At 51.9% G+C, this 57,671-nt stretch carries 53 protein-coding genes and 1 pseudogene (2 of these 54 running past the window's edge); 18 read left to right on the forward strand and 36 right to left on the reverse strand.

The window, feature by feature from the left end; all coding sequences use genetic code 11:
- A protein-coding gene (locus tag F7P81_RS15130) for a metallophosphoesterase (RefSeq protein WP_210246332.1) crosses the window boundary here: on the forward strand, positions 1-581 show its 3' portion. Its footprint begins 373 nt before the window's first position; the window shows 581 of its 954 coding nt (coding positions 374-954); the start codon falls outside the window, past its left edge; it ends in the stop codon at positions 579-581.
- 435 nt (positions 582-1,016) lie between these two features.
- On the opposite strand, the gene F7P81_RS15135 is transcribed toward F7P81_RS15130, so the two are convergent.
- Complete coding sequence (locus F7P81_RS15135; RefSeq protein WP_151160151.1) at positions 1,017-1,298, reverse strand: hypothetical protein; 282 nt, start codon at positions 1,296-1,298, stop codon at positions 1,017-1,019.
- Positions 1,299-1,517: 219 nt separating this feature from the next.
- Here F7P81_RS15135 and F7P81_RS15140 point away from each other — a divergent pair.
- The 3 genes and pseudogenes from F7P81_RS15140 to arsC all read left to right on the forward strand — a co-directional run bounded on the left by F7P81_RS15140 (position 1,518) and on the right by arsC (position 3,622).
- Positions 1,518-2,278: pseudogene (locus F7P81_RS15140) on the forward strand (IS5 family transposase).
- Between the two features lie 133 nt (positions 2,279-2,411).
- Positions 2,412-2,882 carry a GTP pyrophosphokinase gene (locus F7P81_RS15145; protein WP_151160152.1) on the forward strand — a complete coding sequence of 157 codons (471 nt, stop codon included), beginning with the start codon at positions 2,412-2,414 and terminating at the stop codon, positions 2,880-2,882.
- A 326-nt stretch (positions 2,883-3,208) separates the two neighbouring features.
- On the forward strand, positions 3,209-3,622 hold the full coding sequence (gene arsC / locus F7P81_RS15150) for an arsenate reductase (glutaredoxin) (protein WP_151160153.1): 414 nt from the start codon (positions 3,209-3,211) through the stop codon (positions 3,620-3,622).
- Positions 3,623-3,684: 62 nt separating this feature from the next.
- On the opposite strand, the gene F7P81_RS15155 is transcribed toward arsC, so the two are convergent.
- From F7P81_RS15155 to F7P81_RS15220, 14 genes are all read right to left on the reverse strand, one after another.
- Positions 3,685-4,896 (reverse strand): lactate oxidase, encoded by a 1,212-nt coding sequence (locus tag F7P81_RS15155; RefSeq protein WP_022710569.1) that lies wholly within the window; start codon positions 4,894-4,896, stop codon positions 3,685-3,687.
- 31 nt (positions 4,897-4,927) lie between these two features.
- Complete coding sequence (locus F7P81_RS15160) at positions 4,928-5,494, reverse strand: YceI family protein (RefSeq protein ID WP_022710570.1); 567 nt, start codon at positions 5,492-5,494, stop codon at positions 4,928-4,930.
- Positions 5,495-5,846: 352 nt separating this feature from the next.
- Positions 5,847-6,437: a nucleotidyltransferase family protein gene (locus F7P81_RS15165; protein ID WP_170265297.1), complete on the reverse strand. Its 591-nt coding sequence runs from the start codon at positions 6,435-6,437 to the stop codon at positions 5,847-5,849.
- Positions 6,430-7,353 carry an XdhC family protein gene (locus F7P81_RS15170; RefSeq protein WP_151160155.1) on the reverse strand — a complete coding sequence of 308 codons (924 nt, stop codon included), beginning with the start codon at positions 7,351-7,353 and terminating at the stop codon, positions 6,430-6,432. The genes F7P81_RS15165 and F7P81_RS15170 overlap by 8 nt, the downstream gene beginning before the upstream one ends.
- A 76-nt stretch (positions 7,354-7,429) precedes the next feature.
- On the reverse strand, positions 7,430-8,692 hold the full coding sequence (locus F7P81_RS15175; protein WP_116088920.1) for a c-type cytochrome: 1,263 nt from the start codon (positions 8,690-8,692) through the stop codon (positions 7,430-7,432).
- Positions 8,689-9,228 (reverse strand): (2Fe-2S)-binding protein, encoded by a 540-nt coding sequence (locus F7P81_RS15180; RefSeq protein ID WP_151160156.1) that lies wholly within the window; start codon positions 9,226-9,228, stop codon positions 8,689-8,691. Before F7P81_RS15180 ends, F7P81_RS15175 begins: the two co-directional genes overlap by 4 nt.
- Complete coding sequence (locus F7P81_RS15185) at positions 9,225-11,981, reverse strand: xanthine dehydrogenase family protein molybdopterin-binding subunit (protein ID WP_151160157.1); 2,757 nt, start codon at positions 11,979-11,981, stop codon at positions 9,225-9,227. The genes F7P81_RS15180 and F7P81_RS15185 overlap by 4 nt, the downstream gene beginning before the upstream one ends.
- A 503-nt stretch (positions 11,982-12,484) precedes the next feature.
- Positions 12,485-12,808, reverse strand: a complete 324-nt coding sequence (locus tag F7P81_RS15190) for a GNAT family N-acetyltransferase (RefSeq protein WP_022710576.1) — start codon at positions 12,806-12,808, stop codon at positions 12,485-12,487.
- 30 nt (positions 12,809-12,838) lie between these two features.
- Entirely contained in the window at positions 12,839-13,489 is a 651-nt protein-coding gene (locus F7P81_RS15195) for an NADPH-dependent F420 reductase (protein WP_151160158.1), read from the reverse strand.
- A 121-nt stretch (positions 13,490-13,610) separates the two neighbouring features.
- Positions 13,611-14,648 (reverse strand): LLM class flavin-dependent oxidoreductase, encoded by a 1,038-nt coding sequence (locus F7P81_RS15200; protein ID WP_151160159.1) that lies wholly within the window; start codon positions 14,646-14,648, stop codon positions 13,611-13,613.
- A 75-nt stretch (positions 14,649-14,723) separates the two neighbouring features.
- Positions 14,724-15,398 carry an FMN reductase gene (locus F7P81_RS15205; RefSeq protein ID WP_151160160.1) on the reverse strand — a complete coding sequence of 225 codons (675 nt, stop codon included), beginning with the start codon at positions 15,396-15,398 and terminating at the stop codon, positions 14,724-14,726.
- 63 nt (positions 15,399-15,461) lie between these two features.
- Positions 15,462-16,589, reverse strand: a complete 1,128-nt coding sequence (locus tag F7P81_RS15210; protein ID WP_151160161.1) for an LLM class flavin-dependent oxidoreductase — start codon at positions 16,587-16,589, stop codon at positions 15,462-15,464.
- Between the two features lie 114 nt (positions 16,590-16,703).
- Positions 16,704-19,133 carry a PIG-L family deacetylase gene (locus F7P81_RS15215; protein WP_151160162.1) on the reverse strand — a complete coding sequence of 810 codons (2,430 nt, stop codon included), beginning with the start codon at positions 19,131-19,133 and terminating at the stop codon, positions 16,704-16,706.
- Between the two features lie 24 nt (positions 19,134-19,157).
- Positions 19,158-20,387, reverse strand: coding sequence for an ROK family protein (locus F7P81_RS15220; RefSeq protein WP_151160163.1), 1,230 nt, complete (start codon positions 20,385-20,387; stop codon positions 19,158-19,160).
- A gap of 306 nt (positions 20,388-20,693) precedes the next feature.
- On the opposite strand from F7P81_RS15220, the gene F7P81_RS15225 reads away from it, so the two are divergent.
- From F7P81_RS15225 to F7P81_RS15250, 6 genes are all read left to right on the forward strand, one after another.
- Positions 20,694-21,941: a sugar ABC transporter substrate-binding protein gene (locus F7P81_RS15225; RefSeq protein WP_022710583.1), complete on the forward strand. Its 1,248-nt coding sequence runs from the start codon at positions 20,694-20,696 to the stop codon at positions 21,939-21,941.
- 228 nt (positions 21,942-22,169) lie between these two features.
- Positions 22,170-23,093, forward strand: coding sequence for a carbohydrate ABC transporter permease (locus F7P81_RS15230; protein ID WP_022710584.1), 924 nt, complete (start codon positions 22,170-22,172; stop codon positions 23,091-23,093).
- Positions 23,090-23,941 carry a carbohydrate ABC transporter permease gene (locus F7P81_RS15235; protein WP_022710585.1) on the forward strand — a complete coding sequence of 284 codons (852 nt, stop codon included), beginning with the start codon at positions 23,090-23,092 and terminating at the stop codon, positions 23,939-23,941. The genes F7P81_RS15230 and F7P81_RS15235 overlap by 4 nt, the downstream gene beginning before the upstream one ends.
- Before the next feature lie 10 nt (positions 23,942-23,951).
- Complete coding sequence (gene argH, locus F7P81_RS15240) at positions 23,952-25,466, forward strand: argininosuccinate lyase (RefSeq protein ID WP_151160164.1); 1,515 nt, start codon at positions 23,952-23,954, stop codon at positions 25,464-25,466.
- A complete protein-coding gene (locus F7P81_RS15245; protein ID WP_151160165.1) occupies positions 25,466-26,512 on the forward strand; it encodes an ABC transporter ATP-binding protein in 1,047 nt (348 codons plus the stop codon). Before argH ends, F7P81_RS15245 begins: the two co-directional genes overlap by 1 nt.
- Positions 26,509-27,423: a carbohydrate kinase family protein gene (locus tag F7P81_RS15250; protein WP_151160166.1), complete on the forward strand. Its 915-nt coding sequence runs from the start codon at positions 26,509-26,511 to the stop codon at positions 27,421-27,423. Before F7P81_RS15245 ends, F7P81_RS15250 begins: the two co-directional genes overlap by 4 nt.
- 20 nt (positions 27,424-27,443) lie before the next feature.
- On the opposite strand, the gene F7P81_RS15255 is transcribed toward F7P81_RS15250, so the two are convergent.
- The 9 genes from F7P81_RS15255 to F7P81_RS15295 all read right to left on the reverse strand — a co-directional run bounded on the left by F7P81_RS15255 (position 27,444) and on the right by F7P81_RS15295 (position 36,370).
- Positions 27,444-28,223 carry an SDR family oxidoreductase gene (locus tag F7P81_RS15255; RefSeq protein WP_151160167.1) on the reverse strand — a complete coding sequence of 260 codons (780 nt, stop codon included), beginning with the start codon at positions 28,221-28,223 and terminating at the stop codon, positions 27,444-27,446.
- 27 nt (positions 28,224-28,250) lie between these two features.
- Positions 28,251-29,399: a galactonate dehydratase gene (dgoD, locus tag F7P81_RS15260; RefSeq protein ID WP_151160168.1), complete on the reverse strand. Its 1,149-nt coding sequence runs from the start codon at positions 29,397-29,399 to the stop codon at positions 28,251-28,253.
- A gap of 12 nt (positions 29,400-29,411) precedes the next feature.
- On the reverse strand, positions 29,412-30,317 hold the full coding sequence (locus F7P81_RS15265) for an aldose 1-epimerase (RefSeq protein WP_151160169.1): 906 nt from the start codon (positions 30,315-30,317) through the stop codon (positions 29,412-29,414).
- 12 nt (positions 30,318-30,329) lie between these two features.
- On the reverse strand, positions 30,330-31,208 hold the full coding sequence (locus F7P81_RS15270) for an SMP-30/gluconolactonase/LRE family protein (RefSeq protein ID WP_151160170.1): 879 nt from the start codon (positions 31,206-31,208) through the stop codon (positions 30,330-30,332).
- Positions 31,201-31,842: a 2-dehydro-3-deoxy-6-phosphogalactonate aldolase gene (locus F7P81_RS15275; protein WP_151160171.1), complete on the reverse strand. Its 642-nt coding sequence runs from the start codon at positions 31,840-31,842 to the stop codon at positions 31,201-31,203. Before F7P81_RS15275 ends, F7P81_RS15270 begins: the two co-directional genes overlap by 8 nt.
- A gap of 16 nt (positions 31,843-31,858) precedes the next feature.
- Positions 31,859-32,782: a 2-dehydro-3-deoxygalactonokinase gene (locus tag F7P81_RS15280; protein ID WP_374828117.1), complete on the reverse strand. Its 924-nt coding sequence runs from the start codon at positions 32,780-32,782 to the stop codon at positions 31,859-31,861.
- 3 nt (positions 32,783-32,785) lie between these two features.
- On the reverse strand, positions 32,786-33,736 hold the full coding sequence (araH, locus tag F7P81_RS15285) for an L-arabinose ABC transporter permease AraH (protein WP_075657115.1): 951 nt from the start codon (positions 33,734-33,736) through the stop codon (positions 32,786-32,788).
- Positions 33,737-33,739: 3 nt separating this feature from the next.
- Positions 33,740-35,275, reverse strand: coding sequence for an L-arabinose ABC transporter ATP-binding protein AraG (araG, locus tag F7P81_RS15290; protein WP_151160173.1), 1,536 nt, complete (start codon positions 35,273-35,275; stop codon positions 33,740-33,742).
- 93 nt (positions 35,276-35,368) lie between these two features.
- Entirely contained in the window at positions 35,369-36,370 is a 1,002-nt protein-coding gene (locus F7P81_RS15295) for an arabinose ABC transporter substrate-binding protein (RefSeq protein ID WP_151160174.1), read from the reverse strand.
- A 274-nt stretch (positions 36,371-36,644) separates the two neighbouring features.
- Between F7P81_RS15295 and F7P81_RS15300 the strand changes: the two genes are divergently transcribed.
- The gene (locus F7P81_RS15300; RefSeq protein ID WP_151160208.1) at positions 36,645-37,370 is read left to right on the forward strand and encodes a FadR/GntR family transcriptional regulator; all 726 of its coding nucleotides are present in this window, start codon (positions 36,645-36,647) and stop codon (positions 37,368-37,370) included.
- A 45-nt stretch (positions 37,371-37,415) separates the two neighbouring features.
- On the opposite strand, the gene F7P81_RS15305 is transcribed toward F7P81_RS15300, so the two are convergent.
- Positions 37,416-38,174, reverse strand: coding sequence for a gamma-glutamyl-gamma-aminobutyrate hydrolase family protein (locus F7P81_RS15305; RefSeq protein WP_151160175.1), 759 nt, complete (start codon positions 38,172-38,174; stop codon positions 37,416-37,418).
- A gap of 372 nt (positions 38,175-38,546) precedes the next feature.
- Here F7P81_RS15305 and F7P81_RS15310 point away from each other — a divergent pair, with 372 nt between their 5' ends.
- Positions 38,547-38,801, forward strand: coding sequence for a YjhX family toxin (locus F7P81_RS15310; protein WP_028233546.1), 255 nt, complete (start codon positions 38,547-38,549; stop codon positions 38,799-38,801).
- 142 nt (positions 38,802-38,943) lie between these two features.
- On the opposite strand, the gene F7P81_RS15315 is transcribed toward F7P81_RS15310, so the two are convergent.
- The 6 genes from F7P81_RS15315 to lysA form a co-directional block, all read right to left on the reverse strand.
- Positions 38,944-39,633: an amino acid ABC transporter permease gene (locus F7P81_RS15315; protein WP_246176146.1), complete on the reverse strand. Its 690-nt coding sequence runs from the start codon at positions 39,631-39,633 to the stop codon at positions 38,944-38,946.
- A 1-nt stretch (position 39,634) separates the two neighbouring features.
- Complete coding sequence (locus F7P81_RS15320; protein ID WP_151160176.1) at positions 39,635-40,333, reverse strand: amino acid ABC transporter permease; 699 nt, start codon at positions 40,331-40,333, stop codon at positions 39,635-39,637.
- A 107-nt stretch (positions 40,334-40,440) separates the two neighbouring features.
- Entirely contained in the window at positions 40,441-41,250 is an 810-nt protein-coding gene (locus F7P81_RS15325) for an ABC transporter substrate-binding protein (RefSeq protein WP_151160177.1), read from the reverse strand.
- 94 nt (positions 41,251-41,344) lie between these two features.
- Complete coding sequence (locus tag F7P81_RS15330) at positions 41,345-42,091, reverse strand: amino acid ABC transporter ATP-binding protein (RefSeq protein ID WP_022710604.1); 747 nt, start codon at positions 42,089-42,091, stop codon at positions 41,345-41,347.
- Between the two features lie 62 nt (positions 42,092-42,153).
- The gene (gene dapF, locus F7P81_RS15335) at positions 42,154-43,041 is read right to left on the reverse strand and encodes a diaminopimelate epimerase (protein ID WP_151160178.1); all 888 of its coding nucleotides are present in this window, start codon (positions 43,039-43,041) and stop codon (positions 42,154-42,156) included.
- 113 nt (positions 43,042-43,154) lie between these two features.
- Complete coding sequence (gene lysA, locus F7P81_RS15340; RefSeq protein WP_151160179.1) at positions 43,155-44,432, reverse strand: diaminopimelate decarboxylase; 1,278 nt, start codon at positions 44,430-44,432, stop codon at positions 43,155-43,157.
- 169 nt (positions 44,433-44,601) lie between these two features.
- On the opposite strand from lysA, the gene F7P81_RS15345 reads away from it, so the two are divergent.
- Both F7P81_RS15345 and F7P81_RS15350 read left to right on the forward strand, forming a co-directional pair.
- Positions 44,602-45,525, forward strand: a complete 924-nt coding sequence (locus F7P81_RS15345; protein WP_151160180.1) for a LysR substrate-binding domain-containing protein — start codon at positions 44,602-44,604, stop codon at positions 45,523-45,525.
- Positions 45,526-45,671: 146 nt separating this feature from the next.
- Positions 45,672-46,832 (forward strand): aminotransferase, encoded by a 1,161-nt coding sequence (locus F7P81_RS15350; protein WP_151160181.1) that lies wholly within the window; start codon positions 45,672-45,674, stop codon positions 46,830-46,832.
- A gap of 6 nt (positions 46,833-46,838) precedes the next feature.
- Here F7P81_RS15350 and F7P81_RS15355 read toward each other — a convergent pair whose 3' ends face one another.
- Positions 46,839-47,444 (reverse strand): CDP-alcohol phosphatidyltransferase family protein, encoded by a 606-nt coding sequence (locus tag F7P81_RS15355; protein WP_151160182.1) that lies wholly within the window; start codon positions 47,442-47,444, stop codon positions 46,839-46,841.
- 112 nt (positions 47,445-47,556) lie between these two features.
- Between F7P81_RS15355 and F7P81_RS15360 the strand changes: the two genes are divergently transcribed.
- From F7P81_RS15360 to F7P81_RS15375, 4 genes are all read left to right on the forward strand, one after another.
- Positions 47,557-49,332 (forward strand): bifunctional alpha/beta hydrolase/class I SAM-dependent methyltransferase, encoded by a 1,776-nt coding sequence (locus tag F7P81_RS15360; protein ID WP_246176147.1) that lies wholly within the window; start codon positions 47,557-47,559, stop codon positions 49,330-49,332.
- A complete protein-coding gene (locus tag F7P81_RS15365) occupies positions 49,332-50,624 on the forward strand; it encodes a phosphatase PAP2/dual specificity phosphatase family protein (protein ID WP_151160184.1) in 1,293 nt (430 codons plus the stop codon). The genes F7P81_RS15360 and F7P81_RS15365 overlap by 1 nt, the downstream gene beginning before the upstream one ends.
- A 100-nt stretch (positions 50,625-50,724) precedes the next feature.
- Complete coding sequence (locus F7P81_RS15370; protein WP_022710611.1) at positions 50,725-51,387, forward strand: lysophospholipid acyltransferase family protein; 663 nt, start codon at positions 50,725-50,727, stop codon at positions 51,385-51,387.
- The gene (locus tag F7P81_RS15375; RefSeq protein ID WP_151160185.1) at positions 51,380-52,312 is read left to right on the forward strand and encodes a phosphatidate cytidylyltransferase; all 933 of its coding nucleotides are present in this window, start codon (positions 51,380-51,382) and stop codon (positions 52,310-52,312) included. The genes F7P81_RS15370 and F7P81_RS15375 overlap by 8 nt, the downstream gene beginning before the upstream one ends.
- On the opposite strand, the gene F7P81_RS15380 is transcribed toward F7P81_RS15375, so the two are convergent.
- From F7P81_RS15380 to F7P81_RS15395, 4 genes are all read right to left on the reverse strand, one after another.
- Complete coding sequence (locus F7P81_RS15380) at positions 52,313-53,137, reverse strand: AraC family transcriptional regulator (protein WP_151160186.1); 825 nt, start codon at positions 53,135-53,137, stop codon at positions 52,313-52,315.
- 10 nt (positions 53,138-53,147) lie between these two features.
- Entirely contained in the window at positions 53,148-53,555 is a 408-nt protein-coding gene (locus F7P81_RS15385; protein WP_246176148.1) for a hypothetical protein, read from the reverse strand.
- 178 nt (positions 53,556-53,733) lie between these two features.
- On the reverse strand, positions 53,734-55,362 hold the full coding sequence (locus F7P81_RS15390; protein ID WP_151160187.1) for an MFS transporter: 1,629 nt from the start codon (positions 55,360-55,362) through the stop codon (positions 53,734-53,736).
- 247 nt (positions 55,363-55,609) lie between these two features.
- On the reverse strand, positions 55,610-57,671 hold the 3' portion of the coding sequence (locus F7P81_RS15395) for a TonB-dependent receptor domain-containing protein (protein ID WP_151160188.1). 146 nt of this gene lie beyond the right edge of the window; 2,062 of the gene's 2,208 nt are visible here — the last part of the coding sequence; its start codon lies beyond the right edge, outside the window; its stop codon occupies positions 55,610-55,612.

The following is a 57,671-nucleotide window of genomic DNA, read 5'->3' on the forward strand; positions in this document are numbered from 1 at the left end:
CCGTTCTCTACAATGAGCTTATTTCGTTCTTCAAGACACTCCCCCTCTGGCTGGAGATTGATGACATCCGCGTCGTTCATGCCTGCTGGAATATGCAAAAACAAAAACAACTGAAACCGTACTTAACCAACGACAACTGTTTGACTGATGCGGGGATCATTGAAAGCGCCAAAGAAGGCAGTGCAGCCTTTGAAGCAACCGAACTACTATTGAAAGGCTTGGAACTCCCTCTTCCCAACGGCCTTAAGTTTCAAGATGCAGATGGTCATGAACGCCAATCTGTGCGCGTAAAATGGTGGGACAACACCGCTAATGATTATGCATCCCTTGCACTTTTGCCGGAAGCCATAACCCAGACCCTGCCAAGGGATACAATCCCAAATCTTGATGCTTATCGCTACAATGAAGATTCCATGCTCTTCATTGGTCACTACTGGTTAACAGGCAAACCGAAGCCATTAACTTCCAACGTCATTTGCGTCGATTACAGTGCAGGTAAAGGCGGTGATCTTGTTGCTTATCGCCATGATATCGGGCAACCTTATTCAATCAATAACTTTATAACATCATCTAGTTATTAGAGACTAAGCCATGCAACAAAGCATTGATATTGAAGGCATTACTTATGTTATTCAATATCGTGATAATGCATTTATATTTTACATTGATGTCGAAAGTTCTAAATGGCACAGGCGTGTTCTTGCTGATTATTACAGCTCTATGGATTTCAGATTTGGTGAAAGCCCGCCATCTCGATTATTTGGCAAAACACCTGCATCACACATATTCAGGATCAGAACCTTTTGTTCGACATTTCATCGAAATGGCTCTGAAGGCGTATCAGCCTTATTACTTTTCATATACCGCAAATGAAGATTACAAAATCAGGATTCAGAGCCTGACCTGAAAAGGCATGAGTGGTTTCAGTAGGTTATGATTCAATCGGATTTCTGATATACGATGGAGATAACGATGTCCTAGACTGAAACCACTTGCCCTCATTTGATCTGGGTTCTTCAGTTTTTCAATGGGCCAGCAGGCTTCTTATTATCCTGTTTAACTTTTCCATTCAGCTTATCATTTGTGCGCAGACCACCATGCTTAGCGCATATTTTTGCCGCTTGAGATTCACTAAGTTGAGAAGTACCATCTCCAACTACGAATTGATGCCCATCCTTACACTGCCCCGACCATTTTTTGGTGTCGCTGTCATATATGATTTTATAAGCATTAGCTGGAACAACTGAAGCTGCAACAATAAATGCAACAAAAGCAATTTTTATATTCTTACTATACATAATAAACATCTCCCATTTAATTTAACCATAAATATAGTATTATAACTAATCTGAACGACAAATGAATAACATTTTTCAGAGCCTGACATGAAAAGGCTTGTGTGATTTCAGTAGGTTATAATTCAATCGGATTTCTAATATACGATGGAAATCACGATGTACTAAACTGGAACCACTCGACCTGATTATCAACGACAGAGTTCGCGTTACGTAAGTGATATGACCGCAAAAGAATGGGCATTGATTACCCCCATCACGCCCGCTTGCCGACATCTTGACCGTTCACGTACCACTGAATTGCATGAGGTTGTGAATGCTTAGTTTTATATCGCATCAACTGGTTGTAAGCTGCGTATGCTGGCCAAGAATTTGCCACCTTATTCAACCGTCCAAGTACATCTCTATGAATGGCGCGTTGCAGGGCTGTGGACACTATCGGCAATACGCTTGTGATGACCGCATGTGAGCAGGCGAATAAACAACCCAGCCCAACGGCTAGTGCAATCGATAGTCAGTCGATCAAAACCACGGAAAGTGGCGGAATACGTGGATTTGATGCGGGTAAGAAGATCGTTGGGAGCAAGCGACACATTGTGCTTGATATACTCCGCTTGAAGTTTGGCCTCGTGATCCACTCGGCTGGCATTCAGGACAGAAACGGTGCGCCAGATGTCTTGAAATCCATCTTCAAGCGCTGGCCGTGGTTACGGTATATCTTTGCTAACGGCGGATACGCTGGGCCTAAGTTCAAAGGCAGACTGGAAAAGGTCGGTAAATTCACAATGGGGATCATCAAGCGATCAGATCAAGCACTAGGCTTTGAACTCCTATCACGCAGATGGGTTGTCGAACACACCTTTGCATGATTGAGACGATGCCGAAGATTGGCAAAAGACTTCGAGATAACCATCGCTTCTACCGAGGCGCAGCTTTACATCACCAACATTCCTTTTCTAACACGGCGCATCGCAAGAGATTGATATCATTGCCATCCTTATGAGGCAGGCTCTGATACCGTGGTAGCAACTTACATCAGCGATCAATATGGTTACTTCTATGGACGTGTCGGGGCTTGGCTTCACTTTTACAGACAGATCAGCAAGGAGAATAAGAATGATAGTTGAAACAGCGAAAGCGATTGCGCGAAAGTACCATCAAGGGCAGGCTGATAAAGCACGCGTTGATTATTTTTCAGGGCACTTAACCGCTGTCGCATCGCAGTTTCACGACAACGAACTAGCGAAAGCAATCGCTTATCTCCATGATATCATAGAAGACTGCGATATAGCACCAAAGCAACTTGAATCCGAATTAATGGCAGGCGGAATTACTGAACAGAAAGCTTCGACCATTTCACGCGTTGTGCAGCTCTTAACGAAGCCAGATGTCGACTACTTTGCATACCTTGAAACGGTCAAAGCTGACCCATTAGCGAAAGTCGTTAAACTTGCGGACCTGACCCACAATATGGATCGATCCCGCCTGAATTCAGTATCTGAAAAAGATGAAATGCGCCTTGCGAAATATGCAAAGGCTTATGCTTTTTTGACTGACAGACATAACAATCCACAGCCAACACCGTAAGACAAACCTTCTACTTCAAAAAATCCATCACAATTATGGTACAAAAAATGGTACAAAATTCATTTTTTGAATTTTTCATATATCTATAAAAATCAATATGTTAATAGATTCAAAAACGAAAACAGAATCCCGCTCTCTCCGCCAGAACCATTTTGATGGTATTTCTCAGATAAAAATCCACGAGCTAAGTATTGCTGTTTACATCAATCATCTAGTGCGTTGATCCCGATATTTAGGCACCTTATGCTTTCATCATCAAGATGATTAACCGGCCAAAAAACTGGTATATGTAAGGCAATGATCGAACCAAGGCAGGTCAATCTCTGATGTCCGTTACAATTTATCATAACCCTGCATGCGGTACTTCACGCAATACACTCGCCATGATCCGCGCCAGTGGTGAAGAGCCTGTCATCATTGAATATTTGCAAACGCCACCTTCCAAAGAACAACTGTCAGAGCTTCTGGCAACCATGAAAATCCCGGTGCGTGATTTATTGAGGGAAAAAGGAACACCTTTTGCGGAGCTGGATCTGGAAAATCCCAAATGGTCTGACGATCAGTTGTTCGATTTCATTGTGCAGCATCCCATCCTGATGAACAGACCGATTGTCGTGTCACCACGTGGCGCTGCGCTTTGTCGTCCGTCAGAGCTTGTTCTCGATCTTCTGGAAAATCCGGTTGCCAGTTTCACCAAAGAAGACGGCGAACAAATTACTCATGTCATTTCTCAATTGTGACCTGCAGACATAAAAAGGCGGCCGGAAAACCGGCCACCTCATGCACTGCATATCGATAATAATTATTCGAAATCTTTATCGCTATAGAGCTTTGTTTTCTTCACTTCTTCAATGTTTTTCACACCACCCAGCATCATATTGATGGTCAGTTCTTTATTCAGCTGCTGGATAACGGAGTTGACACCTTCCGAGCCGCCGAGATTAAGACCATAGAGGATCGGACGGCCAACAGCGACCACATCCGCACCGCTTGCCAGTGCCTTAAACACATGTGAACCGCGACGCACACCACTGTCGAAAACAATCGGAACGCGTTTATTCACGACTTTGGCAATCGAAGGCAGAACATCAAAAGAAGCAGGACCACTGTCGAGCTGACGGCCACCGTGGTTGGAAACCCAGATACTGTCTGCACCGGCTTTAATCACCACGTCAGCATCTTCCGGCGACTGAATACCTTTCACAATCACCGGCAGACCGGTCATGTCTTTTACATATTTAATATCGGCTGGTGTGAATGCCTGTTTGGCCTGTGCATAGATTTCACTGATGCCTGCACCTTTACCGGTTTTGGAACCATCGTCATTCTGCTTGGCAAACAGTTCCAGATTGGCAAAGCCCAGCGGGAACTGGAAGTTATTCTTGATATCGTCTTCACGATAACCGCCGACCGGTGAGTCAACGGTCAGAATAATCGCCTTGGCACCGCTATCCTTGGCACGTTTCAGAGTAAACTCATTAAACGCTTCATTCTTGCTCATATAGAGCTGGAAGAAGAACGGATTACCGTCGGATACCGCAGCCACTTCTTCAATGGTTTTATTGCCATAGGTGCTCAGAGAGAAGATCGAACCCGCTTTTGCCATGCCTTTGGCCGTAGCGATTTCACCATCCTGATGTGCCAGCCCCTGCGCCGCCATCGGCGCCTGAATAACAGGGGTTTTCAGATCAATACCAAGATAATTGGTTTTCAGATCAATATCTGACAATTCAATACCCTGCATGACGCGCGGCATAATATATTTCTTGTCAAACACCGAGGTGTTGGAGCGCAGATTCTGCTCATTTTCTGCGCCGCCACGGATATAGCCGAAAGCGCCTTTATCCATATTGGCCTTAACCTGAGCTTCAAGTTCACCCAGATTGGTGATCTTGACAGGGCCTTCCGCGGTGCTGGCTTTATAGTCAGCGGCATGAGCAACGCCGAGGGAAAGAGCAAGCGCAATTGCGCTCAGCGATACTGCATATTTTTTGCTAAGAAATGTTTTCATCATACAAACTCCCGGCTTCGCGCCGATTGACTGTTTACTGTTTGACAGCTTCTGCCTGAATTTTCAGAGTGACCATTTTCTCCATGCCTTCTTTGACAAGGAAATCCACGCCCCATTTGGTGCGGTCGATTGTGACTTCGAAGTCACCGCCACAAACTTCAGCATTCAACATCGGATTCTGGTAGCAATTGAACTTGGTCGCCTTGAGCTGCACAGGATGTGTCTGGCCTTTGATCGTCAGATTACCGTCAACAGAAACCAGCTTGTTATCAGCGACATTCCACTTGGTAGATGTAAAGTCGATTGTCGGATACTTCGCTGCATCAAGAAGATCAGCGCTTTTCATATGCGCATCGAAACCCTTGATACCTGTATTCAAAGTATCGACAGGAATAGACACTTTCACAGAACCGGTCTGCGTTTCCGGTGAATAGCTGATGTCCCCTTTAATACCGTAGAAGCCACCGGTATTGGTGGAGGTATTAAAGTGATCGATATAAAATACTGCCTTTGTATGATCGGGATCCAGCTTATAGTCAGCCGCCTGCGCAGCAGAAACGGTCAGCAAAGAAGCAAGAAGCGGCAATATAATTTTCTTCATTTTTGTTATTCCTGTTTTAGGCATTCGAAAATTAGTACAGCAAATGCGATCTTCAACCGGCGTGTGGCACAAAACAGAATGAGCCACTCTGCTTTGTTATCATCCGGTTCAAACCTGCATTTCGACATGCACTGTTTTCTGTGGTGGAGAGCTAGGGAATGAACTGAAAACCAGTTCCGCTCGTATGGCTAAACAATAAGCCTCTGGCGCGCTGCTGAGTAGAGCGGATTTTAATAAGCACTGTTCTAAAAACAGGACAATTATTCAGTACAGACTAATAAGGACAGGAATTCGACCTGTACGGATGATAAAAAAGCGCCAGAATGCGCTTTCTATAGGGGTAAAAGAGCTGTCAGAGCGACGCCTGTAAAATCTGCCGGATCTGCTCGAAATCCGTCATCGTATCAATATCGGCAAAGGCCGGTGCAGCCATTTCTGCAAATTCTGCCTGAGGTAAAAGACTGCGCGCTCCACCCTCACCTGCAAGCGGCAAATTTCTCAAATGCTCTGTCATGCACAAAGCCGGAGGGCCGCTATAATCACCGGATGAAGATGCAATCACCGGCGCTGTGCTGTGCGCAGCCAAATGCAATAAATGCTCAATATGAGAGTGCGGCACCAGCGGCATATCCGCAAGACAAATCAGCACACGTGGCTGCGCCTGAATTTCCGCCAGACCGCGATGCAGGGACCCAAGCATGCCTGCCTCAACATCTTCTGTCAGCGCCAGCGTAAAGCCTGCATCCGCATAGGCATTCGTCCACGGTGCAAAGCTGCGGCAGGTTACAATCCGTTTACCCCATGAAAACCCGTTAAGCACCTGCAATATGTGATGCGCCACAGGCTTGGTGCCGAGCATGGCATTCAATTTATCGCCATCCGTATAGCGCGAACCTGCCCCTGCACCCAGCACCAGAACAGCAACCGAAGACGCATCAACCATGACGCACATCCTTGGCTTGTTCTGTCTTACGCGCCATGATCTCTGCCAAAACCGATACAGCCAATGAACGTGCATCACGCACGGGACCAAACAGCCCAATTGGCGCGGACAACCGCGCAATCTGCTCTTGCGAAAAACCGTCTTTCAACAATTGCGTGCGCCGCACTTCATGAGTGCGCCTACTGCCGAGACAGCCGATATAAATAGCACGGCTGTTCAGCGCTTGTTTCAGCAGCGGCAGCTCTTTATCAAGATCATGCTGGAGAAACACCACGGCCGTCGCATCATCTGGATCCGCAGGCAGTGTATCGCGCACAGCCTCGATATTCAGTGCTGTCGCAGCCTGGTAAAGCACTTCACTTTCCAGCCCCTGCCCCAGCAGCACAAGGCGCAATGCAGGCGGCAGAGCAACAGCGAACCGGCCTTCATGCCAGCCGGTGTTGTGCGATATTTCGGAACAGGTCAAAGTCTGGTGCTGAGGGTGATAGAGCAATGCTGCGCTCTGTCGGCGCGCATGATAGCCCAGCACCGCATCCAGTGCCTGCGTATCCCGCAGCATATGGATAGCCAGCACAATCCCGCCACCGCAGGGCAGCACCACATCAAAATAGGAAGACCCTTTGCCGAGCCGCAATATTCTGTCCTGCTGCTCTGCCAGCGCTTGCACAGCCTCGCGTGCAACGACACCTTCAACACAGCCACCGGAGACCATGCCGCAATAACCGCCAGTCGCAGCAACCGCCATCATCGCACCGGCAGCACGGGAAGACCCGCCGATAATTTCCGTCAGCATAACCAGCGCGCAAGGCTGCCCCTGCTGCACAGTTTCATGCGCAAAACGCAGCACATCAATCGTCTGATCTGTATGAAATAAGCGATGCACATCGACTTTACCGGGTACGATACCATCGTCCATAGCAATGATGCCCTATAAAAATTATGTCTCAAAAACAGACCGGCGGATTTGCACCCGCCGGTTTAAACAAGCTGATTTAGTGGCTTGCTTTTTCTATGTCCTGCACGGTGATATTGGCAGGTTGGCCGCCCCATTCAGCGCGCATATAATTGACGAGATCAGCAATTTGCTGCTTTGTCAGCGCATCTTTGAAGCCCGGCATCGCCTGCATCACTTCACCATTGCCAAGGCGCTGCTCGGCAATACCATCCACAATCACATGGATCAGATTGCTCGGATCAGCCAGCATCGCACTGGTATTGGTGGTCATTGCCGGTGCAATATGCGGCTTGCCTTCACCATCCACACCATGACAACCGGCGCAGACAGCCATATAGGCATCACGACCGCTCTGACGCAGTGCAGCATCAATCGCAACCGGTGTCTGTTCAGGTGCTGCCGGAAGCTTGTCGCCGGTCAGATAGGTCTGAATAGCAGCAATATCTTCATCCGTCATATATTGGGATGAGTGCAGCAATACCGGATACATTTCCAGTGTCATCGTGCCCTGTGGCGACATACCGGTCTTGAGGAATTTACGCAGATCCTCAGTCGTCCAGCCACGGGCAGCAAGCGCTTCAGGCTTCAGGCTCGGGCCTGTAATTTTGCCCAGCACACTGCCTTCATAGGCTGATGCCAGTTTCAGACCGCCGATCGCATTACGCGGCGTATGACATTCCTGACAATGACCGAGAACATCGGTCAGATAAGCTCCATTGGCCTGTTCCGGTGTAGCATTGGCAGGCATTTGCAGCTTCGGATTGACCAGATTCCAGTAAGACAATGCCCAGCGCTGATTAAACGGGAAAGACAGGCCCAGTTCCGGATTGGCGCGTTTTACCGGCTGCTGATCCATCAGATAGGCATAGATCGCATCGGAATCTTCCGGACGGATTGTGTGATAGGACACATAAGGCATCGCCGGATAAACCCGTTTGCCGTCTGCCCGTACACCATCCACCACCGCATGATAGAAATCAGCCGATGTATAATTGCCGATACCGGTTTCTTTATCCGGCGTAATATTGGTGCCGTAAATCACGCCGAAAGGCGTTTCAATCGGATGACCGCCGGCATAAGGCGCACCGTCCGGCGACTGGTGACAGGCCGCACAATCAGCAACAGCGGCAAGATATTTACCGCGCTTGATCAGCTTGGCTTTATCTTCACCGGAAACAGCCAGACGCTGCTCGGCCGCCTTATCATCATAGGCAGATTTTGCCGGCCAGAACGGTACGGAGGCCGCAACCACACCGCCGACAACACCAAGCCCGAGAATCCATTTGATTACTGGTTTCATTTAACAAGCCCCGGCGTGTTCATGACAACATCATGCACCGCACTGTAATAACGGACATAGCCGGTGCAGCGGCAGATATGATCATTGAGGGAATCTTCGATGACCTGCTTCACTTCTTCTTTTGCCACAGGCTCTTTCTGCAAACGCTCCACCAGAACAGTAGCAGCATTCACAAAGCCCGGTGCGCAATAGGAGCACTGGAAGGAGAAATGATCGAGGAAAGCTTCCTGAATGGCAGAAAGCTTCAGCTGACCGTCTTCGCCCTTGGTCGCGTGACCTTCAACTGTGCGGATAGAACGGCCGTTGAAATAATGGGCACCGGTAATGCATGTGCGCATTTCACGGCTGGTACCATCCGGCTCATCCACAATCACGGTACAGGCGCGGCACAGTCCCTGTCCGCAGCCAAAACGGCTGCCGGTCAGGTCTGCATATTCATGCAGGAAATCCACCATCGACAATTCTTCAGGAACCGTCATCGGCCCTACCTGCTGGCCGTTGATGTTCAGCTTGATTTCGCGTGTCGGGATACTCATGACAATGCCTCTTTAATCTTTTCTTCCGTCAGCGGGAGTTCGCGCAGATATTTGCCAACGGCATGCGCAACCGCATTGGCGACCGCAGGAATGGTTGGAATCTGCACCACTTCTGCAATGCCTTTCGGATGATCTTCCTGTTCTGTAACCGGCAGAATATTTGCCGTCTGGTTCCAGACCGCCACATCTTTACCGCGTGGTAGACGATAGCGGTTGAAGTTCCAGTCACCGCTGCCGGGCCCCTCTTCATAGAGCGGCATGCCTTCATAAAGCGCATGACCGACCGACATGCCGATACCGCCCTGCAACTGGCCGGATACGAATTCCGGTACCAGCACACGGCCGCAATCCATGGAGGAATGATGCGACAGGATTTTCACTTCGCCGGTACCGCGGTTAACACTGACTTCAATCAGTGCCGATGCCGGTGCAAAACGTGACCAGCTGGCATTATCCACCTGCGGGTCCATGTAATGCACATTGCGGCGCTCAATACGCTGCCACTGATCGGAACCCGTCTGAATTGCCAGACCATCAATCGGACGGCGGCTGGTTTCACCGAGAATGTCATAATCGGCTTCACCCCAGCCCCAGCGGTCAAAGGCGTGAACCATCGCGCCGGTAATGCCTTTCAGCTCATAGGCTTTGGCGGCAAGTTCTGCCAGCGTCAGCGCACGGCCATCGGCAAGCGTGAATTTCTCATCTTTCCAGGAGGCAGCGGCTGCCTCTTCCAGCGTGACATTCCACAATGCCGCTGCAGCAGGCAAAATACCGCGCTCATAAATGAGACGCCCTGCTTCATGGGTACCATGGGTGAAGTAGAATGCACTATTGGTTGCGCTCGATGCCGAAGCCATTGCCGGTGTCCAGCGCGGATCCGGTGACATCTCATCCTGATGGGCTTTATCCATCACAAACGGATTGAGTGTGGCAAACATTTCCAGCGGCGCCCAGTCAAGAGCAGCGCTTTCAATCTCATCGGCCGGTTTTCCCAACCAGCGCGAGCACATCAGTGCCTGCGTGCTGACTGCACCAGTGCCGATTTCCACGGCAATATGATGCAGACGGATTTTACCTTCCGGTGTCAGAACAATCGAGGCTGCCACAGCTTCGTTCGAGTTACCGAAGCCCTTTTTGGCAATCGCATAGCCAACACCATATTTCAGCGCAGGGTTTTCTGCTTCAAACTCGGCTTTGCGCTTGGCGCGGTTTGCCCAGACCGGATGCGCACGATCAGCTTCGATCATTTCACGCATACGGCACAGGCTCAGCGGGAATGCACCGGCAGAGCTACGTTCGCCGTCCTGCAACGCATTGATCAGACGCAGCTCCATCACGTCCGCGCCCAGCTCTTCAGCCAGTTCTTCGATCAGCATTTCTGTGCCGAACTGTGCTTCCAGCGAGCCGAAACCACGCACAGAACCGGACATCGGCGCACGGGATGAATGGGCAATGGCGGCAATATCGTTTTTAGGGAAGTAATAAATTCCCTGCGCCGCACCGGCAGCAACCTGCGTGACCGGTGTGGTATAGTTCTGGCGGCCGCCGCCATCCAGTTCCAGATCAGCTGCAAGAGCCTGCATTTTCAGTGTCTTGCGGTTGATGCCCAGACGATATTTCATGCGCAGCGGGTGACGCTTGATCGCTGTCTGGAAATGTTCTTCACGATCCAGCGCCAGACGTACCGGACGGCCTTCAGCAAAGAGCGCAGCAACAATACCGTAATAAGGGAACGGGCTGTGTTCCTTGGTACCGTAACCAACCGTATAGGCCGGATGGCCTTTCAGTTCGCGCACATCAAAGGTGCTTTTCTTGAGCATGGCAGCGGTGCCGGTCATCACTTCATGCGGGCTCTGGCTCGCCATAACAATTTCAAGCTTGCCGGATTTAGCATCATACCAGCAATTGCAATTGTCCGGCTCAAGCGCTGCCGCATCAATGAACGGTGAATAATATTCACGCTCGATCACATGCCAGTCTTCAGGCGGCGTGTTCAGCTCTGCACGGATACCTTCGGCATAGGCCATACCGCGTCCCATTGCATCGCCGGATGCATCAGCTTTCGGCCAGTTGACATCATTCTTGTCATAAGTGGCAAAAACATAGCCGTCATCGACCGGATTAAACAGGTCTTTCTCGGCCTTAGCGCCGCCTTCGCCCTCAACACGGACAAAGCGGAAATTGGCCAGCGGGCCCTGCTCAACAGGCGCGGTTGTTTCACCATAGCGGATGATCTCATCACGCTTGGTTTTATAAATGCGCTTGGCAACAGAGAAACGGGCAAAATCACGATAAATCAGGATTGCCAGCGGGTGACCGAGAAACAGCGGTACCTCGCCTTTAGGCGACAGCATTTTCTGGCCGTAAGTATAAGGATCGTAGAAATCCAGACCGGCTTTAACCGTGTCTTCGGCGGTTACCAGATAATCCGGCTGCAGATCTTCACCCAGCAAAGACAGATCAAGATCAAGAAACGGTGCATCGGCACGGGTCGACCAGACCACGAAAGCATGCGCCTGTTCTTTCGGCCAGCCAGTCATATCCTTGGCGCGGATATCACGGGCAAAAACCTTGGAACCTGTCACCTTTGCCACGCCGTCAACACGACGCTTGAGCTGGGTTGTGCCTTGCGGGAGCGGTAAGTCCAGAATCTGCTTTTCAAACAATGCAGCGCGGGCTGCACGGATCGGAAGAATAGTGACCGCAATTCCGGACGCTGTAAACTTGAGAAAGTCCCTGCGTGTCGGTGTCATATGAATTACTCCCAGCGTTACTTACAATATTACAAAACAATCTTTGTCCGAACCGGCTCCTCCGACGAAGAAACGGTGAATTCAGATCTGAATTTTACTGAAACTACTCAACATTACGTAGTATTAAATATCCGGAATTAGAGCGCAGACAGATTAAATCAATGCCTGCATATTTATCCGTCCGGATATAGATTTGGTGTATTTATGCCTTACTCAATCATCATTCTTCAAACGAAATTACCATCGACGAGAATGAGTGAAATCTGCGCAAACCCGACCAATATTCAGCTAATATAATAGGGCTAACACATTTTAGAACAGTTTCAAGATCACGAAAACGAGAATATTTAACAGCTTGATTTTAAAGCAGTTTTCCATAAAAAATAGCCTTATATTCCTACGAATATAAGGCTATTTTTGACAATCGAATCTAAAAATCACGAACAATCAGGTATTTTGGACGTCAAAACAATTATACTTGAGTAAAACTATCCAGTATTATTTTAAAGTGACGGCTCTTCACCTGGTGCCAGCGTCATAACATCCGCCCAATCGGGATGGCGGCGATATTGCGCCCGCACATAAGGGCAAAGCGGCAGAATGCGAAAACCATTTTTACGTGCATCTTCAACCATATAGGTCACAAGTGCGGCAGCCGCACCGGTACCGCGCATGGAATCCGGCCCGCCGGTATGATCCGCACTGATAACGCCGTTCGCGCGGCGGGTAAAAGTAATCTCGGTTTCGCCTTCAACACCGTCAACACGCGCCACATAGCGCCCGTGGCGTGTGTCTGTGTCTTCCTTGCTCATTCGAATATCAGTCATTCAACCCTCTCCTTTTGAACTTGTGGTCTGTCAGCTTGCCTGTTTCAGAGTAAGTGCTTCCAGCATATCCGCACGGGTAAACGGCGCACCGAAAACCGGTGTACCCGTATCAAACATCCGGCTTTCAATCAGAAGCCCCGCATCCACCGGATCAAACCCAATCCGGTCGATAAATCCGGCAACCTGCCTGCGGGCCTCCGCATCATTACCGGCAATGGCCAGCGCACGGCGTTGCGGGTCACCGCTTGGTCGGGCTTCCTCATCAATCTCATGATAGCCCATATGGTTGAAACTGCGTACCAACCGCGACTGCGGCAGGAATTTCTGGATCACTTCGCTACTGGAAGTTCCTGTTTCAAATTCGGCAAGAGTTCCGTCTGTCGGTGCCCAGTAATTCATTGCATCAATAACGATTTTGCCCGCCAGCAGTTCCGGCTGCAGTTGACGATATTTGGACAAAGGCAGCGCAAGTATGACGATATCACTTCCTGCAATCGCGTCCTGTGCAGTTGCGGCAACAGCACCCGGCACCATGATTTCGAGCAACAGCGCAATCTCTGCCGGTGATTTGGATGTCGCAATCTTCACCGCATAACCCGCCGCAATCGCGCGACGGGCTATAGCGGTGCCGACACGGCCGGCACCCAGAATACCAATTGTTTTCACTTCGGTGATTTGCATATCAGCAATCTCCTGTTACTTGAAAGCGTATCCCGAAAAGTGGGAACCGGTTTTCGGATAAGATACGCGCAGAAACAAACGGATGGAGTATTTCCAACAATTCGGCTTAAACCGAAAATACTCAATCCAAGCCAAGCTCCGCATCAACCAGAGGCTTCACTTTGGTTCCCAGCAATTCAATCGAACGCAGAAAGTCTTTATGCGGCATCTGCCCCACATCCATCTGGAAAAACTGGCGCATATGCCCGAGCTGTTTCTGCAAGGTGATAATACGTTCTGCAATTTCTTCCGGTTCACCGGCAAAAATCGCGCCACCGCCGCTGGCTTCACTGTCATAATGCGAGCGTGGCGGTGGTGCAAAACCACGGATTTTGCCCAGCTGTTCCATCACCGCATGCCAGTGCGTCCAGAAAAAATCCTTGGCTTGTTTGGCATTCTCGCCAACAAAACCCGGTACTGCGACCGAGACTTTCAGCTGTTCCGGAGCAATCTCAGCCTGCGCACCTGCACGGCGGTACAACTCGGCCAAAGGTGCAAAACGCGCAGCTTGTCCGCCAATAATCGCATAGGAAATCGGCAGTCCGAGAATACCGGCACGCACCGATGAATGCGGATTACCACCGGTTGCCAGCCAGATCGGCAGCGAGCCGCTTTCAGGACGCGGCACAACCAGCGCCTCATTCAAAGCCGGACGGAATTTACCCTGCCATGTCACGCTTTCGCTCTCATTGATCTTCAACAGCAGATCAAGCTTTTCCGCATAAAGCTCGTCATAATCATTCAGACTATGACCGAAAAGCGGGAAAGACTCCGTCGAAGAACCGCGACCGGCTGTGATTTCTGCACGACCGTTTGATACCGCATCCAGCGTTGCAAATTGCTGATAAACGCGTACCGGATCATCGGTGCTCAGCACGGTTACCGCACTGCCCAGCTTAATGTTTTTGGTTGTGGCTGCCGCAGCACCAAGTATAACCGTTGCCGCAGAGGCTGGCATTTCCCGTGTATGGTGTTCACCAATACCGAAATAATCCAAGCCCACTTCATCGGCCAGCTGAATGGCTTCCAGAAGGTTGCGTGTTGCATCTGCCGTTGAGCCCAGCTCACCGGTCTGTGCATTTTTCTGTACATCGCCGAAACTATAAACGCCAAGTTCCATAATACTGGCTCCTTTCAGTGCGGCATCTCAATGCCCGCACTTTGAATTCTCTAAATATGTGTCGCTGTCTGTTTATCAACCGGCTGTGCCGGTGCGCCCTTTGAGCAATTGCGCAAATGGCGTGACCGTCTGGCTGAGCTGCACACCGGAATCCCGCTTGCGCTGATCGCCAATATTCGGGACAAAACCACCGACACCGCTCTTTTCCGCTACAACCAGCGCTGCAAATTCACTGGCTGCACGTTGCACGCGCGAAGACAGATCATGTCCGGCTTCACCGCTGCCAAAATCTTCTGTCGCAGCGAAAACACCAGTCGGCACGACTGTCGCCCGCAGGTAAGAAAATAACGGCCGCAAAGCATGATCCAGCACCAGCGAATGGCGTGCGGTTCCCGCTGTTGCCGCAATAATCACCGGCATATTGTTCAGTGCATTGGTATCCAGAGCATCAAACAGCATTTTAAACAGCCCGCTATAGCTGGCGGTGAAAACCGGCGTGACCGCGATCAGCCCGTCAGCCGCAGAGATTTTCTCTTTAACCTCAGAGAGATGCGGCGTCGGAATGCCACCGGTCGCCATAGTCGTGGCCAAATCCATAGCCAGTTCACGCAGCTCGATGACCTCGATCTGCGCCTCTTCACCACGCGCACCGATTTGCGCGGCTGTTGCCTGTGCAATCTGATCTGCCAGCATACGGGTTGATGATGGCTGTGACAGACCTGCACTCAATACAAGAATACGACGTGTCATAATTATCTCCGTTCATTGGCAGGGAAGGAGCAGAGATATCCCTGCCCCTCAATCAAACCTGCCTCAGGCTGGCTGTTCTGCGCTTTCAACCGGAATGACCTTACGGTGTTTACCATCCGGCCCTTGTGCACGCAGGCTTGCATGACTTGGCGGATCGCTCGGAATATGCGCCGGACGCCGTGCTTCAAATTCTTTACGTAATACCGGCACCACTTCCGTGCCCAACAGCTCAATCTGTTCAAGCACCATCTCTTCCGGCAGACCAGCATGATCGACAAGGAACAACTGACGCTGATAATGACCGGCATAATCAGCAAAACTCAGTGTTTTCTCGATCACCTGCTCCGGCGAACCGACAGTCAGCGGGGTCATTTCCATAAAATCTTCCATGGATGGTCCGTGACCATAAACCGGCGCATTATTGAAATAAGGCCGGAAATCACGAATGGCATCCTGACTGTTTTTGCGCATGAAAATATGCCCGCCAAGACCGACAATCGCCTGATCCGCACTGCCATGACCGTAATGTTCAAAGCGTGAGCGATACAGATCAATCATCTGCTGGGTATGTTCCTTGTTCCAGAAGATGTGGTTTGCAAAGAAACCATCCCCGTAGAACGCAGCCTGTTCAGCGATTTCCGTACTGCGGATTGAGCCGTGCCAGACAAATGGCGGCGTATCATCCAGCGGTGCCGGAGCCAGCGTAAAGCCGCGCAAAGGCGTGCGGAACTGACCCTGCCAATCCACTGTTTTCTCACGCCACAATCGACGCAGCAGATGATAATTCTCAATCGCCAGCGGAATACCCTCACGGATATCCTTACCGAACCACGGATAAACCGGCCCTGTATTGCCGCGCCCCATCATCAGATCAACACGACCATCGGCCAGATGCTGCAGGATCGAAAAATCCTCGGCAATCTTCACCGGATCATTGGTAGTGATCAGCGTTGTCGAGGTCGTCAGCTGAATCTTGCTGGTTTTAGCCGCAATCCAGCCGAGCATGGTCGTCGGTGAAGACGGCACAAATGGCGGATTATGATGTTCGCCGGTAGCAAAAACGTCGAGACCGACTTCTTCCGCCTTCAGCGCATATTTCATCATCGACATCAGCCGCTGATGTTCGCTCGGGGTTTTGCCGGTTGTCGGATCAGTTGTTACGTCACCGACGGTAAAAATTCCAAACTGCATGAGTACACCTGTCCGTTTGTTCCTGTGTCAGGAATAAGCACCAAAGTGCGTTGTTGACAGAAACATAATCAGTTCAGATTTTTGCAGTAGTCAGTAGAATTGCACTAGACTGTCCTAAATATCAGACAAACTCTCATCATCAGCGCCACTCACCAGATTGGCCATCAGACGGAATGCCCCCGCAACCAGCCTGTCCATCTGGTGATGCAGCACAAGACTGGTATGCGTATGCCGCCCTTTGCCAATCCGTGCAGACAGAAGCGCACCGGTTAACGGCTGCTCATTAGCATCATGCATCGACAATAACGGCTGATAGGCCTCATCCCAATGAGAGGCGAAATACAGCCCGCGCTCTTTATTCCAGCCCTGCCAGTCCTGATCTATAATCCGGTTCGGCCAGTTGAGTAATTTATGCTCCGGTTCCAGAACGGTGACAGTCGCTGCGGGATCAGTCACCCGCCAGCGCAGTGAGGGCGAGCCGATTTTCAATGGACGCACCGGTGTTGTCTGCGGGTTCCAGCCATCGGTCGGACGATGATAAAGCGTCAGCAAATGACCGCCATTTTCAACATAGTTATGAAGGTGCACGATTGCCTCAGCTAGATCGCGCCGCAGACCGAAGGCAAAAATACCGACAACGATACACGTAAACTGCTGCAAATCACCGGCCAGATGTTTTGGCTCCAGTTCCGTTACATCAAGCCCCATACGGCTCAGCCACAGACCAACACGATCAGCACCACCACCGATATAGCCGATCTTTGCGCCCTGTGGCAGTTTCAGATCCAGCACCAGCACATTCAATAATTCCGGCTCGCGATACATCACCTGCCCGATATGCGGATAGGCAATTGGCGTCTGCCGCACTGCATCACGACCGGCAATTTGTGCTTGTAAGCGGAACAGTCCGGCTTCCCGTTTTTCCGGCGCGTGAAGTATCGTGCTATCGGCACTCTGTACAACCGTCCAGCCACCATTGCTGATAAAACGCACAGGCTGCGGATCACCACTGACAGTTACACTCACCGGCCATTGTATTTGCGTAGCCTGATCGAGCGGAACAATCACCGCTTCCGGCTCAACCCGCACAGACTGGGCAGGCACCAGCGCAAACTGTTCAGCAAGATCGAAACTCGCTTTGGCCTGATAGTCCGGGAACTGTGCCGTCACACACACATAGAATTCGCCATTACCACCAAGCGCAGACCAGACCGGCCGATAAAGCGGACTGAAAGCCGTCTCTGCTCCGGCCTTTATATCAAAGGACTGAGTGGTCGCGGTTGTCTCATGCACATAAGCCGCACAATGTTCCGGCAAAACCGGTTCAACCTGCGCCTGATACTGCGCATGACCAGCACCAAACCGCACCTGCAACAAAGCTTCACCGGCAGGTGACATCACCGGCGGGTTCAGCTCCGCACTGTCAAAAATCGCTGCAGCTTCAATCAGCGCAGCATCAATCTCGGTCTTCTTGCGTAAAAGACGATGCTCATGCGCGAGCAGAAAATCTTCCGGTGCATCGGCGCGGATAGTATCAATATTGCGCGCAGCCGATACCAGAGAAGCGATGATTGTATCACGGTCAGGGAACGCGGCAATGGCACTATCAATCGCTTTTTGCGCAGCTTGCAATGCTTGGGCGACAACTTCAGACATCTCCGCATGAGCTGCTAAGGCCGTCAGATCAGCTGGCAGATTATCCAGAACGGAAACCTCCGCACCGGTCTTCTCTGCCAGCAGCAGATGCAGTGGCCATTGCGTTTTTGGCTCTTCCGGCCAATGCCCCATACCCTGAGAAGCATGATAATAACGCGACCATTCCCCAATGCGGTCATAATCCGCACCCGTTGCCGGTTCGCGCTTGTCAGCATGGACAATCACAGTCGCTTCAGGTGGCGGCACTTCATCATCATAAGTATCACCCCCGCCAGACCATGCAGGCAGATAATATTTCGCAACCTGCCAAGGCTTCAGACCTTGTACAAAATGCTCAGGAAAAGCCTGATCGTCAGCAGCCAGCGCAATAGCTCGTTCCGCCGCGCGGGTCATCGCACGATGATGACCATGCTGCCCCGGCACATCAAGAAATGTCGGAATTACAATATCCGGCCGCTCACTCCGATAGGCACGCACAAGACGCTCGACAATACGCTCCTCACCCCAGCGGTCAAATGTCCGGTCACCATCTTTGGAAAAGCCAAAGTCATGCACTGCATCATCAGGCCCGTGACCAAGCCAGACAATATCGCAATCCAGTATCCGCGCTGCTTCTTCCATTTCACGGGAGCGCATCAGCCCCAATGCACCGCCGCGTTCCGGCCCCAGTGCATTCTGTCCGCCCTCACCCCTTGTGGAACAACTGATAATCACCCGCATACCCGCACCAAAACGGAAATAAGCCAGTAACCCGCTTTGCTCGTCATCAGGATGTGCGCCGGTATTCATCACTGTGACGACCGAGCGCAACCGGCTTAATGCATGATGCAGGCGCATAAGAGCCGGTGCCGATTTTTGTCGTTCAATATGTTGGCGGTCAGTCAGCACCGGATGCCTCCTCACAAGAATGAATTACAAGTCAGCGAGCGTATCCAGTTTCGGTGTCATCGCTTCAAACAAAGGCAGAGCTGCGGCACCCAATGCCGCCGTAAATTGTCCGGTATGCCCGCGCAGCACACGCGGCAAAGCACGGCTGCGGCGGCTGGCAACGGAAATCGGCAACTGCCCCATCCGTGCAATCAATCCATCGATAATCGCATCGGGTAACATACCGCCCAGCACTACCGTTTCCGGATCGAGAATATTTTCGATCATGGCAATCATCGGCGCCAGATAAAGTGCGGCCTCATCCATCCATTCCATCAGCACCGGATGAGCGCTGTCATGCAATTTCTGCAGATCATCAAAATCTGTTTCTGTCACGCCCGCCAAAGCCAGTTTTTCCCGCAGGACATACAGTGAGGCGTAGCGCTCCAGACAACCGGACTGACCACAGGGGCAGGCTCGCCCTTTTGGTGCCACCACAATATGTCCGATTTCACCGGCATTGCCGAAAGCGCCGCGAAACGGCACACCGTCCTGAATCATGCCAAGACCGACACCGGCGCCGAAATAGATCATCGCAAAAGAGGAAATGGCATGTCCCGCACCAAACAGGCGCTCTCCCACCGCTGCCGCATTCGCGTCATTCTCGATGGTAACCGGCTCACCGCAAGCCTGACCTAAAATGGCTGCCGCATCCACATCTGACCAGCCGGGCAAAGTGGTCGGCCCGACAGAAGTCATGCCTTCAATATCAAACGGCCCCGGCATCACCACCCCGACACCCAGCAACGGTGCGGAAAACTCCGCTTTCACAGTATCAACCTGTATACGCAACAAGCCAGAAAGCGCGTCAGGGCTGGTATCATGCACGGGTGTAATATGGCGGGAACGGGGTTGCCCTGTCAGATCAAGCACCGTCGTCACCATGTGATCGGATGCCATTTCAACACCCATCGTTACAGCGCCGTCAGGATTGACTGCGAATTGTTTAGGCGGCTGACCGCGGCCGGATTTGAGCCTTCCGGTCTCCATCAACAGATTTTCACAGACCAGTTCATCGACAATATTGGCAATTGCCTGAGCCGTCAGATGCGTCAAACGCGCAATATGCATCCGCCCTAAGGAGCCGTGCTGACGCACAATATCCAGCACCACCCGACGATTGTGATCGCGGATTCGCTCGGGGTTTTTACCCAAAGTAATCAGCTGTGTGCCTGATTCTATGCCCGATTGTGTACCTGCCGGCTGTGCGCCCATGCTGCTCCGTCCTGCCCGTCTCAAAAAATGATAAGCGAGAGCCTTCATAACCGCAATAGATTAACTCAAGTAAATTATCTTATTGACAAAAGCCTGTAAAATAGTGACCGTAGAGGGCAGCTCTGCGGAGGAAAACGCATCTGAAGGGGCAAAGCTGCCAACCGGTCTTTGACGAGATGCAATTTCCGAACACTGATCGCTGACGCATGTCACCCCAAAACGGGCTGCCGTTTCGGAAACAACATGCACAAAACTGTATTTTTGCCTGATACCGGCAACAGCCGGAGGTCATAAGGGGAGGTTCACATGCGTAAACTATTATTTGCGGGATTGCTCGCAGGCTTCAGCACAATGGCGCTCAATGCAGCGCAGGCTGTTGAAATTGAATATTGGCAATATGTCTTTGAATCGCGCGTTAAAGCGATGGACAAGCTGATCGAGAATTTCGAAAAAGCCAATCCGGACATCAAGGTCAAGCACACCACCTTCCCTTATGATGATTATCAGACCCGCGTGATTGCAGCCAAAATGGCTGGCAACAGCCCTGATGTCATGCAGCTTTTCTATGGCTGGCTCGATAAATTCGTAGCAGGCGGCATTTTGCAGCCGCTGCCAACCGATACATTCCCGCATGATAAGATCGAAAGCGATTTCTTCCCGATCACCAGTGCGATGAAGCGCGGCGAAGACTATTATGGTCTGCCGACTGCCGTGCGCTCACTGGCGCTGTTCTACAACAAGAAACTGTTTGAAGAAGCCGGTCTGGATCCGAAAAACCCGCCGAAAACACTGGATGAACTGGTTGCAGCGGCTGAAAAGACAGCCAAGCGCGATGCAAACGGCAATCTGACCACTGCCGGTATCACTCTGGATATGGCCGGACAGGATCACCATTGGTGGCGTGAAGTGCTGATCCGCCAGTATGGCGGCGCACCTTACACCGATAATGACCGCAAAGTTACCTATGATTCCGAAGCCGGTGAAAAGGCTCTGAAATTCTACACCGACCTGCAGACAGAGAAAAAAGTCGGCGAGTTGAAATTCATGGATGAAGGTCAGGCTGCGTTCCGTGCAGGCATGGCTGCCATGACTGTTGACGGTACTTTCCGCCTCGGCGCATTCCGCACCATCAAGGATTTTGAATGGGGCGTTACCGAACTGCCAGCCAATGCTGAAGGTGTGCGTTCCAACTATGCCAGCTATTTTGCAAATGGTATCGGTGCCAATGCAAAAGGCGAAAAACTGGAAGCTGCCAAGAAATTCCTGAACTACATCTCCTCGCCGGAAGCGATGGAAATCTGGCTCAAGGAAGTTGGTGAACTACCTGCACGTCGTGCGGTTGCCCAGACTGAAGCCAATCTGGCAGACCCGATCTACGGCCCGTTCCTCAGAGGTCTGGACTATGCGCACACCACCATGTTTGTGGATGAAGCAGCCCAGCGTCAGACCGCTATGGATATGGTGAACCGTGTGGTTCTGGAAAAACAGCCTGTGAAAGAGTCGCTGGCTGAAGCTGCAAAAGCAGAACAGACCATCATCGATGATGCGCAGTAATCTCTGAAAAGACGGTGTGCCGCTGTCATCAATCGGCGGCACACCGGAATATCGTTTCATCATCTTCAGACTGCATGAAACTGCGGATGAGTTCCGGCTCTCCGCCAGAATATTTCCGGTATGTGCTGAACCTCCGGCTATATTCCCCAAATTTGTTTGACGCATAGTCCCGCAAAACCGCATCGCATTTTGCCGGATATGCTTCCGTACCATAAGGTATTTTGAACCATGACTGTGACGGCTGCCCGCTCCGGTGATACTTTCTGGAACCGCCTGCCCATGCGCACAAGGCGGCTCATCTGGGTGTGGAGCTTTCTCGCCCTGCCTATTCTGTTTTACACGGTCATCCGGTTTTATCCCACGGTTGAAGCCTTCTGGCTGTCGCTGACCAACTGGGATCTGATGAAACCGCCGAAATTTATCGGCCTTGCGAATTATGAAAAGCTGTTCGCTGATCCGCAATTCTGGAAAGTGTTCAAAAATACATTCACTTACTTGCTTATCGGCACGCCGGTCAGCCTGTTTCTGGCTTTTGTGATCGCTTATTATCTTGATCGCGTGCGCTTCATGCACGGGCTGATCCGTGGCCTTTATTTCCTGCCGTTTCTCACCACTGCCGCGGCAATGGGCTGGGTCTGGCGCTGGTTCTATCAGCCGGCTCCGATCGGCGTGATCAATAATATGCTCAATACCATCGGCCTGCCCCAGCAGACATTTTTGCGGTCTGTCGATCAGGCGCTCTATTCCATTATGGCAACATCCATCTGGGCAGGCCTCGGTTTTCAGATCATCATTTTCATGGCGGGTCTGCGCGCTATTCCCAACACCTATTACGAAGCTGCCCGCATTGACGGCCTGGGTGAATGGGCAATCCTGCGCAAAATCACCATTCCGCTGCTGAAACCGACAACCGTGTTTCTGGTCGTCTTCTCGTCCATCGGTTTCCTGCGCATTTTCGATCAGGTCTATAATATGACCACCTATGATCCGGGCGGTCCGCTTGGCTCCACCAAGCCACTGGTGCTGATGATCTATCAAACCGCCTTCTCGTCTTACGCCATGGGCTATGCCGCTGCGCAGACAGTCGTGCTGTTCTCCATTCTGCTGGTTGTCTCGCTGTTGCAGCTGTGGATCTTGAGGGAAAAGAAATGACCGCTGAAACCAAAACACCGGCACTCCCGTTTGCAAATATCCGGCCAGGCCGCGTCCTCACATGGACACTGCTGTTTATCGGCGGCATCATCATGGTCACGCCACTGGCCTATATGTTCTCCACCTCGTTCAAAACCGCCAGTCAGGTCTATGATCTGCGTCTGATACCGGCTGAACCGACAGTACAGAACTATGTCACCATTCTGGCAGACGGCCGCTTCCTGCGCTGGTTCTTCAACTCGATGTTCGTCGCGGTTGTCGTCACATTATCCAATGTGTTTTTCGACAGTCTTGTCGGCTACACATTGGCAAAATTCCAGTTCCGTGGCCGCCACTTCATCTTCCTCGCCATTCTGTCAACGCTGATGATCCCGACCGAAATGCTGGTGATCCCGTGGTATCTGATGTCCAGCAAACTCGGCTGGCTCGACAGCTATTGGGGCATCATGTTCCCGGGCATGATGACGGCTTTTGGTACCTTCCTGATGAAGCAGTTCTTTGAAGGCGTGCCGAATGACTTCCTCGAAGCTGCGCGTGTGGATGGTCTGAACGAATTCCAGATCTGGTGGAAAGTGGCCATGCCGCTGGTCACACCGGCACTGTCGGCTCTGGCAATCTTCACCTTCCTCGGTAACTGGACAGCCTTCTTCTGGCCGCTGATCGTCACGACCAGCAAGGAACTCTACACATTGCCTGTCGGGCTTTCGAGTTTCGCGGTCGAGCAATCGATCCAGTGGGAAATGATTATGACCGGCGCCGCTATCGCCACCCTGCCAACCCTGCTCGTGTTCCTGTTGCTGCAGCGCTATATCGTGCGCGGCGTCATGCTGGCCGGCCTGAAGGGATAAGGATACTATAATGTCTGTAAACGATCCGCGCCTTGCCGATAAAAGCGTTTTCCCTGATCCGGTCTACAAGGAGACCGTGCTGAAACCGCTTTTTGACGGCGCTAAAACCCATCATGTCGAAAGTTTCCGCCGTATTGACCGCGCCCATCTGGTCATGCTGACGGAAACCGGCATTCTCGACGAAAAACAGGCATCGGCAATTGCCGGTGCGCTGGAACAGATCGACCGTGATATTGATCCGGCATCCCTCACCTATACCGGTGAAGTTGAGGACTTCTTCTTCCTGATTGAAAAAGAACTGAAGTCCCGTCTCGGTGCGGATATTGCCGGTCGCCTGCACACTGCACGTTCACGTAATGATATCGACCACACGCTGTTCAAACTCGGCCTCAAAGAACATATTGATGTTCTGCTGGCCAAGTCCCGTCATCTGCTTAATGCGATGATTGAAACTGCAAACCGCGAGCAGGCAACGCTGATTGTGGCCTATACGCATGGTCAACCTGCACAGCCTTCAACCTTCGGCCATTATCTGTCCGCAGCGATTGAAGTGCTGATCCGCGATATGCAGCGTTTTGCAACAGCGCGTGAAATCGTCAACCTGTCACCTATGGGCGCGGCAGCCATCACCACCTCAGGTTTTCCCATCGACCGCGCACGCGTGGCTGACCTGTTGGGCTTTGCCGCGCCTTTACGCAATTCTTACAGCTGTATTGCCGCTTCGGATTACATCACCTCAACCTATTCCGCGATTGAGCTGATGTTTATCCATCTCGGCCGTCTCATTCAGGACTTCCAGTTCTGGACGAGCTTCGAGGTTGGCCAGATCTATGTGCCGAATGCTTTTGTGCAAATCTCTTCAATCATGCCGCAGAAGCGCAATCCGGTACCGATTGAGCATATGCGGCATCTGGCAAGCCAGACTATGGGTCGCGCCCGCACTGTGCTGGATGTGATCCATAATACGCCTTTCACCGATATGAATGACAGTGAAGGCGAAACACAACAGATGGGCTATGAAGCCTTTGCTTCTGCTGGTCGCGTTCTCGATCTGCTGGCAGCCTTTGTGCAGGCCATCCGTATTGATCCGGCACGTGTTGCCGACAATATCCGCCGTTCCTGCATCACTATTACCGAACTGGCTGATTCACTGGTGCGTATTGAAGGTCTGTCCTTCCGTCAGGCGCATGAGATTGCAGCAACCGTAGCCAAAGCCGTTGTTGTCAAAGGTGGTGGGCTGGCACAAGACGGCTATGAGCCGTTTCTGGAAGCCTTCAAACATGCAGCAGGCAGAGAACCGTCTTTCGACCGCACAAAGTTTGAAGAACTGGTTTCGCCGGAGCATTTCATCGCCGTGCGTGACCGTTTCGGCGGCCCTGCCCCTGAGCCGATGGCACAGGCACTGACAGCATACCGCGATCAGGCCAGAGCTTTTGCAAGCCTTGCAGACACACAAGCCGCAGACGAGGCCAAAGCCGCACGCGAGCTCAATGATAAATTTCAGGCCTTGGTGGAGAAACGCTGATGGCAACGATCGAACTGAACAAGCTGGTTAAACGCTATGGCAAGGTTGAGGCCGTGCGCGGCATTGACCTGCAAATTGCCGACGGCGAATTTGTGGTTTTCGTCGGGCCTTCCGGCTGCGGCAAATCCACGACGCTACGCATGATTGCCGGTCTGGAAGACATTTCCGGCGGCGCGCTGAAAATCGGCGATGAAGTCGTCAATGAACGTGACCCGAAACAGCGCAATATTGCTATGGTGTTCCAGAATTATGCGATCTATCCGCATATGACTGTGCGCCAGAATATCGGCTTCGGTCTCTATACCTCCAAAATCTCCAATGCGGATAAGAATGCCCGTATTGAAGAAACTGCAAAAATTCTCGGACTTGAGCCATATCTGGATCGCCGCCCTGCTGCGCTCTCCGGTGGCCAACGTCAGCGCGTTGCCATTGGCCGTGCGATGGTGCGCAATCCGTCTGCCTTCCTGTTTGATGAGCCTCTGTCCAATCTGGATGCGCAGCTTCGCGCCCAGATGCGTATTGAGATCAAGCGTCTGCACCAGCGTCTCAAGACCACAACCGTTTATGTGACCCACGATCAGGTCGAGGCCATGACTATGGCTGACCGTATTGTGGTAATGCGCGACGGAAATATTCTGCAGACCGGCACACCGACCGAGCTTTATGAAAATCCGGTTGATGTATTCACCGCCCGCTTTATCGGCAGCCCGTCGATGAACCTGATCTCAGGCCATAAAAACGGCAAAAGCGTAGAATTCGCAACGGACGGCGATGTTCTGGTCGGCATCCGTCCGCATGATCTGGTGGTTGTCACCGGCGATGACGCCTCCGCACCGGCAGGCATTGAACTGACCGGCACCGTCACTGCGGCTGAACCGCTGGGGCCTGAAACACTGGTGCATATTGATGTACAGGGCACCGCAGTAATCGCTACTGCATCGGGCAAATTCATTCCGGCCACCGGCAGCACGCTGACTGCACGCGCAGCCAGTGGCAGTCTCTATCTGTTTGACAAGGCGACAGAGAAAAGTCTGGGACGTCTATGAGTTTGAAAGACAATCAGCATCCGGCCGTTCTCAGCATCGGGCGGATTTACTGCGATCTGATTTTTACCGGTCTGGCAGCTTTGCCGGAACCGGGACGTGAAGTCTTTGCCGATAATCTGAAAATGGCAGCCGGTGGCGGTGCCTATATCACCGCCGCGCATCTGGCGCATACCGGCCGCACAACCGCGCTTGTGGCGCGGCTCGGTCTGGATGCTCTGTCTGCCGGTCTGGCACCGGAGCTGGAAGCCGCAGGCATTGATCTGCAATTTCTGGAGCGCTCGGCAGATGCCGGCCCTCAGGTGACTGTTGCCAGCGTCATCGGCAATGACCGTGCTTTCCTGTCGCGGCGTGCAGGCACTGCACTGCCTGCAACATTGGATGCCGCGCTCACCTGGCCACAGGCTGGTCATTTGCATATTGCGGAATATGCAACGCTGCATGAGATTCCTGATCTTGTGCGCCGTGCCAAGGCACACGGCCTCACAGTCTCGCTCGATCCAAGCTGGGATGAGACCCTGATCTATGATCCGGCTCTGCTTACGGCTTGCGCAGGTATTGATATCTTCCTGCCGAATAAAGAAGAAGCACTAGCGATTACGGGTTTTGAAGATCCGCAAGACGCTCTCGATAAACTCGCGGAAACCTTTCCCGTTGTTGTGCTGAAAGGCGGTGCGGAAGGTGCATGGCTGCGCTCACATGAGCATAATCTCCATGCAAAAGCTGAAAATGTGCCGGTTATTGATACCACCGGTGCCGGTGATGCCTTCAATGCCGGTTTCATCAATGCATGGCTTTCCGGCGCAGATGCGCAAACGGCACTCAATGCCGGTATCCAGTCCGGCAGTCTGGCTGTGCAGGCTGCAGGCGGCACAGCTTTCTTACAAAAACAGGAGATCAGTCCGGCGGACTGATCTCCCACTCTTACGCACTATTAGACCGCGTGTTGCAAAACACTTAAACCGCCGTCGATTGTCAGGCAGGTTGCGGTCATAAACGGACACTCATCTGAAATCATAAACACAGCGGCCATCGCGATTTCCTGCGTGCTGGCAATGCGCCCGCCCGGATGCAACCGCATGGTTTCAGCTTTTGCTGCCTCTGGGGCAGGAAAACTGTTCCAATAATCGACATTCTTCTGCGTCAGCACATAGCCCGGTGCAATGGCATTCACCCGTATCTGCTGCGGCGCATATTCCAGCCCCAGCGATTTGGTCATGCCGAGCAAAGCATGTTTCGCCAGCGGATAAGGAAATGTGTGCGGGATAATCGTGAAAGAATGGGTGGAAGCAATATTGAGAATAGCACCGCCACCCTGCTCAATCAAACGCGGCAGCACAGCCTTACAACAATTCCACGCGCCTTTCAGATTAACATCGAAGCAACGGTTCCATGCTTCATCATCCATTTCCAGCGGTTTGCTGAAGACATTGATCCCCGCATTATTAACCAGTGCATTAATCTGCCCGATTTCCGCATCAGCCTGCAGAAAAGCATTTTCAATCGCTTTGGCGTCGGAGATATCCGCCTGAGCAAAGCTCACCGTAACGCCGCTTTCCCGCAAAGCCAGCACTTCTTTTTCCAGCAATGCCCCGTCCGTATCAATCAGGAACAGCGCCGCGCCCTCGCGGCCAAAACATTGCGCAATCGCAAGGCCGATCCCCTGTGCTGCGCCGGTTACAACAATGCGTTTTCCGATCAGACGATCAGCCATGATATTTATCCTTTTCGAACGCCCGCATTACCATTCAGCGAAACTGCCATCTTCGTGACGCCACACCGGATTACGCCAGCGATGGCCGGTTTTAGCCCGTTCAATCACATAGGCTTCATCAACATCGACACCCAGACCCGGCCCCTGCGGAATAGCCACAAAGCCGTCCTTGTAATCAAACACTTCACGATTGGTGATGTAATCCAGAATATCATTATCCTGATTATAATGGATATTCAGGCTCTGCTCCTGAATGAAGGCATTATAACTCACCGCATCAATCTGCAGGCAGGCAGCCAGAGCAATCGGCCCCAGCGGGCAATGCGGCGCCAGTGCAATATCATAGGCTTCAGCCATCGATGCAATCTTACGGCATTCGGTAATCCCGCCCGCATGGGACAGATCAGGCTGAATAATATCCACATAACCGCCGGAGAGAATATTCTTGAAATCCCAGCGGGAATAAAGACGCTCCCCCAGAGCAATCGGCGTGGACGTATGATTGGCGATCTCTTTCAGCGCTTCATAATTCTCGGATAAAACCGGCTCTTCAATAAACATCAGCCGGAACGGATCGAGCGCTTTGGCCAGCACTTTCGCCATCGGGCGATGCACACGGCCATGAAAATCCGCCCCAATCCCGACATGCGGACCAACCGCATCACGCACGGTGCCGATCGTCTCGACAATCGCATCAATCTTGGCATAGCTGTCAATGATCTGCAGCTCTTCCGCTCCATTGAGCTTCAATGCTGTAAAACCGCGCTCCACCATTTCTTTCGCATTGCGTGCCACGTCAGACGGGCGGTCACCACCGATCCATGAATAGACTTTAATCCGGTCGCGGCATTGTCCGCCCAGCAACTGATGCACCGGCACATTCAGTGCCTTGCCTTTAATATCCCACAGTGCCTGATCAATACCGGCAATGGCACTCATATGCACAGCACCACCACGATAAAACCCACCGCGATACATGACATTCCAATGGTCTTCGATCAGAAACGGATCTTTGCCGATCAGATAATCAGACAGCTCATGCACCGCCGCTTCAACTGTCAGCGCACGGCCTTCAACAATCGGCTCTCCCCAGCCAGAAATACCCTCATCGGTTTCCACTTTCACAAACAGCCAGCGCGGCGGCACAATATAGGTCGTGAGCTTGGTGATTTTCATTCTGTTACCCTTTTATAGACCTGATTTTTTAATGTGCTCAGGCTGCAAACGAATTATTCCCGACAGGCTTTCAGACGGTTGCAATATTTTCAGACCACCATAACCGTCACGGCAATGATCGCCCGCCATATGAGACATCGGCTCCAGACAAAAATAATCCGAGCGGGATTGTAACTCCGGCACACCATGCGGCGCATAGAGAAAAAACCGGTCAAATAACGGGTCGGCACTCATGGTCAGAGCTGTATTCTGTTCCGGCCAGACAAGTGTCGCAGTGCCGTCCCAGCCCTCAAACCCGTTATTCACCCAATGATCGGGGATTTTTTTCATGCTGCTGAAATTCAGATCATCGGGAATATTGACGCGGTTTTCCGGTAAATAACCCGCACCTTGCGTCCACATTTTCTGAGCGTTGAGCTGTAGCTGCGTTTGCTCAGTCAGATGAAAATAAGGATGCCAGCCAAGGCCGAACGGCATGGCTTTATCTCCTTTATTTGTCACACGCATGGAGAGGCTGAAGCCGGTTTCATCCAGCGTAAAACTCTGTTCCGCTTCGTAGATAAAAGCAGCATCGGCTTTGTCATGGGTAAAGCGCAGTACAAGCCTGTCATCAGTCTGTTCTGCAATTTGCCAGAGACCGTGCCAGCTTTCACCATGAATATAGAGCGGATCATCATCTGTATTCGCCTGAAAATGATAGTCCCGCCCCTCAAAACTGAAGTGATTTTGCGGAATACGGTTGCCGAACGGAATAAGCGGAAAACCACCTGTTTCAACCGGTGCCGCATCGGCATGTTTTGCTTCACGCAGCAGAGGAATAATCCGCCCCTGATTGTGCCACCACAAGCCATGTACCGTGCCGCCCTGGCTAGCAATATGCGCTTCAAATTGTTGGTTTTTCAACGTGATGATGCTCATGGCAGCCTCCGGTCAGATGATTTTGACATCGGGTTCAAACCTGCCCTGAAACGGCAGATCCATGATGAATATCGCCCCCGCCGGCTTTTGCTGCCGCGCTGTGTCATCCAACCCGACCCATGCGGATGTCACCAGCATCTGGCTGGCAGTTTTGCCGATAAAAGCAGGACAGCTCGGCTGAGAAACCGGCAGAGCAATTGAACGCAGAAAACTGCCATCCGGTGCATATCCGGCAATCTGCGAGCCACCCCAGAGGGCAACCCAGAAATTACCGTCCGCATCCACAACCGCACCATCGGGATTGCCTGCGGGAAAATCATTGAGGAACAGTTTCGGCTCCCCGACCGGCAAACCATTCCCAGGGTCAAGCGGCACACGCATCACTTGACGTAAAGCTGTATCGGCAAAATATCCAACCGTGCCATCCGGTGAAAAACAAATCGCATTGCTGATCGTGATATCATCGTAAAGCTTGCGCAATTCACCTTTGAAATACCAATAGATTGCACCTGCACCCTGCTCAGCCTGCCAGCCCATTGTGCCAAGCCAGAATGCCCCTGATGGGTGCACTCGCGCATCATTGGAGCGGGTCAGTCGGTTATCCGCTTCGATTTCACAATGCAGAGACAGGTCGCCCGTTGCCACATCGCGCAGATACAGGCCGCGCTCTGTGAAAAGGAGCTGGCGATACTCATCCACCCGCGCAAGGGCACTGGCGGCAAAAGGCAGATCATGTTGCCTGCTCACACCGTTTTGAAACTGATATTCGCAGAGTTTAGATTGCAGAATATCAAACCACCATGCCGTATCTGCATGCGGGTCATAGACCGGCCCCTCACCCAGCTTACACAAAGGTGCATTCAACGCAGCGGGTACAAATATCTCAGCCATGCGCACCACCAAACACCTCATCATAGGCTGTGATTGTCAGACGGGCTTTTGCCTGCACGGTTTCCGCACTATCCCCCGATCTGTAAAGGCTGGAGCCTATGCCAAAAGTCCGCACACCCACGCGGGCATAATCTCCGAAATTCTGATCGGAAACACCACCGACAGCCCCGACAACCGTGTCTTTCGGCAGAATGGTTTTAATCGCCGCAATGCCTGAAGGACCAAGGGAATCGGCAGGAAAAAATTTCAATGCGGAAGCGCCACTGCGGATCGCCAGCAGAGCCTCACTCGCCGTATAACAACCAGGCATGGTAATCAGCCCGCAGGACGTTGCGTGGCGGATAACATCGGCATCCGTATTCGGGCTCACCATAATCCGCCCGCCAATATCTGCCAGCCGCTGCGCATCTTCCGTTGTCAGCACGGTTCCGGCACCGATCAGCACTTTGTCACCAAATAACCTCACCGCGCGTTCAATCGAAACCCACGGCTCCGGTGAGTTCAGCGGAATCTCAATAATCTCGAACCCTTCTGTAATCAGAGCTTCAAGCACCGGCTCAACCTCATCATTGCGGATACCACGAATGATCGCCACCAGTGAGCGTTTCAAATTCGGCCAGATGACAGATGACATTGTGCTTCCCTCTCCATCACGCATGATATGTTACCGGCCACACTCTGGCTGCCGCCACAAATAACCCCTGCCGGACTGCAATCTCGCCATCCAGCAGAGTGATGCTGAAACCGTTTTTCTCCAGAGCGACCTGATACAACCGGCCGAGTTTTCCCGAAGCCACCAGCCCGATTGTACCCGCGCCATAAAGCTGTTTTGCCCTGCCCGCCTCTGCGCCGATCAGCAGACCGGAAAGATGCGCTGCGCCCTCAGACTGCTCTTCAAAACCAAGCAATTGTGCTGCACGGATACCAAAAACATCCTCGGCCATCCGTGCCGGTTCCGCGCATGTCTTTTCAACAGCACGGAGAAAAGCAGGTGTGTTTTCATCAAAAGCCACATCCGTATCCATCGCATGTCTGAGAATGGAATGTTGAGACAGTACTGCAAAAAACTCACCGGTCATGAAAGTCGCGAACTGCGTCACAACACCGTTTTCCAGTCTCGTCCACTTACTATGCGTGCCAGGCATACAGATCAGACCATCAGGCATCGATGTGGCAATACCCGCAAGCTGGGTTTCCTCACCGCGCATTACATTGGCTGCGGATGCATCACGCTGCGCAAGTCCGGGCAAAATACGGATATCGCGTGTCTGGTTTTCTAATTTGAGCGCATAATCTGCCAGACCATCAAGCGTAGCAGGCAGGCTGATATAAGGTGCCTCTGCCCAGCCTTGCCGTGCACCGGCCATACCGCAGATTATAACCGGCAGATCCGGTCCTGCTTCCAGCTTATGCAAATGCTTTTCCAGCACCGGTGCAAAACCCGTTGCAGCGCAATGCATCATACCTTCATCACTGCGGCTTTCACCCAGTACATGCCCCTGTGCATCTGTAGTCCAGAGGCGAAAACTGCTCGTTCCCCAATCGACCAATGCGTAAACAGCGTCATTCATCAGTGTTTACCCTCTGAACCCGATCATGTTTGAGCGCAGATTATCCAGCAGCACAGCAATGAGAAGAATGCAGCCGCGCACAACATATTGGTAAAATGCCTGAATATTCAGCAGGTTCATGACATTTTCGGCAATCCCCATAATCAGCACGCCAACAATCACGCCCAGCATTGCAGCACGACCGCCAGCCAGAGAAACACCACCGAGAACACAAGCCGAGATGACAGATAATTCAAGCCCTGTTGCCGCATTCGGCTGACCGGATGTGATACGCGATGCCAGCAAAATACCGGCAATACCGCAGACCAGCCCCTGCAGGGCAAAAATCCAGATACGCATGGAATCCACATTCACACCGGCTAGGCGCGATGCTTCGGGATTACCGCCGATTGCCAGCGTATTCTTACCGAAGACTGTGCGGTTGAGCACAAATCCGAAAATGACAAACAGCAGTCCCATCACCCAGATCGGCGTCGGAATGCCTAAAAATTTTGACAGTGCCAGCTGATAGAAAGACGGATCATTAATACCAACCGCACGGCCATCACTGGAGATCAGCGCCAATCCGCGCACAATCTGCATTGTCGCCAGCGTGGTAATCAGCGCATTGATACGAAATTTCGCAATCACAACACCATTGAACAGCCCGACGATAAAACCGCCTGCCAAAGCGGCCAGCAATCCGAGAAAAATGGAGCCGGTGGCATTGGAAGCCATCACCGCAATCATGCCGGTAAAGGCGACAGTAGAACCGACAGAAAGATCGAAATCGCGCGATGCAAGACAGAACATCATCGTGCAGGCAACAATGCCGATGGTTACCACCGATTGCAGAAGCCCGAGCATGTTACGCTCGGTCAGAAAATTCGGGACTGTCAGCGCCACCACTGCAAAGGCCAGCAGAAAAATCACCACAAGCCCTTGTTCACCAAGCAGAATTTTTTTAATTGAAACCATCGTTCAGGATACCTTTTGTAATGATCCGGCTGCCGTTTCAGCGACGGTCTTATCCGGTAGTGCCGCCGTGAGAATGGCGCGGTCATTAAAATCAGCACGATCAAATCCGGCGGCAATCCGCCCTTCGCACATCACCATAATCCGGTCTGAGATGCCCATGACTTCGGGCAGTTCGCTGGAGATCACCACAATCGCCATACCGCTTTCAGCAAGCTGATAGAGAATTTCATAAATCTCTGCCTTGGCGCCCACATCAATACCGCGCGTAGGCTCGTCAATAATCAGTACCTTGATATTCTGCTCGGCCAGCCAGCGGCCGAGAATAACCTTCTGCTGGTTGCCGCCGGAGAGATTGACAATATTCTGTTTGCGCGACGGCGTACGTACCCGTAATTTTCCGATATAGGTTTCAGCCAGTTCCGCCTCTTTTTTCGGGCGGATCAAGCCAAACGGGGAAAAATGTCTGCGGGCAGAAATAGCGATATTCTCTTCAATCGAACGCCCCTGAACAATACCGTCAAATTTACGGTCTTCAGGACAAAGGACGATACCTGCACGGATGGAACTGCGCGGATCATCAGCCTTCACAACCTTACCATCAACATACACCGCACCGGCGCGTCGTTGATCGGCACCATAAATCAGGCGGCTCATCTCGGAACGTCCGGCACCGATCAGACCGAAAAATCCTAAGATTTCACCGGCACGCACCTCAAAATTCACAGGCTCCGGTAATTTACTGCCGCTGAGATTTTCAACCTTCAGCAATATATTCTGGCGAATATCGCGACCGCGCCAACCCCAGATATTATTGATCTCCCGCCCTACCATTTCAGAGATAATCTGGTCGCGGGTAACATTCTCAAGACTCGGATGATGAGCGGCCAGTTTGCCGTCACGCAACACAGTCAGACTATCGCAAAGCTGGAATATCTCATCCAGACGATGCGAGATATAAAGAATGATCTTGCCCTCAGCCTTCAGACGGCCGATCAGACGAAACAGGATTTCGCTCTCCCGAGATGACAGGGATGACGTCGGCTCGTCGAGCGCGATGATACGCGCATCCAGCATCACAGCTTTGGCGATTTCAACCATCTGCCGCTCACCGATCGAAAGCTGTGCAACCTTGGTGGCAGGGTCGATATCAATGCCGATCACCCGCAGTTTTTCGCCGACAGCACTGACCAGTGCTTTAAAACTGATAATTCCCGCTTTGGCAGGAAAGCGCCCGAGCCACAGATTTTCCGCAACACTCAGTTCCGGCACCAATTGCAGTTCCTGATGGATAACGATCACACCGGCATGAAAAGCATCGCGCACGGATGCATATTTCTGCACCACACCGTCAATAATGATCTCACCGCTATTCGCCTGCTGATCACCGGAAAGAACACGGATGAGCGTGGATTTACCCGCCCCGTTTTCTCCCATCAACCCGTGGACAGCCCCTTGAGCAACACTGAAAGACACATCTGTCAGCGCCTTAACACCGGGATAGAATTTTGAAATATTTTTAAAGGTCAGAAAGTCAGCCATGCCGCACCTGTCTCTCAGCAGTGGTTGCACCACTTGAACAATAATTTCTGAGAAATGGGGGCCGGAACGCTGTATGCTCCGGCCCGTGCAGGATTACTCGATGCCGAGTTCCTTGCGGACTTCCGCGTAATTATCGCGCAAGGCTAGCTGACCGGATGTCAGAATGAGCTTTTCAGGCTCTTTTCCATCCGCCAGCCATGCATACATATTCATCGCTGTTTCGTAACCATGACGCTTTGGCGAGATGATTACAGTGCCGTAGAAACCGGTCGGGCTAGGCTTTTTAAACTCATTAATCGCAGATTCTGCACCGCCGATACCAACCGCCACAACATTCTCTGACGGAATGCCAACGCTTTCCGTTGCGCGTACCGCACCAAGCACGGACTCATCATTGAGGCCAACAGCAACCCAATATTTGATATCCGCATTCTTGTTGAGAACAACAGTGGATGCATTCAGCGCGGCCTCAGTATCGGTTTTTGCCTGTGGTGCCGCAAAAATATTGGTTTCCGGCAATCCGTTTTCTTTCATAACCGAAAGCGCGCCTTCAACACGGTCAACGGCAGTCGGTAACTGGTCATAGGAAACACGGATTGCACCGACATTCTTCCAGTCCCAGCCACGTTTTTTGACTTCTTCGCTGATGGCGCGGCCAACTTCCTCACCGATTTTGGTGGCGGAAATCCCCATATGCGCCACATCTTCCAGCGGCTTGCCATCCGCACCGACAAGACGGTCATCGACAGTCATCAATTTCAGACCATTGGCCTCGGCCTTGGCGACGATACCCGGCCCGAGCTTCACATCCGGTGTACAGATGATCACACCGGTAGCGCCCTGTGCAGCCAGATTATCCAGTGCAGACTGCACCTTCTCACCGTCTTCCGCACCGATTTTGACCAGAGTGAAACCTTTTTCCTTTGCCGCTACATCGGCAAATTTCCACTCATCCTGAAACCACGGTTCTTCCGGCTGCTTTACAACAAAGCCGATTTTCACATCCGCCGCATAGGCTGCAGATGGTCCTGCAACAGCCGTGAAAACCACACCGGCCATCATTCCGGCTAAAGCAGCCGTTTTTAAAAAGCGCATATCTTTCCTCCCAAAGATTGCACGTCATCTCAAGCTCCCACAGCCTTGTCATGACGCTGATGTCCTCCATCGCCGGTCACGCTAAAACAAATCATCATACCAGTCAATAATTCTTGTATGATGATTTAAAATTGTTCATTATACATAATTAAACAACTGAGTGCCTTGCGGTTTCCGTCTGTCAAACCCTATGACTATGATCAGAGCCTGCATTAAAGCCGGAAACTGAACAACCGGATGGCCGGATTAAAACGAAAGAAAAGCCGTGACCGAAATGTCTGAGCAGAGCCTGCATGCCCCTTCCCGTACAACGCGGCCAAGGGTACAAAAAAGCATCACTGCGACGCTCGCCGCTGACATTCTCAATGGCCGCTTCAAGCCGGGCTCAATGCTGCCCCGCGAAAATGATCTGTGTGAAGAATATGGCGTCAGCCGCACGGTCATCCGCGAAACGATAAAAACACTGGAGTCCAAAGGGCTGGTGCGCGGTAAGCCGCGTATCGGCACAGTTGTGTGCGAACAGGACGACTGGAATCTGCTGGATCAGCAGGTGTTGGACTGGTTGGGGCCGCGCATCGTCGATCTGGATTTATTGCTCTGCGTTCTGGAAGCCCGCCGCGCGATTGAACCGGTCGCTGCCGAACTGGCAACCCAGCGCGCATCCGCCATGGATATTGCGGCGCTGGAAATAGCATGGAACAAGATGAATGAGGCGGGCAGCGATATTGAAGCCTTCACGCAGGGCGATGTCGACTTCCACATCGCTCTGTTGCGGGCAAGCCATAATCAGGTCTTTCGCCAGCTTTGCGGCATTATTGAAGCCGCATTGCGCTATACGCTTTACACATCCAATGATGCAGTTGCGAGCCGCGATGAGGCCATTTCCGAACATCTGGAACTGATTGAAGCCATACGGCTGCGCGATAAAGAACGGGCGCGCAACAGTTCCAATAAAATGCTGGATCTTGCCGCCCGCGATCTTGGTATGAAAGACAAGTAAAACGGCCAGCACAATTGAGCACAGGCCGTTATAAGCGAAAACCGCTCAGCGATTATGATAGGCTTCGGCAGCAGCGCAAAATGCTGCCAGCAGATGCACATCACCTTCCATCTGTTTATATTCCGGATGCCATTGCACACCGATGGCAAAGCTCTTTTCCGTGTGCTCAATCGCTTCAATAATACCGTCTTCAGCCGTAGCTGTCACACGCATCGGCGCTTTAACTGTACGCACCGACTGATGATGCGAGCTGTTGACATGCTGGCCGGTTGTGCCAACCAATTTCGCCAGCAGGCTGTCTTCTTTAATTGCGATACTGTGCCCTGCGCGTTCCTTGCCACCGGCATTTTCTGTATCTTTCGAAACAGAATGTTCCAATGCGCCCGAGACTTCATCCGGAATATGCTGCACCAGCGTACCGCCGGCAATAACAGCCAGCAGCTGATGGCCGCCGCAAATCCCCAGCACCGGCATATCGCGCTCCAGCGCACCGCGCAGAACCGCCGCTTCAAATTCTGTCCGCGCCGGTTTCAGACGGATTGTGTCCGTACGCGCTTCTTCGCCAAACATTGCAGGCGGCACATCAAAAGCACCGCCGGTTACAACCAGCCCGTCAATCATATTCAGATAGGTTTCAGCCAGTTCTGTGAGATGCGGCAAGGCAACCGGCGCAGCGCCCGCCTCTTCAAGGCAGGACAGATAATTCTGGCGGATTGCATACCATGGAGAATCCGAAAATCCGCCGCCCTCTTCGCTGTCGAGTGTCACGCCGATGATCGGCCGGAATAGTGTTTTCTGTGTCATTGTGCCGTGCTTTTATAATGAAATTTCTGTGCCTGAATGAATACGTCCTGTTGAGCGAAAACAAGCGCTATTATCATCTGGCCTCATGCATTTTTGCGATCAGCAATCGCCTTACCTGCACATCATAGTCATACTTGTTTTTATTACATTTTTGCATTATATTTCAGGCAGTCGTCTTAAGGAGATTTATGCGCAGCATCCTTCATCGTTGATCCTCTGCTTATGCAGAGCCGCCTGTCACACACAGGCTCCAACGGCTTGCGCCCGACTTTTTCTCCTTATCAGGACAATTCCCATGATGACTCAGATCATGCTGCCATGTGTTGGCGGTTTCTGTGGGCTGTTCGTCCGTTTCCAACAACGGAGACAGCCATGAATATTTCACGTTTTGAACGCCGTATTCTCGATATGTTGGCCAAAGGCGGCCGTATCGAACCGGAAAAAGATGACAATGGCAAAATTATTGATGTCGATTTCATCTCCCGCGAGGGCTGGTTTCTTGACGGTACAGATTTACAAACCTTCAAAAAACTGCGCGCCAAACGGCTGATCGCCTCGTTTAACGGCAGTGCTTATCGCATTTCCAAACAAGGCATTCAAAGTCTGCAAATCGCCCGCAATGCATAGATAAAAAGCGCAGCACTCACATGCTGCGCTTTCTTATTTTTAGAGCATAATTCCTTAAACTTGGATCAGTTTAAGGTAAAATTATGCTCTAACTTTAAAGTGTTAGAGCGACCTTTGTGTGCCAAGTCTGGCACACGGCGCTCTAATCTAACGACAGACGCTGTGAACCGCTGATCTTGTTCTCCGCCCATTTGGAAAATTTGAGGATCGGATAACAATAGACGAAATAAACCAGCGCAATCAGACCATAGATAAACAACACATCGCGCGGGAAGCGCAACATCGACACTTCGCCCTGACGGGTCAGTTCGGCAATCCCGATCACCGAGAGAATAGCCGTGCTCTTGATGATAATCACATAGACACTGCTCATCGGCGCAATGGTCAGTTTTAGCGCCTGAGGCAAAATCACATGCCACAATTTCTGCAACTGGCTCATACCGACCGCAGTTGCAGCCTCCCACTGGCCGCGCGGCACCGCATCAATCGCACTGCACACAATTTCAGCCACATAGCAGGATGTATAGAGCGACAGCGCCACAAAAGCCGCTGTGGTGGAATCCCAGCTCAGCCATTCAATCCCTGTATTCGGCAGCACGAAATAGAACACATAGAGCTGCACCAGAAAGGGTGTGCCGCGCAAAATATGCACATAACCGCCAAAGAGCTGTGTCAAAACAGGAATGCGATAACTGCGTATAATCCCGATCACAGTCCCGATGATTGATCCCGCCAGAATTGCGACCAGCGAAACCGTAAAAGTCTCTTTGAACCCCTGCCAAAGGAATGGCATCACCGAGACTGTAAGCTTCCAATAATATTCAAACATCATATCAGCCTTTCGCAGCCCAGGCAGGACCTGCCAGCTTCTTTTTCACATGATGCGAAAGGAACAGCATCACACAATAGATAGCGAGATATCCGGCAGCGATTGTCAGGAAGCTCTCATTCGGGCGCACGCGCTCACTGTTGAGTAGCAGCCCCGCACTGGTGAATTCGAACACCGTAATCAGCGACAACAGCGATGTATCTTTAATCAGCACGGCCGTCTGGCCGAGCACAGGCGGGATCACATTGGCAAAAGCCTGCGGCAATACAATATGGATCAGCCGCTGTCCGTAACTCATGCCCACAGCTTTGGCAGCTTCAACCTGTCCGCGCGGGACTGAACCGATACCGGTGCGGATGATCTCGGACATATAAGGCGTACAGTTAATAACCAGCGCGGCTATGCCAAGCCACATTTCCGGCCATTTGGCAGTAAACGGCAGCAGAACCGGCAGACCGAAATAGACCAGATAAATCTGCACCAGCAGCGGGGTCGAACGGATGAATGTGACATAAGCCTGTATCAGATTGCGCAGCACTTTCCACTGCGTAAACATGATAACAGCCATGATCGTGCCGAGCACAAAAGACAGCGCAAAACTCACACCGGTTGCAATCAGCGTATTGCCCAGACCTTCTGCAAAGCGGTCGAGATACTGCGCAACGATGCGGTAATTGAAATAATCAAGAATGAATGATGACATTATCCGGTCCCGGATATTTCACGCAGGCAGACAGTCTGCCGCGGCGCAAAATATTTAAAACAGTAAGGCTCCTGCCCGCCCGAATGGCAGGCAGGAGATGGCTTCTGTTACTTGTGGTCTTTTTCCCACTCGGTGGTGTTCCACCAGTAATTGACCATCTGGTCGAGACGCTTGTCGGAGGTGATCAGTTCAACATAATTGTCGAGCCAGAACTTCAGATGCGCTTCATCAGGGCGCACGGCAAAGGCCAGCGGGTTTTTGACGATAATGCCGTCAAGAATTTTCAGATTACCGAATTCATTGACGAAATTGGTGACGTTGCCAAGATCGGAAACGGTTGCATCAATACGACCGGCAGACAATGCCTGTGCCACGGCAGCAGTACCACCGGTGAACTCTTTAAGCGTTGCCTTTGGCATGAACTTTTTGATGGCTTCACTGTATGAACTGGCCTGTGTCGAGCCGATATTCAGACCTTCCTGATTAAGGTCTTCCCATTTGGCCAGCGGTGAATCATTTTTCACCACCGCAACGGTTTCTTCGTAGAACATCGGACGGGAGAACAGCAACTGAGCCGCACGCTGCGGGGTTGGTGTCATGTCGGCGGCAATCATATCCACTTTGCCTGCCAGCAATGCCGGAATAAGACCTTTCCAGTCATAATCCTGAAACACGACTTTAACGCCGAGATCCTCACCCATCATACGGGCAAGTTCTACAGCCAGACCGGTTTGCTTGCCATCTTTATTGATGAAGCTGACCGGCGCGCCCTGCGTTTGCACGGCAACACGCAGCTCACCGCGTTTCAGAATTTCTTCCATAATATCTGCTTTGGCGGTGCTTGCAGCACCGACAGACATAGCGGCCACACCCGCCAGCATTCCGATCGACAGAGCGATTTTTTTCAGAAATTTCATAATGTTCTCCTCACTATTATATGGATTTACCCTTATTTACGGGCATTCATTTCCGTAACTTTCAACAGACGTCTCCCACGTCTGCCCCCTCCCTTTAAAGCACCTGTTCGAGAAAATGCTGTGTGCGCTGATGAACCGGCTTGGAAAACAGCACATCCGGCGTTCCGGTTTCAACAATCTGCCCTTCATCCATGAAGATCACACGATCAGCCACCTCACGGGCAAAACCCATTTCATGGGTGACAACCACCATGGTCATGCCGGATTTTGCCAGTTCTTTCATCAGATCGAGAATGCCGCCAACCATTTCAGGATCGAGCGCCGAGGTTGCCTCATCGAACAGCATCACTTTCGGGTTCATCGCCAAAGCACGGGCAATGGCCACGCGCTGCTGCTGACCACCGGAAAGCTGGCTCGGATAATGTCCTGCACGTTCCGCAATCCCCACACGCGCCAGCATATCCTGTGCGATTTTCAGCGCCTCCGCCTTGGAGCGTTTCAGCACCACAGTCTGTGGCAGAACCACATTTTCCAGCGCTGTTTTATGCTGAAACAGATTGAAATGCTGAAACACCATGCCGATTTCAGAACGGGCATGATTGAGATCAGTCTTAGGATCGGAAATTGCCAGATTATTGACGGTGATCGTGCCGCTGTCGATGGCTTCCAGTGCATTGAGTGTGCGCAGCAAAGTGCTTTTACCGGAACCGGAAGGACCGATAATGACCAGAACCTCCCCCTTCTCTACGGAAAAAGAGACATCGCCTAATGCACGGTGAGCTTTGCCGTTGCTGGTCGCAGGATAGGTCTTGCTGACATGCTCAACTGATATAAAAGTCATTATTTCCCCTCTATAACGCTGCCTCTAGCGGGCGATTATGCGTTATCCTTATTGAATTCTGTTTATGCTTCGTCAGGCAGAAATCCATAAAATGCGACAGCAACATCCCCTGTCAGGATAATTGTATCATCAGCACATAACTCGACCTGTAAAGCCCCGCCCGGCATTAAAACACGGAATTTTTTCTGATTTGTGCGTCCGCTGCGTACCGCCGCAACTGCCGCCGCACAGGCACCGCTGCCGCAAGCTTCCGTGAGAATACCGGGACGTTCATAAACCACTAATTTCAGTCGCGCCTCGTCACCTTCAGACGACAGCAGTTCAGCCACACCAATATTGGCCTGCTCCGGCAGATAAGTGCTATTTTGCACCACAGCGGCCTCAACCGGCACATCTACAGCATCAAAATCCGACACGAAATAAACAAGATGCGGATTGCCCATACTGACGGCAAAAGGCTCGGACAACGTACCGTGGTTCAGACGTCCGTCATGGTTCGCAAGCGGCCCTGCCAGCGGAATAGCCTGCCAATCTGTAACAGCTGGCGCCAGATACAGGCTGATACGTGGCTGCCCGTTTTCAGCCTCTGCCATACGGGCTTCGAGCAACCCGCCGAGCGTTTCTAAAATTACGGAATTTTTGCCTGCTTCCTGCATCCAGAGAAAAGCGGCACAACGGCTGGCATTAAAACAGGCCGGAGCCTCCATGCCATCCACATTATAGATGCGCATCCGCACATCAGCGCAGGCACTTTGTGGAGCTTCCAGCACCAGCAACTGGTCACCGCCAACACCGCGATGACGATCACAAATCTGGGCAATCATTGCTGCCTGCGGCCGGAAAGGCTTTTCCCGACCGTCAACCAGCACAAAATCATTCCCCAGCCCGTGGGTTTTGATGAAAAAAATCCCAGCGGCATCTCCCCGCGCCGCTTCGGAATATGGCCTCATATTTCCCCTCCTCTTCGGGCTACTTTAGCAGCAGCCTCAGGAAACGGCCTCCCAACCGTTCCCTTGTACTGACCGGATCCTATAGATCCCGTACCTCTTGTCTCCTTACGCGATCAAAGATCGCGTTCCAGCATAAGTGCATCTTCTACCGTCCACTGACGGCGAACCAGTCTGAATGTATCACCCTCAACCAGCACTTCCTGAATAAGCGGACGCGCATTATAGGTTGAAGACATTGTTGCACCATAGGCACCGGCAACACCAAGCATCACCAGATCGCCACGCTCCAGCGCAGGCAAACGATCAAACTCGCCGAATGTATCCGAGCTTTCGCAAACAGGGCCAACCAGATTGACCGGCAGGGTTTCCGCATCTGCTGCCGGTTCACGCACCGGCCAGACCGGATGCACGGCATCGTAAAGTGCCGGACGCATCAGATCATTCATCGCTGCATCAACGATGGAGAATTTGGCATTGCCCTGATTTTTGCCATAAAGCACTTTGGTCACCAGCGCACCGGCTTCGGCAATGATGAAACGACCCGGCTCCATAGTCAGTTCGCAATCAATATCACCAAGCGTATCTCGGATTGTCTGTGCATAGGCATCGACATCAATGCCGGCAGAACCGTCATAGGAAACGCCGAGGCCACCGCCGAGATCAAGACGGGAAATATTTAGGCCTTTGGCGCGGATTGCGGCTGTCAGCTGTGCCAAGCGTTCAAAAGTCTGACGATATGGCGTGACATCGGTAATCTGCGAACCGATGTGAACGGCAATACCAACCACATTGATTTCTTCGCGGGCAGAGGCGGCCGCATAGGTATTCAAAGCATCAGCATAGGCAATACCGAATTTGTTCTTGCTGGTGCCGGTGGTGATTTTCGGATGGGTCAGTGCATCCACATCAGGATTAATGCGCAGAACCACAGTTGCCACTTTGCCAAGCTGGCGGGCAACGCGGGAAATCGCATCCAGCTCTTCGATGGATTCAATATTCAGCTGATGCACACCGGCATTGAGTGCTGCTGCAATTTCTTCATCGGTTTTGCCAACGCCGGAGAATACGATTTTATCCGCAGGCGAACCGGCCGCCAATGCACGGTGCATCTCACCGCCGGAAACAATATCCATACCGCAGCCTTCACCAACCAGCAAAGACAACAGCGACAGGTTGTTATTGGCTTTCACCGCATAGCAGATCTGCACATTGAGTCCGCTCAGCGCAGCGCGCAATCTGGCAACACGTTCACGTACAGCAGCAGCCGAATAGACATAAAACGGCGTGCCGTATTTTTCTGCAATTGCAGAGACAGCAACGTTTTCAACGCTTAAAGCCCCGTTTTTATAGCCGAAATGCGCAACATGCGGACGTGAGAACTCAGTGGTCATTCTACCCTCAAACACTCGAAGCGGAGAGTCTCACAAGACACACCGCTTCATCATTACTACCATCAAGCTATCAGACATCCATCTGCGGTCAAATTCATAATAATCTCTTTATTATTCATTTTCGATATGCTTAATACTGGAAAGGTCTTGCTGCCAAAGGGGAGATTTTATGCGTCTGACACACCGCCAACTGGAAATTTTTCAGTCGCTGATGCACACCCTTAATGTTACTGAAACGGCAGATCATCTCGGCTCCTCGCAGCCAACCATCAGCCGCGAGCTGAAAGATCTGGAAGCAACACTCGGCTTTACGCTATTTCACCGTGATAACCGACGGCTAAAACCCACACAACAAGCTGCCGCGCTCAACGTGATTGTGCAGCGCTCCTTTGTCAGTATTGAAGAAATTGCCCGTACTGCACGCGCTATTCGCGGCGATAATTTACAACGCGTATCTGTCGCCTGCCTGCCCGCCTATGCCCATGCGATTATTCCGCAGGCCACCAAACTGTTTCTCAACGAACATCCGCAAGCATCTGTGAAAATTCATTCGCTGGAAGAAAGCGCCCTCACCCGCGACCTGCTGAGCAAATTCTTTGATGTCGGCATGGTAGAAGGTAATATTACGCTCAGCGCCTCGGCAACACGCGAGCTTTATACCGGTGATCTTCTGTGCATCATGCCTGCCGGTCATCCGCTGGCGGATTATGACAGTCTCGATATTGAGCAATTCTCCGGTCATAACTTTATTTATTACTCTGATGAGGATTATTATCGCCGTCAGGTCGATCAGTGGTTCAGCAATGCCGGTATCAGCCGTAAACTTATGATTGAGGCAACCACCGCGTCCTCTATCGGTTCTCTGGTAACAGCAGGTATTGGCATATCCGTTATCAATCCTTTGAGCGCACTGGCCTTTGAAGGGCAAAATCTGCTGATCCGCCCGATCCGCCATTCCATCCCTTATTATGTGAATGTCTGGCAGCCGGAAGATATCCGCCGCGGTGCACTTGGCGCAGAATTTGTGCAATCAATCGTCAGTGCCGTTGAAGAACGCGTTGCAACACTGCGACAGCGTAATCTATGCACATGAACATTGCAGTATCAGGATAATATTCTCAAGAAACGACATCGCCGAGCAAGCAATACCAAACAGCGTCGTTTTTCCTGCACTTGCCTGCTTTCCTGTTTAAAAACAGAACTCTATAGTACGGCAAATTCGAACCAAAGAGGATTATCATGGTCAATCCGGTTTTCGCAGCATCCGGCATATCTGTTTTTGAAATCATGTCGAGACTGGCCGCAGAAACCGGTGCCATTAATCTCGGACAGGGTTTTCCGGAAGGGCTTGAGCCGCAGGAACTGATTGCCGCTGCAACAGATGCTCTGCACAACGGTTCCCATCAATATCCGCCAATGCTTGGTCTTCCTGCCCTGCGCAAAGCTGTGGCTGACAATGCCCGCCGGTTTTTCAATATTGATCCCGATTGGGAAACAGAAATTTTGGTAACTTCCGGTGCGACGGAAGCGCTGGCCGATAGTTTCTTCGCGCTGATGAATTCCGGCGATGAAGTGATTGTGCTGGAACCGGCCTATGATTCCTATAGTCCGGTGATCCGCCGTGCCGGTGGTATGGTTGTGCCGGTGCGTCTTGCGCCGCCCCATTGGGAATTACCTTTGCAAGCCCTGAGCGATGCGATTACCCCGCGCACGCGCATGATCGTTGTGAATAATCCGATGAACCCGATCGGCAAGGTTTTTACCCGCGAGGAACTGAATTTCATCGCGGAACTGGCCGTGAAACATAATCTCTTCATCATTGCCGATGAAGTTTATGAACATCTGACCTTTGATGACAATAAACATATCTCGCTGTTTTCACTGCCGGAAATCCGCGACCGTGTGGTACGGATCGGTTCGGCAGGCAAAAGCTTTTCGCTCACCGGCTGGAAGGTTGGCTATATCATCGCTGATGCGCAATTGCTGAAAGTGATCTCCCGCGTCCATCAATATATGACCTTCACCACACCACCTGCTCTGCAAGCAGCTGTAGCGGTCGGCCTCAATCTGCCGGACAGTTATTTCACCGGTCTGCGGGAAGAACTGGCCAAGCGTCGTGATTATCTCGATGCCGGTTTGCGCGAGGCAGGTTTTAATATCGCCTCTGCGCCTGCCACTTATTTCGCGGTTGCCGATATCAGCGATCTCGATAAGGATGGTGATGATCTGGCCTTCAGCCAGCGCCTCACCCGTGAAGCCGGTGTCACACCGGTACCGGTGTCTTCTTTCTATTCAGAGCGCAATATCACCAGCCATGTGCGTTTTTGCTTTGCCAAAAAACTCGACACGCTGGAGACTGCCATTAACCGACTGCGTGACTGGCGTGAAAAACAGAGCTGAGCAATCTCAGCCCTTTGCTGCCTCTGCTAAGCCTCTGCGAATACGGTTGAAAATCGTCCACATTAACAGGGCGATCAGCAGCGGCTGCAACCAGACCATCCATTGCGGCAGAAAACCGTCAACGGCCAGCCAGCCACCGAGGATACCGAACAACAAGGCGCGGTCACTCTTGCCCATCGGCCCGTCATAGCGTCGTGATGCACCGATACGCAAGCCCAGCAATCCGGCAAATTCGGTGAGCAAAGCCAGCACAATAATCAGCCCCATCCAATGCGGCTGAAACGGTGCGATCCACAAAAACGGCGTAAACAGCGCAATATCCGAGACAAGATCACCCAACTCGTTGAGATAAGCTCCCAAAGCACTTTGCTGGTTAAATTCGCGCGCCAGCATCCCGTCGATCGCATTCATCGCCATACGGATGAACAGCCACACGGGGATGAGCCAGAACCATATTTTGTTTTCAGCAATCACCAACCATGAACCGACTGCCACAGAGATCAGCATCGCCGCAACAGTCACCTGATTGGCGGTCACACCCCATTGTGCCAATCGGCTGACCAGCGGACGTAATAAATCCTGAAAACGGCTCTTAAGCTGATAAACAGACACGGTATAACTCTTTGCAAAATCACTTTTATTAAACATCGTTTAGTCTAAAAGACTTACAATAAATAGCAAAACAACATCTATATTTATGTATCGCCATATGAAAGACAGGCCTATGACTTCGGTAAAACGCGATTGCACTGAGCGGCATTTTATCAGCCATGACCGGCAGGAAATCTTTTTCCGCTACTGGCCTGCTTTAAGTGAAAAGCCGGAAGGCGCCATCATTCTGCTGCATCGCGGGCATGAACATAGCGGCCGTGTCGCGCATATTGTCGAAGAACTCGGACTGGATAATTATAGCTTTTATGCATGGGATGCCCGCGGTCACGGCCTTACCCAAGGGCAGCGCGGCTATTCGCCTTCCTTTGCAACCACGGTGCGCGACCTTGACTGCTTTGCCCGCCATATCACCGAGACAGACGGTTTCGCCTTACAGGATATGGCGCTGATTGCACAAAGTGTCGGCGCGGTTATCGGTGCTACATGGGTGCATGATTATGCACCGCCGATCCGCGCCATGGTGCTGGCTGCACCGGCTTTTGACGTTAAACTTTATGTGCCGCTGGCCAAAGAAGGCATCTGGCTCTGGCAGAAGCTCAAAGGCACATTCTTCGTCAATTCCTATGTCAAAGCCCGCTTTCTCACTCATGATAAAGAGCGCATTGCATCCTTTGAAAATGACCCGCTGATTACCCGCCCGATTGCCTCCAATATTCTGCTAGAACTCTATGAGAATGCAGAGCGCATAGTCCGCGATGCCCGTGCGATTACCACACCGACACAGGTACTGATTTCCGGTCGTGACTGGGTGGTTCGCGATACGCCGCAACATCGTTTCTACGAAAATCTCGCGGGTCCAATTAAAGAGCGCCATGTGCTGAAAGGTTTCTATCACGACACGCTGGGCGAGCGTGACCGCGCACTGGCTTTTGCCAAAATCCGGCCTTTCATTGAGCAGCAGTTTGCCAAGGCTCCGCAACAAAGCTCACTACTTGATGCGCATATTCAGGGCTTTACCCGTGATGAAGCTGACCGTCTGGCTACCCCTCTGTCCATTACCAGCCCACGCGGGGTTTATTGGGGCATGACCCGTGCTTCTATCCGTATCGGCGGATTGTTCTCGGAAGGGCTGAAAACCGGTATCCGCACCGGTTTCGATTCCGGTTCCACGCTCGATTATGTTTATCGCAATGAGGTGAAGGGTTTAGGCTGGGGTGGCCGCTATACCGATAAAACCTTCCTCAACGCCATTGGCTGGCGCGGTATCCGCCAGCGTAAAACCCATCTGGAAGAACTGATCCGGCAGGCTGTCACCCGTTTGCAGGATGACGGGAAACCGGCGCGTATTCTCGATATCGCCGCCGGTCACGGACGCTATGTGCTGGATGCACTCACCACCAAGGATGATGAAATCGCCTCGGTGCGCTTGCAGGATTACTCACCGATCAATGTGCTGGCCGGTCGTCAACTGATTGCGGAGCGCAATCTCTCAGGCAAAGCCGAGTTCCATGAAGGTGATGCTTTTGATACGAAAGTGCTCGCTGCTCTTGGCACAGACGCGGAGACAGCGCCAAATCTCGCTATTGTTTCCGGTCTTTATGAACTCTTCGCTGATAATGACCAGATCGCGCAATCACTGGAAGGGCTGGCACAAGCAGTTCAGAGTGGTGGTTATCTGATCTACACCAATCAGCCTTGGCATCCGCAGCTGGAAATGATTGCCCGTGCGCTCACCTCCCATCGTGGTGGACAGGCATGGGTGATGCGCCGCCGCACGCAGAATGAAATGGATCAGCTGGTGGAAGCCGCAGGTTTCCGCAAGATTGAACAGCGCATCGACCAATGGGGCATTTTCACCGTGTCACTGGCGCAACGTATTGAGCAATAATGCAGCTTAAATCCGAAGTGCATAAAACAGATCCGGCATTGATAAAGCGGGGCGTGCTGTGTTTGCTCCTGCTTGCCCCACTATTTTATGCCACTTACGGGCTGGCGAACTGGCTAGCATCGCAGAGTGTTGCAGTGCCGGAGATTGTCTTTGACTGGGAACAGCAAATCCCGTTCTGGGGCTGGACGATCATCCCCTATTGGTCGCTCAACCTGTTCTACGCTGTCGCGGTTTTGGTCAGCACCAGCAAACAAGAGCAAAACCGGCTGATCGGCCGCTATCTCACGGCGCAATGCATTGCCTTTGTCTGTTTCATCGCTTTTCCGCTGACCATCACATGGGAAAAACCAATCACAACCGGCCTTTCCAACTGGCTGTTCACCATGCTCGGCAATTTCGATCAGCCGTTCAATCAGGCACCTTCGCTACATATCGCACTGGCAATTATCATCTGGGATCATCTGCGTGACAGACTACCCGCACCGTGGCGTATGATCTGGCATGGCTGGTGTCTGCTGATCGGCCTGTCTGTCCTCACCACGTGGCAGCATCATTTTATTGACGTTCCGGCCGGTGCTTTGCTCGGCCTGTTTGCACTGTGGCTGTTTCCCCGTGAAGGTGATGCACCCTGGCAGAATTACCGTTTCACCCGTGATCCCAAATCCCGCAAATTCATGCGTATTTATGGCGCTGCCGGTCTTGCGCTACTTGCACTCACATTCACCGGCGGGCATCCGGCAATTCTGCTCCTGCTCTGGCCTGCATTGGCCTTGCTGATGCTGAGCTTTGGCTATAGCGGCAGCGGCGCAAAAATCTTTCAAAAGCGTCCTGACGGCTCTGTCAGCCTCGATTCCTTTTGGCTCTTTTTACCTTTGCGAATTTTTTTCAGGCTCAACCGTATCGCATGGACATGGCGCGAACCGGCAGCGGTCAAAATTACTGAAGGTCTCTATCTCGGTCGTTTCCCGAAACGATCAGAAGCACAAAATTATGCCTGCATCATTGATATGACTGCGGAGTGTATCGCACCACGCAATATCAACACCCGCTGGCAGGCTTTTCCGCTGATGGATCTCGCAAAGCCGGAGCCTGCAACCATGCAGGCCGCAGTCACGGCAATGCATAATGCGCCGCGCCCGACACTGATCTGTTGTGCCTTAGGCTATCAGCGCAGTGCCAATCTCATTGCCCGCTGGCTGGTCGAAAGCGGGCATGCTGCGGACAGTCAGCAGGCTGAAGAGCTGATCCGCAAAACCGGCAGGCCGGTGCGTCTTTATCCGGATCATCAATAAAACAGCGTAATTCACACAAATAAGAAATGATTGCGGAAAGTGCTTTTATTCTGTTACTTGCTGAATTTAATGTGAAGCAAAATAAAAACGACTGTTCTTCATGGCCGATCCGGACTCGCATTCAGTATTACAGATTTTCTCCGGCATGGTTCTGGCTTTTTTCTCCCGCGCCATTACCGGCGTGCGTCCGATCTGGAGCGGCACAGTCCCGTCCCGCAAACAGCGCATTTATTTCGCCAATCACACCAGCCATGGCGACTTCATTCTGCTGTCCTCATCGTTACCTTTAGGCGAACGCGCAAGAACCCGTGCCGTTGCCGGTGCTGATTACTGGAACAGCAACCGCCTGCGCCGCTTCATTGCCACGCGGCTGCTCGGCACAGTGCTGGTGGAGCGCAACTGGATTGAGCGCAGTGAAGACCCGTTACTCGTGATGCTGCGCGCGATTGACAGCGGCCAGTCGCTGATCTTTTTCCCTGAAGGCACCCGCAATATGACAGACGATCCGCTGCTGCGTTTTCGCGCCGGTCTCTATCATCTGGCCAAAGCGCGGCCGGATGTGGAACTGGTGCCCTGCTGGATTGAGAATATGTCCCGCGTTTTGCCGAAAGGCACATTTCTGCCGGTACCGCTATTATGCCGCGTAATTTTCGGTGCGCCGCTGCAATTGCAACCGGATGAAGAGCGCAAAAACTTTCTGCACCGTGCACAACATGCCTTGCTGACACTCAGCCCCCATTCCGACGGAGAACATCGTGACTGAAGAAACCAATCTTCTGCTGATCGGACTGGTTGTGCTGTTATCAGTCGCAAGCCTTGCTGCCGCATTAATCAGCTGGCGCAGTGCCAAGCCATTGCCTTCCGCGCTCAGCAATATCAATGCACGTATCCGTGCGTGGTGGATTATGATTGCCGCGATCAGCATCGCTTTTCTGTTTGGCAAAACCGGTGTGGTTATTCTGTTCGGACTGGTCTCTTTCGCAGCGCTTCGGGAATATGTAACTCTCACCCATACGCATCGCAGCGATCACTGGCTGCTGCTCGGTGCCTTCCTCATTGTCATTCCGGTGCAATATTATCTGGTCTGGGTAGAATGGTACGGGCTCTATTCCATTTTCATTCCCGTTTATGTGTTTCTGGCCATGTCGGTTCTGACAGCACTCTGGGGCAATACCAGCCGGTTTCTCGAGCGTATTTCCGAGCAGCAATGGGGCATTATGCTCTCGGTCTATTGCATCAGCCATGTGCCTGCTCTCGCGACATTGCATATTGAAGGTTTTGAAGGCCGGCAAATGCTGCTGATTGCCTTTCTGATCGCCGTGGTGCAGGGCTGCGACGTGTTGCAATTCATCTTCGGCAAATTATTCGGCAAACACCGTATCTCGCCGAAAGTCTCCCCGTCCAAAACATGGGAAGGCCTGATCGGCGGCGTGGCCAGCGCATCTTTGCTTGGTGCAGCGCTGTCATGGCTCACACCTTTTTCCCCGCTACAGGCAGGCGGCCTTGCAGCCATTGCCTGTATCATGGGTTTCTTCGGCGGCCTTGTCGCTTCAGCGATTAAACGTGACCGCGGCGTAAAAGACTGGGGACATATGATTGAAGGCCATGGCGGCATGATGGATCGCGCCGATAGTCTGGTTTTCGCCGCGCCGGTGTTCTTCCACCTGATCCGCTATTTCTGGACGTAATTAATGTATAGCTGCGCCGCGAAACAGGTTCCATGATGAGCGTCGCTCGGCCAGAAAGCGCCCCGGCGGTGTGCCGACAGCTTTACGAAACATTGTCACAAATGCGCCTGCGCTTTCATAACCCAGATCAAATGCAACGGATTGAATAGACCGCCCCTGTGTCAATAATTGCACACCGGTTATCACATGCAATTGCCGCCGCCAGCGCCCGACACTCATGCCCGTTTCATGACTGAACAACCGGCTCAGACTACGTTCACTCATGCCGATACGATGTGCCCATTCTTCCAAGGTCGCGTGGCTTGCCGGATCATCCAGCAAAATATCGGTCAGCTTGCGCAAACGGCTGTCTGCCGGTATCGGCAGATGTAATTGCTCCAATGGCGCAGCCACCAATTCATCCAGCAACACAGTGATGAGCCTGCCCTCTGCACCATCTTCATCATAGCAGGGATCAAAACCCGCAGCTTTTTCCAGCAGGCTTTGCAGCAAAGGCGAGACGGAAACACTGCAACATGTCTCCGGCAAACCGTCAACGACGTCCGGTGCAACAAACAGACCGAAACCGCGTGCCTCGCCGGAGCTTCTGGCTTTATGAAATAGCCCGCCCGGTATCCATACAGCGCATTGCGGCGGCACAACCCAGACGCCGCTATCCGTTTCAACTGTCACCACACCACTGGCGCTGAATAAAAGCTGCGCTTTGCGATGGGAATGGCGCGGAAACTCCCAGCCATCAACAACCATCGATAAGCCCATGACCACCACGGGACGGTTGATCTGATCCGGCAAAGCATAATCAGGAAAATCTGTCGTGAAAAACATAAAATCACCGTTACTCTGATGATAATCCTAAAAGTTCATAGTCCTGTCTTACAGCCTCATCGCGGCTCTCCGTGACAATCATCGGATGCCCCCAGAACTTGCCGTAAATGACTGCAAAAGCTTTCGCCGCTAAGCGCTTCACTGCACTTGGTTCGACATAATACATCGCCTTCACATAGTCGCGTAATTCGGCTTTATGCTGTTTCATCCATAGAGAAACGGCGCGCCGGTCTGCCACATTCTCGTTCGGATCCTTGTCAAAATCCGCAGCCCAGCCAAGAAAGACAAAACCTTGTTTGCGTTGCAGGCATTGCTCAAAAATCTGCAATGTCTCTTCAATACTCTGATGACCAGCACCGGAATAATCCATCCGTACCAGCGGAAAGTCCTGAATATCAATCTGCATAGTCTGCCTCATAAACTATACGCCTGTTATCGGCGTTAAAATATGAGATAATTAGTATAGTTTTATCATGCTGGCGTCATTCTGTCATGGTGCCATAAAATATTTCATTCCGGCCAACACAGTGGTGACAATAAAAAACGCCGGTCTGACGATCAGACCGGCGTTTTTAAATTTTCGACTGGCGTCCCAATCAGGTGATTTCAACATGCGGTTTCAGCGGCATATCATCATGCAAAGGCACAGTCTGGCGTTCGATCATACGATGAACGCGCGGTTTTTCCGGCCCTTTATGCAGCGACAGTAATTTCTCAGATACCGCAGCATCCGCATAGGTACGGCGTTGATTATGGCGGACATATTCTACCCATGTCGGCACATGATAAGTCTCTGTCCAGATATCCGGATTTTCCAGATCACGTAGCAATGCCCATTGCTGTGCACCGTCACGAATGCGGATACGGCGACGCGCGGCCATCGCCTCCAGAAAGGCATGAACATTATGATGTTCGATATGATAATCCACCATCACCATAATCGGACCACTGCGCGGGCGGATATCCAGACGCAATTGCGGCTCGGAAAAAGAATTGAGTGGATCAAGATTGAGCTTGTCGAATTCCGGCAATTTGAACACCAGTCCGACCAGCGCTCCGCCAACCAGCGTGAAGGCTGCAACGCTTAAAGCCGTTTCAGGGCCGTAACCATCAGCCACTGAACCCCAGAGCCAGCTACCAGCGGCCATGCCGCCAAAAGTAGCAGTTTGATAAAGCGCCAGAGCTCGTCCCACCACCCAGCGTGGCGTAGACAATTGCACTGTCACATTGAACAGCGACAAAGCCAGAACCCATGACGCACCGGCAGGCAGCAATAACAGGCAGCTTAAAATAACCGAATGACTGTAAGACAGCAGATAGACGCTGATACCAAAAGCTATGAATGCACCGCGCACAATGGTTTCATTGGCGAATTTGTCGCGCAACTCACCGGAGGTGAATGCACCGGCAATCGCACCAAGGCCGAATGCGCCGAGCATAATACCATAGGTCAGCGCCGTTCCCTGCACCAGATCACGGGCGACCAGCGGCAGCAAAGCCAGCACAACAATGGCTGACAAGCCGAAAAGAAAGCCGCGAAACATCACCTTGATCAGGTTCGGCGACATGGAAACATAACGAAGACCGGCGGAAACGGCACGACCAAAGGTCTCACGCGGCAGCGTGGATTGTGTCACCTGCGGCTTCCAGCGCAGCAGCGCAACAATCAATGGAATATAGCTGACAGCATTGATGATAAAGGCAAAAGCAGCACCGGCAACGGCCACGATAAAACCACCGATCGCAGGGCCGATACTACGCATGGCATTAAAGCTCATGCTGTTGAGTGCCACCGCTCCCGGCAGATCAGAGCGTGGCACGATATCGCCCATCGAGGCCTGCCATGACGGATTATGCAAGGCGCCGCCGCAGCCGATCAGGAATGTAAAACTCAGTAAGAGCCATGGCGTAAGCCAGCCCATATAGCCGAAAATCGCCAGCATCAGCGACACCAGCAACATCATAAACTGGGCAATCAGCATGATACGGCGGCGGTCAAAATTATCGGCCAGCGCACCGGCAAACAGCGAGAAAAACATCACCGGCAAAGTGGTGGAGGCCTGTACCAGCGCCACCATATTGGAGGATTGCGCGATGGTCGTCATCATCCAGCCTGCACCGACTGTCTGGATCAGCCCGCCAAGATTGGAAGCAAGCGTTGCAGTCCATAAAGAGCGAAAAGCTTTATGTTTAAACGGGGCTAAAGGGGATACACTTTGCGACACCGCAGAATTTCCTATCCGAAGCAGATGCTCCATCATGCATGGTTCGGTGTAATAATCACACTGAAAAATTCAAACAGCCTGTAAAATCAATGTGCAAGCTGCCAGCGAACCTTATGCCCGTACCATAGGCAACATTGAAAAAAGACGTACTGGCTATTTTGACGCAACTGTGAAATTTTTTCTTCAAACAATAAAAAACCGCCGGAACTTGTCCGGCGGTTTTTGTAATCAGAGTATCTGGCAAAGCTCAGAATTTGGCACTGGCACCGAATATAAAGCTGCGGCCTTTTCCTGAATATTCATTCTCACCCAATGGCCCCGACACAGCAACGCGGTAATTCTTATTGGCCACATTCTCAACCGAGAAGAACAATTCCGCATTTTCCTTCAGCTTATAAGAACCGTAGAGATCATAGAGAATATAGCTTGGCAGCGCGAATTTTTGGCCAAAATCTGTACCAAATCCGGCATAGCTGCTTTTGCCGAAATAACGTGCCTGCGCACCCAAAGTCAGCTTCTCGTCAAACAGACGGAAACCTGCATCAAGCGTGCCATACTGATCCGGTATCATGAAGGCATCACCATTCCCCGCACCGGCACCCTCACCAATCGGCTGATCGGTCTTGGCTTTGGTATAAGAGACATTGGTATAGAAAAAGCCGAGATCGTAACTGCCTTCAATCTCCCAGCCATACATTTTGGTAATGCCCGGACGGTTGATCCACATTGCTGTCGGGCCGCGATTAGGCACATGAACAAAATCATTGACGACGAAATTCTCTATGGAATTGTGGAAGAAGCCGGTTTTGAGGCGGAACTTGTCATCGCTGCGCAGTAAACCGTCTTCTGTGAAATTCACCCCGATATCCCAGCCTTTGCTATATTCCGGCTCAAGATTGAGATTATTGGCAATACCACTGCCGAGCCCTGCACCGATCGGGATCAGCGAGAAGAACATTTCCTGCACTGTCGGCGGGCGGAAAGTATGGGCATAGGTCGCATAAAGCTCCAGCCCGTCATAAGGCTGCGCGGTCAGAGAGACTTTCGGCAACCATTTGCCGCTGCTGCGCTCAATATCCTTGTTACCGCAGACAAGTCCGCCAGCAGGACAATCCCCTGTGCCTGCCGCATAAGCCGGCTGATAGCCTTCAACATTCCAGTGATCGTAACGCAGACCGCCGGTCAGCGTGAAAATATTCCACGACAAAGTTGCATCGGTAAAACCGCTGGATTTCTTTAAAGTGCCGGGAGGGTTGGCACCGCGATAGCTGTTGATGAGATATTCATCACCGCCGAAAGACCCGCCATAAAACAGCTTGAGCTGTACATCATCATTCAGCATTGTTTTGCTGGTATTGGAAATGTCAAAACCATAGCCGCGATTATCGGTTTTGCGTCCGCGATAGCTGCCGCCGGTCGCCGCATAATCCATATTGGTGCGGTTATAATAGGCATTCACCTTCAGATCGATCCAGTCATTATCATCCGGCGTATAGGCATAATTGGCAGTGTATGACGCGTTCTTCAGATCCTGCTCGTAATTGGCATAGGTAAACCGGTTTTCATACCAGCGCGCACCAAGTTTGAGATTATGCTCGGAGGATGGTGCAATTTCAAATTTGATCAGCCCGCCACCCGGACGGTTGGTGGCATCGCGCCCGCCATCCACATAAACGCCGTCACCATTTTTAAATGTACCGTAAGATGTACGTGCAAAAGCACCGAGAATACTGACATTGCTGGATTTATCATTGTTCAGATTGGCACGTGCGGCACCTGCCAGCATACCCGAGCCGCGGAACCCGTTGGTTCCGGCTTTCCAGCGTGTCAGCACGCCGACATCACGCCTCGGCAAAACAATATCGTCAAAGTCAAGCGTACGGAAATTTGCGGCGCCGCTCAGAGTCCCCATACCGGCGGCGCCTCCTACGGCACCTTTGCTCACATCAATGCCGCCGAGCAGTTCCGGCTGCACATAGAGCAAGGTACCGCCGGATGAAGCATGGCCTGCCACATTGCGGAATGTCTGCGGCACACCATCAATCATAGCATTCACACGGCCGAAACCGCTCATCCCGCGAATATTCACCTCAATGCCGGGCTGACTGGATTGCTGACGGGTGAATACACCGGGTGTCGAGCGCAATGCCGCTTGCGGATCGCCGCCAAAACGCTGCTGCAGCGCATCACTGCTTACAGAACTGACTGGTGCGGGTGTGCGATATATTCCGTCACCCTGAGCAAATGGCCCGTTCAGACCACCGGTGACTGTAATTGTTTGCAGCTGTGTGGCACTCCCTGCAGCTTTA

Source organism: Pseudochrobactrum saccharolyticum (assembly GCF_008801715.1).
GTDB classification, from domain to species: Bacteria; Pseudomonadota; Alphaproteobacteria; order Rhizobiales; family Rhizobiaceae; genus Pseudochrobactrum; species Pseudochrobactrum saccharolyticum.

Coding starts and splice junctions, on each gene's coding strand:
- F7P81_RS15135 (WP_151160151.1), bottom strand. CDS start 1,298: ATGTATAGTAAGAATATAAAAATTGCTTTTGTTGCATTTATTGTTGCA.
- F7P81_RS15145 (WP_151160152.1), top strand. CDS start 2,412: ATGATAGTTGAAACAGCGAAAGCGATTGCGCGAAAGTACCATCAAGGG.
- arsC (WP_151160153.1), top strand. CDS start 3,209: ATGTCCGTTACAATTTATCATAACCCTGCATGCGGTACTTCACGCAAT.
- F7P81_RS15155 (WP_022710569.1), bottom strand. CDS start 4,896: ATGATGAAAACATTTCTTAGCAAAAAATATGCAGTATCGCTGAGCGCA.
- F7P81_RS15160 (WP_022710570.1), bottom strand. CDS start 5,494: ATGAAGAAAATTATATTGCCGCTTCTTGCTTCTTTGCTGACCGTTTCT.
- F7P81_RS15165 (WP_170265297.1), bottom strand. CDS start 6,437: ATGGTTGATGCGTCTTCGGTTGCTGTTCTGGTGCTGGGTGCAGGGGCA.
- F7P81_RS15170 (WP_151160155.1), bottom strand. CDS start 7,353: ATGGACGATGGTATCGTACCCGGTAAAGTCGATGTGCATCGCTTATTT.
- F7P81_RS15175 (WP_116088920.1), bottom strand. CDS start 8,692: ATGAAACCAGTAATCAAATGGATTCTCGGGCTTGGTGTTGTCGGCGGT.
- F7P81_RS15180 (WP_151160156.1), bottom strand. CDS start 9,228: ATGAGTATCCCGACACGCGAAATCAAGCTGAACATCAACGGCCAGCAG.
- F7P81_RS15185 (WP_151160157.1), bottom strand. CDS start 11,981: ATGACACCGACACGCAGGGACTTTCTCAAGTTTACAGCGTCCGGAATT.
- F7P81_RS15190 (WP_022710576.1), bottom strand. CDS start 12,808: ATGACTGATATTCGAATGAGCAAGGAAGACACAGACACACGCCACGGG.
- F7P81_RS15195 (WP_151160158.1), bottom strand. CDS start 13,489: ATGCAAATCACCGAAGTGAAAACAATTGGTATTCTGGGTGCCGGCCGT.
- F7P81_RS15200 (WP_151160159.1), bottom strand. CDS start 14,648: ATGGAACTTGGCGTTTATAGTTTCGGCGATGTACAGAAAAATGCACAG.
- F7P81_RS15205 (WP_151160160.1), bottom strand. CDS start 15,398: ATGACACGTCGTATTCTTGTATTGAGTGCAGGTCTGTCACAGCCATCA.
- F7P81_RS15210 (WP_151160161.1), bottom strand. CDS start 16,589: ATGCAGTTTGGAATTTTTACCGTCGGTGACGTAACAACTGATCCGACA.
- F7P81_RS15220 (WP_151160163.1), bottom strand. CDS start 20,387: ATGGGCGCACAGCCGGCAGGTACACAATCGGGCATAGAATCAGGCACA.
- F7P81_RS15225 (WP_022710583.1), top strand. CDS start 20,694: ATGCGTAAACTATTATTTGCGGGATTGCTCGCAGGCTTCAGCACAATG.
- F7P81_RS15230 (WP_022710584.1), top strand. CDS start 22,170: ATGACTGTGACGGCTGCCCGCTCCGGTGATACTTTCTGGAACCGCCTG.
- F7P81_RS15235 (WP_022710585.1), top strand. CDS start 23,090: ATGACCGCTGAAACCAAAACACCGGCACTCCCGTTTGCAAATATCCGG.
- argH (WP_151160164.1), top strand. CDS start 23,952: ATGTCTGTAAACGATCCGCGCCTTGCCGATAAAAGCGTTTTCCCTGAT.
- F7P81_RS15245 (WP_151160165.1), top strand. CDS start 25,466: ATGGCAACGATCGAACTGAACAAGCTGGTTAAACGCTATGGCAAGGTT.
- F7P81_RS15250 (WP_151160166.1), top strand. CDS start 26,509: ATGAGTTTGAAAGACAATCAGCATCCGGCCGTTCTCAGCATCGGGCGG.
- F7P81_RS15255 (WP_151160167.1), bottom strand. CDS start 28,223: ATGGCTGATCGTCTGATCGGAAAACGCATTGTTGTAACCGGCGCAGCA.
- dgoD (WP_151160168.1), bottom strand. CDS start 29,399: ATGAAAATCACCAAGCTCACGACCTATATTGTGCCGCCGCGCTGGCTG.
- F7P81_RS15265 (WP_151160169.1), bottom strand. CDS start 30,317: ATGAGCATCATCACGTTGAAAAACCAACAATTTGAAGCGCATATTGCT.
- F7P81_RS15270 (WP_151160170.1), bottom strand. CDS start 31,208: ATGGCTGAGATATTTGTACCCGCTGCGTTGAATGCACCTTTGTGTAAG.
- F7P81_RS15275 (WP_151160171.1), bottom strand. CDS start 31,842: ATGTCATCTGTCATCTGGCCGAATTTGAAACGCTCACTGGTGGCGATC.
- araH (WP_075657115.1), bottom strand. CDS start 33,736: ATGGTTTCAATTAAAAAAATTCTGCTTGGTGAACAAGGGCTTGTGGTG.
- araG (WP_151160173.1), bottom strand. CDS start 35,275: ATGGCTGACTTTCTGACCTTTAAAAATATTTCAAAATTCTATCCCGGT.
- F7P81_RS15295 (WP_151160174.1), bottom strand. CDS start 36,370: ATGCGCTTTTTAAAAACGGCTGCTTTAGCCGGAATGATGGCCGGTGTG.
- F7P81_RS15300 (WP_151160208.1), top strand. CDS start 36,645: ATGTCTGAGCAGAGCCTGCATGCCCCTTCCCGTACAACGCGGCCAAGG.
- F7P81_RS15305 (WP_151160175.1), bottom strand. CDS start 38,174: ATGACACAGAAAACACTATTCCGGCCGATCATCGGCGTGACACTCGAC.
- F7P81_RS15310 (WP_028233546.1), top strand. CDS start 38,547: ATGAATATTTCACGTTTTGAACGCCGTATTCTCGATATGTTGGCCAAA.
- F7P81_RS15315 (WP_246176146.1), bottom strand. CDS start 39,633: ATGATGTTTGAATATTATTGGAAGCTTACAGTCTCGGTGATGCCATTC.
- F7P81_RS15320 (WP_151160176.1), bottom strand. CDS start 40,333: ATGTCATCATTCATTCTTGATTATTTCAATTACCGCATCGTTGCGCAG.
- F7P81_RS15325 (WP_151160177.1), bottom strand. CDS start 41,250: ATGAAATTTCTGAAAAAAATCGCTCTGTCGATCGGAATGCTGGCGGGT.
- F7P81_RS15330 (WP_022710604.1), bottom strand. CDS start 42,091: ATGACTTTTATATCAGTTGAGCATGTCAGCAAGACCTATCCTGCGACC.
- dapF (WP_151160178.1), bottom strand. CDS start 43,041: ATGAGGCCATATTCCGAAGCGGCGCGGGGAGATGCCGCTGGGATTTTT.
- lysA (WP_151160179.1), bottom strand. CDS start 44,432: ATGACCACTGAGTTCTCACGTCCGCATGTTGCGCATTTCGGCTATAAA.
- F7P81_RS15345 (WP_151160180.1), top strand. CDS start 44,602: ATGCGTCTGACACACCGCCAACTGGAAATTTTTCAGTCGCTGATGCAC.
- F7P81_RS15350 (WP_151160181.1), top strand. CDS start 45,672: ATGGTCAATCCGGTTTTCGCAGCATCCGGCATATCTGTTTTTGAAATC.
- F7P81_RS15360 (WP_246176147.1), top strand. CDS start 47,557: ATGACTTCGGTAAAACGCGATTGCACTGAGCGGCATTTTATCAGCCAT.
- F7P81_RS15365 (WP_151160184.1), top strand. CDS start 49,332: ATGCAGCTTAAATCCGAAGTGCATAAAACAGATCCGGCATTGATAAAG.
- F7P81_RS15370 (WP_022710611.1), top strand. CDS start 50,725: ATGGCCGATCCGGACTCGCATTCAGTATTACAGATTTTCTCCGGCATG.
- F7P81_RS15380 (WP_151160186.1), bottom strand. CDS start 53,137: ATGTTTTTCACGACAGATTTTCCTGATTATGCTTTGCCGGATCAGATC.
- F7P81_RS15385 (WP_246176148.1), bottom strand. CDS start 53,555: ATGAGGCAGACTATGCAGATTGATATTCAGGACTTTCCGCTGGTACGG.